This is a genomic window from Microbispora oryzae (assembly GCF_017896165.1).
In the GTDB taxonomy this organism is placed as follows: domain Bacteria; phylum Actinomycetota; class Actinomycetes; order Streptosporangiales; family Streptosporangiaceae; genus Microbispora; species Microbispora oryzae.
Genome location: NZ_JAFCNB010000001.1, coordinates 230461 through 287566 on the forward strand (window position 1 = coordinate 230461; position 57106 = coordinate 287566).

The following is a 57106-nucleotide window of genomic DNA, read 5'->3' on the forward strand; positions in this document are numbered from 1 at the left end:
CCGGCCACATACCCGGAACCGGTGGCGGCCCGGCGCGTCATGGCGACGCTGGATCAGCCCGCTGGTCCTGGTCGTCGCCTGGCAGGTCGCCAGTGCCGCCGGCCTGCTGCCCGCCCGTCTGCTCGCCGCCCCGTCGGCGATCGCGGAGACGGCGGTCGACCTGGTACGGACGGGAGTCCTGCCGACGGCCGTCGCCGTGTCCTTACAGCGTGTGCTCCTCGGCTTCGCCGCCGGCGCGATCGCAGGCGTGGGCCTGGCGCTCGTCGCAGGCTTGAGCCGTCCCGGCGAGAACGCGGTGGATCCGATCATGCAGATGCTCCGCGCGCTGCCGTTCTTCGGCCTGATCCCGCTGTTCATCCTGTGGTTCGGCATCGGCGAGGCGCCCAAGGTGCTGCTCATCGCCCTGGCCGTGTCCTTCCCGCTATACCTGAATACGTTCGCCGGGATCCGCGGGGTGGACGGCAGGCTCGCCGAGGTGGCGAAGACGCTGAAATTGACCAGGGCCCAACTCATCGGGCACATCGTGCTGCCGGGCGCACTCCCCCAGACGCTCGTGGGACTGCGGCAGAGCCTGGGGGTGGCCTGGCTGGCCCTGATCGTGGCCGAGCAGGTCAACGCCAGCGCAGGTCTCGGATACATGATCAACGACGCGCGTGAGTTCCTCCGGACCGATGTGATCGTGGTGGGCCTGCTCGTCTACAGCGCCTTGGGACTGCTGACCGACGGCATCGTCCGGCTGCTGGAGAGGAGGGCGCTCTCATGGCGGCGCGAGTTCCTGGCGGGCTGACCGGCGAACTGGCCGGTGAGTTGGCCGACGAGCTGAACGGCGGGCCGAGCAGCGAACCAAGCCGCGGACTGAGCAGCGAACCAGGCGACAGGCCGAGCGACAGGCTGAGCCACAGGCCGGCAGCGGCCGTACGGCAGCTCACCCGGCGGTTCGGTGACCGGACGGTGCTCGACCGGCTGGACCTGGAGATCGCCGGGGGCGAGTTCGTGGCGCTCCTCGGGCGCAGCGGATCGGGTAAGTCGACGCTCCTGCGCGCGCTCGCGGGTCTCGACCAGGAGATCGACGGGAGCCTGACCGTCGCCGGATCGGTGGCGGTGGCGTTCCAGGAACCCCGGCTGGTGCCGTGGAAGCGGGTCCGGGCCAACGTCGCCCTCGGCCTCGGCGGGCCCGATCCCCTCGACAGGGCGGACACGGCGCTGGCGGAAGTGGGCCTGGCGGAGCGGTCCGGTGCCTGGCCGCTCACCCTGTCGGGTGGGGAGGCACAGCGGGCGAGCCTCGCCCGCGCACTGGTCAGGGAGCCGAGCCTGCTGCTGCTCGACGAGCCGTTCAGCGCCCTCGACGCACTGACCAGGATCACCATGCACGGTCTCGTGCTGGAGCTGTGGGCGGCTCACCGGCCCGCCGTGCTCCTCGTGACCCACGACGTGGACGAGGCGCTGCTGCTGGCCGACCGGGTTCTGGTGCTGGACGCGGGGCGCGTCGCCCACGAAACGGTCATCACGACCCCCCGGCCCCGCCACCGTGATCATCCGGATCTCATCGCACTCCGCGCGACCCTGCTGGCCGCGCTCGGTGTCTCTCCCGAAGGAACAACGTGAAACGGACCCTACTCGTCGCCCTCCTCCTCGCGGCCTCCGCCGCCGGGGCCTGCTCGACGGACGGCCGGAACGACGGCGTGAAGGACTCCTCAGGACCGGTGACGCTCCACGTCGGCGATCAGAAGGCCGGCTCGCAGGCGCTGCTCAAGGCCGCGGGCCTGCTCGACGGCACCCCGTACACGATCACGTGGTCGCAGTTCACCTCAGGCCCGCCGCTGCTGGAGGCGGTGAACGCGGGAGCAGTGGACATCGGGGGCGTCGGCAACACGCCGCCCGTCTTCGCCGCCGCGTCGGGGTCGAAGATCAAGGTCGTCGCGGCCTACCGGCAGAAGCCCAACGGAGCCGCCATCATCGTCCCGGCCGGCTCCTCCATCACCTCACCGGCGCAGCTCAAGGGCAAGAAGATCGCCGTGGCGAAGGGCAGTTCGGCGCACTACCACCTGCTCGCCGTTCTGAAGAAGGACGGGCTGTCCTTCGCGGACATCCAGCCGCAGTATCTCCAGCCGGCGGACGCCCTGGCGGCGTTCTCCTCGGGCACGGTCGACGCCTGGGCCATCTGGGATCCGTTCACCTCCCAGGCCGAGATCCAGAACAAGGCCAGGCCGCTGGTCGACGGCAACGGGTACGTGAACGGCCTGAACTTCCAGGTGGCGGCGCCGGCCGCGCTGGCCGACCCGGGCAGACGGGCGGCGATCGGCGACTTCCTGGCCCGGCTGGCCAAGGCCCGCGAATGGTCGGTCTCGCACCAGTCGGAATGGGCCAAAGTGTGGGCGCAGGAGACCGGGCTGCCGCCCGAGGTGGCTGACGCCGCCGTGGCGAACGCGGTGGCCGTCCCGATCGCCATCGACGACTCGGTGGTGTCGTCCGAGCAGGAGATCGCCGACGCCTTCTCCGCCGAGGGCCTGATCCCCGGCAGGCTCACGTTCTCCGATTTCGTGGACAAGCGGTTCAACGACGTCGTCGCGAAGGCACAGCAATGAGATTCCACTGGTTCCTGCCCACCACGGGCGACAGCAGGGCGATCGTCGGCGGCGGCCACGGCCTCCACCGGGCGCACGGCCACCCCTCGGCCTCCGCGGTCTACCGGCCGCCGTCCGTCGACTATCTCGGGCAGATCGCCCGCGCGGCCGAGCAGCTCGGCTTCGAGGCGGTGCTCACCCCCACGGGCACGTTCTGCGAGGACGCCTGGCTGGTCACGGCCGCTCTGACGCAGGTGACGACACGGCTGAAGTTCCTGGTCGCGTTCCGGCCCGGCCTGCTGACGCCGACACTGGCCGCCCAGATGGCCGCCACCTACCAGCGGATCTCGGGCGGGCGGCTGCTGCTCAACATCGTCACCGGCGGCGAGGCCGCCGAGCAGAAGCGCTTCGGCGACCATCTGTCGAAGGACGAGCGCTACGCCAGGACCGACGAGTTCCTGTCGATCGTGCGCGGCGCCTGGGATGGCCCGTTCGACTTCACGGGCCGCTACTACCAGGTAGAGGGGGCGATGGTCGCCGAGCGGCCGGACCCGGTGCCCGAGCTCTACTTCGGCGGCTCCTCGGCCGCGGCGGGGCCCGTCGCCGCCCGGCACGTGAACGTCTACCTGACCTGGGGCGAGCCGCCGGCCCAGGTCGCGGCCAAGCTCGACTGGATCCGCGAGCTCGCCGCGGCGCAGGGGCGCACGCTGCGGTTCGGCATCCGCCTGCACGTCATCACCCGTGACACCTCCGACGAGGCCTGGGCCGAGGCGGGCCGGCTGCTCGACCGGATCGCCCCCGAGGACATCGACTCGGCCCGGTCGATCCTGGCTCGCAGCGAGTCGGTCGGACAGCAGCGGATGCTCGCCCTGCACGAGGGTTTCCGCAGCGGGCGGGCCCGCGACCTGGAGATTCACCCGAATCTCTGGGCGGGTGTCGGGCTGGTCCGCGGCGGCGCGGGAACCGCGCTCGTGGGGAGCCATAGTGAGGTCGCCGACCTCATCGAGGAGTACGCGTCGCTCGGGATCGAGGAGTTCGTCCTGTCCGGCTATCCCCACCTGGAGGAGGCGTACTGGTTCGGGGAGGGTGTCCTGCCCGAGCTGCGCCGCCGGGGCCTGACCGGCGCCGCCCCACCCGTACGGCTCAGCGCCTGACGGGCCGATCGGGCCCCGGACCCGCGCCGCGTGGCGCTATGAACCGCGCCGTGTGGCGCTATGAGCGGTCCGGGGCCTCGCCGCGCTCGTGGATGAGGGCGCTCAGCTCTGACACGGCCTGGCGGGAACGCCGGCGCTCGGTGCTCTGGATGCCCATCGCGCCGAGGCTCAGCCCGTTGGCCAGGTCGAGTTTCGGCCACGGGTCGCCCTCGACCATCGTCACGTCGAGCACCTCGGGCCACTCGAAGCGGTGGACGCGCAGCGGGTTCACCACCGTGATCCCCCGCTCGTCGGCGCTGACCCTGAGCCGGCCGAGCAGGTGCAGCACCCCCGCCACCAGCAGGCCGAACACCACGATCGCCACCCGGTCGGCCACGCCGAACATGGGCGGCAGGACGACCGCGAGCACGACCCCGCCGACCACCATGACCGCCGCCATGCCGTACGCGATGATCGAGGCTCGCAGGGGACGCCAGGTCACCGGCAGCGGGGGTGGCTTCGTCTCAGGCATGGCGGCTGGTTCCCAGGGTCTGCGTGTGGTCCATGGACACGGTCCGGGCTGTTGGGCTTTGTCGGACTGTCAGATGTCAGGCTGTCACGCGGACAGGCCGCGCAGGACGAGGGCGGTCTCCAGTGCGGCGACCGTCGCCTCGTAGCCCTTGTCCTCTTTGCTGCCCGGCACGCCGGACCGCTCAACCGCCTGATCAAGGGTGTCACAGGTGAGCACCCCGTTGCCCACCGGGGTGGACTCGTCGAGGGCGACCCTGGTCAGGCCCGCCGTCACCGAATCGCAGACGTAGTCGAAGTGCGCGGTGTCACCGCGGATCACCACGCCGAGCGCGACGACGGCGTCGCATCTGCGGGCCAGCGCCTGCGCCACGACGGGGATCTCCAGCGACCCCGCCACCCGGACGGCGACCACGTCGGCCCCGCTGTCGCGCGCCGCCTGGACGGCCCGGTCGAGCAACTGGTCGGTGATCTTCTCGTGCCACCGCGCCGCAACCACGCCGACGGTCAGCCCCGCCGCGTCCACCGCGGCCGCGTCCGGCCGTCCCTCGCCGCTCATCTGTCCGCCTCCGTGGGAATGTCAGTGGGAATGTCAGTGGGAACGCCCGTGGGAACGCCCGTGGGAACGCCCGTGGGAACGCCCGTGGAACTGCCCGTGGGGATCTCGTGGTCTGTGGGGATGTCGTGGCCGAGCCGGTCGCGCTTGGCCGTCAGGTATCGCTCGTTGTACGGGTTCATGGCCACAGGCATGGGCTCGCGCCCGAGGACCTTGATACCGTAGCCGTCCATCCCGCGCACCTTGGCCGGGTTGTTGGTGAGCAGGCGGACGGACTTCACGCCGAGATCGGCGAGCATCTGCCCGGCGTTGGAGAACTCCCTGGCGTCGACCGGCAGCCCCAGCTCCAGGTTGGCGTCGACGGTGTCGCTTCCGTTGTCCTGCAGGCTGTAGGCCCGCAGCTTGGCCAGCAGGCCGATGCCGCGGCCCTCGTGACCGCGCAGGTACACGATCACGCCCCGGCCCCGCTCGGCGATCGCCTCCATGGCCGCGTCGAGCTGCACCCCGCAGTCGCACCGCAGCGAGCCGAACACGTCGCCGGTGAGGCACTCGGAGTGGGCCCGCACCAGGACGTTCTCGCCGTCGGACAGATCGCCGTAGACAAGCGCGACGTGCTCGCCGCCGTCCAGGGCGCTTGAGTAGCCGTACGCGCGCCAGACGCCGTACCGGTTGGGGATCGTGGTCGTGGCCACGCGGGTGACCATCCGCTCGGACCTGCGGCGGTATTCGGCGATCTGCTCGATCGACACGAGCGCGAGGTCGTGTTCGTCGGCGAACTCCCGCAGCCGCGGCAGCCGGGCCATCGTGCCGTCGTCGTTGACGATCTCCGCCAGCGTGCCCGCCGACTGGAGACCGGCCAGCCGGGCGAGGTCGACGGACGCCTCGGTGTGGCCGGGCCGGACGAGCACACCTCCCTCGCGGTAGCGGAGCGGGAAGATGTGGCCGGGCCGGACCAGCTCGTACGGCTCGGTGGCCGAGTCGCACAGGGTGCGGATCGTCCTGGCCCGGTCGGCGGCCGAGATGCCCGTGGTCACGCCGTCCCTGGCGTCGACGCTGATCGTGTAGGCCGTCCGCATGCCTTCGCGGTTGTCGTACACCATGAGCGGCAGGCCGAGCCGGTCGAGCTCGGCGCCCTCCATCGCCACACAGATCACGCCGCTTGTGTGCCGGATCATGAAGGCGACCAGCTCGGGGGTGGCCTTGCCGGCCGCGAAGACGAGGTCGCCCTCGTTCTCCCGGTTCTCGTTGTCCACCACGACGACCGCCCGGCCCTCGCGGATGTCGGCTATCGCCCGCTCGACCGGGTCGAACCGTATCTCACCCATCTCACTCACACCGCTCACACCATTCACGCCGCTCATACCGCTCGTCTCACTGACACCGCTCACACCCTCACCGCCTGGGCCGCCTGGACCCGCGTCCGCGACTGGCTGAGCCAGTTGCGGAAGCCGGCGATCACCATCAGGAGGAACAATCCGTAAACCAGCCCGGAGACCACGAGGTGCGACGCGAACGTCAGCGGAACCCCGACGACGTCCACGGCCACCCAGATCACCCAGAAGTCGACCAGCGCCCTGCCCTGCGCCCAGGTCGCCGCCGCACTGCCGACGAAGATGTACGCGTCGGGCCAGGGCGCCCAGGAGATGTTCAGCCCCCGGGCGTTCAGGAGCTGGAACAGCAGCGCGACCGCGACGGTGCCGGCGGCCGTCACGGCGACCAGGACGGCGCGCTCGCGGGCCGTGGCGGTCCGGATGGGCAGGCCGCCCTCGTCGCGGGCGCCGCGTGACCACCGGTACCAGCCCCACACGGCGAGCAGGCCGAACAGGGCCTGCTTGAGCGCGTTGCCGGTGACGTGGGCGCCGACCGACGCCGTGAACAGCAGCACGGAGCCGAACAGTTGCACCGGCCACGTCCAGATCGTCTTCCGCATGGCCAGCCAGACTGTGCCGAGCGCGGCGGCGTTGCCCACCAGGTCGGTCCACAGGACGCGCTGGCCGAGCACGTCGAACCCGGCCTTCACCCAGCTCATGGCCGGGCCCCGGCGGTCAGCTTCTCGACGTACTTGGCGATCACGTCCACCTCCAGGTTGACCGGCTCCCCCGGCCGCTTGTGTCCGAGCGTGGTGAGCCCGAGGGTGGTCGGGATCAGGCTCACCGTGAATCCCTCGCCGTCCACGGCGACCACGGTCAGGCTCACGCCGTCGACGGCGACCGAGCCCTTCTCGACGATGTACCTGTCCAGGCCGGGCGGCAGCGAGATCCGCACGATCTCCCAGTGCTCGGCGGGCTCGCGGGAGACCACGGCCCCGGTGCCGTCGACGTGCCCCTGCACGATGTGGCCGCCCAGTCGCTGGTCGGCCCGCACGGCGCGCTCCAGGTTGACCGGGGACCCGGGGCGGAGCGCGCCGAGGCTGGACCTGTCGAGCGTCTCCTTCATCACGTCGGCGCCGAAGACGTCGCCGTCCACGTCGGTCACGGTGAGACAGACGCCGTTGACGGCGATCGACTCGCCGTGCCGCGCGTCGCCCGTGACCAGCGGCCCGCGGATCCGCAGCCGGGCCGACTCGGCGCCACCTCCGGCCGCTCCCGCCCCCTCGGGCTCCTGCGGACCCTGGGGCTCCACGGCGACGACCTCGCCGAGCTCCTCGACGATTCCGGTGAACATTCAGCTCTCCTTCGACGGTTGCGGCCGCAGGACGACCCTCAGATCCGGCCCGATGCGGGCGACCTCCTCGAACTCCAGGCGATGCGCCTCGGCGAGCGTCCGCACGCCGGCCGGCCCGAGCGCGGCCGCCCCCGCCCCGAACAGCGCCGGGGCGACATAACCCACCACCCGGTCGACCAGGCCCTCCCGGAGGAACGACCCGGCCAGGGTGGGCCCCCCTTCCAGCAGCACGCTCACGACCTGCCTCCCGCGCAGCTCAGCCATGAGAGCCCGGAGGTCTATTCCGCCGTCCGCCCGCGGGAGCCGTACGGCGCCGGACAGGTGCGGCGGCAGGACCGCGTCGTCGGCGACGGCGACGAGCGTCGGCGCCTCGCCGTCGAGGACGCGCGCGGTGGCGGGGGTGCGGGCGGAGGAGTCGGCCACGACGCGCAGGACCGGCCGTTCCCGCAGCGGCTCCGGGACCCGGGCGGTGAGCCGGGGATCGTCGGCGACGACCGTGCCGACGCCGGCGAGGATCGCGTCGCTCTCCGCGCGCAGGCGGTGCACGTCGGCCCGCGCCTCCGGCGAGGTGATCCACTGGCTGGTGCCGTCGGCGGCGGCCGAGCGCCCGTCGACCGTGGCGGCGAACTTCCAGGTCACGTACGGCCGGCTGGCCCGGACGAAGGTGAGCCACGCCGCGTTGCCCCGCTCCGCCTCCTCGGTGAGCACGCCGGTGTCGACCCGGACGCCGTGGCTCCTGAGCGTCCCCGCACCGCCGGCCGCGACGGGGTTGGGGTCGGCGACGGCGATCACCACCCGGGCCACCCCGGCGTCGAGGAGCGCCCGCGAGCACGGCCCGGTCCTCCCGGTGTGGTCGCACGGCTCAAGGGTCACATAGGCGGTGCCGCCACTGGCCCGCTCGCCCGCCTCCCGCAGGGCCACCACCTCGGCGTGCGGGCCGCCCGCGTACGCGTGGAAGCCCTCACCCGCGATTTCGCCGGAGGCGTCGACGACGACGCACCCGACCACGGGATTGGGACTGGTGCCGCCCTGTCCGAGGGCGGCGAGCGCGACGGCGCGCCGCATGTGAAGAACGTCCTGCGAGGTCACCCCGGTCTTCCTCTCGCCTTCGACTGATCGCCGGCAAGGCGGGCCCCGGGGGTTTCGGACGCGGCGTCGCGTCATGACGGGCCGACGGGCGCCGTACGGCGCCGCGACCCGCTCGCGCGCTACCTCCCATCCGGACTTTGACCGTCGGTCCTGGAATCTCACCAGGTCCACCGGCCGATGGCTTCGGCCGGGTCGCGGACTGCCGCCCCACGTGGGGGCGTCACCGCCGGTTCGGAATTTCACCGACCCCGGAGCACGCTTGCTCTGTACCAACAGTGTGCCATGCCCCCGCAAGGGACGGTTGAGGGGATCACCCCAATGAAGATGATCAATGGCGAGGAGGGGTGCTGTCAGAGCCTTCTCTACGATGTGTCACAAAATCGCGGCAGGAAAGTCTTATATGTAATATGCAGTAATCAGTCGGCGCATCTGCCAAGGTCACCGACCTCGCCAGGTGCACCATGGTTTACTTTGGACAACGAAGCGAGCAAGAATCCCGGTCACTCGATCGAAGTGATTGACCCTCGGAAAATTAGTTGCCAGGGTTCCCTGTAGTCGGATCTCTTCCGATCATTATTGGTTCATCGGGAGCACCGCACCATGACGTTCCCCTCCCCGGCCACGACCGGCGCCCGTACCGGTGCCGGCGGCGATGCCGGGCACCCGGAGCCCGCCGTCGCGGTCACCGGGCGCTCCCCGGGCCGGCTGATGTGGCGCCGCTTCCGGCGGGACCGTACGGGTGTGGCGTCCGCGGTCGTCGTGCTCGCGTTCTTCCTGATCGCCCTGTTCGCCCCGGTGATCTCCCTGCTGTACGGCAAGGACCCCTACACCACGTACGGCCTGGACCAGCCCGGCCTGTTGAACGCGTACGGCTATCCGATCGCGCCCAACGGAGGCATGAGCTCCGAGTTCTGGTTCGGGCTGGAGCCCGGCCTGGGCCGCGACGTGTTCACACAGCTCGTCTACGGCATCCGCACGTCGCTGAGCATCGCGCTGATCGTGACGGTGCTCGCGACGGCCACGGGCATCGCGCTGGGGATCACGGCGGGCTACGCCGGCGGCCGGACCGACTATGTGATCGGCCGGGTCGCCGACACCCTGCTGGCCTTCCCCGCCCAGCTGTTCCTCATCGTCTTCCTGCCGGTGGTGGAGGCCGCGCTGGTGCCGCCCGACGCCGAGCCCCCGGTCTGGCTGAGGTTCGTCTCCATCTGCCTGGTGCTGTCCGTCCTGGGCTGGGCCACCGTCGCCCGGTTGCTGCGGGCCCAGGTGCTGTCGCTGCGCAACCGCGAGTTCGTGGAGGCGGCCCGGGTGACCGGCGCGTCACCGGCCCGGATCGTCCTCAGGGAGCTGCTGCCCAACCTGTGGACCCCGATCGTCATCCAGGCGACGCTGGCGCTCCCGCTCTACGTGGGCGCCGAGGCGGGCCTGGGTTTCCTGGGCGTCGGCATGACGGAGCCGACCCCCGACTGGGGCCGGATGTTCCAGGTGGGCGCCCAGGTCTACCACTCGGACGTGACCTACCTGGTCTTCCCCGGCGTGGCAATGCTGATCTTCGTTGTCGCGTTCAATCTCCTCGGAGACGCGATCCGCGACGCCTTCGACCCCAAGACGAGGCGCTGACGAGGCGCCGGCTTCACAGGCTTCACAGGAAGGAACATGCGATGCACAGCAGGCGACTCGCCTCCGTGACGGCCGTCCTCGTGGCGGGCGCACTGGCCCTGGCGGGTTGCGCCAAGGGCGGTGGCGGCGGGCCGGCGGAAGCCGGCGGCCCGGCGCTCGGGCCCTTGGAGAACACCGCGGTCACCACGATCAAGGTCGGTACGGCGCGGGACTCCGCGGGGCCCGCGCCGGAGGTCCCGGGGGCCCGCACGGGGGGCACGGTCAACATGCTCGACCGCGACGACTTCTCCCATCTCGACCCGGGGCGCGTCTACGTCAACTACAGCGCCGCGGTTTCTGCGCTGTTCACCCGCAGGCTCACCGCCTACCGGGTGGGTGACGGCGGCACCATCACGCTGGTCGGCGACCTGGCCACCGATCCGGGCACCACCACCGACGGCGGACGGACCTGGACGTTCACTCTCAAGAACGGCCTGAAGTGGCAGGACGGCACTCCGATCACGTCCGCGGACATCAGGCACAGCTTCGAGCGGCTGTTCGCCGACTTCGTCACCGAGGGACCCGACTACGCGGAGACCTGGCTCGTGCCCGACCCCAAGAAGCCGTTCCGCCAGCAGTACGAGGGCCCCTATCACGGCAAGCACCTCGACTCGATCGAGACGCCGGACGACCGCACGGTGATCTTCCACCTCAACGGGCCGCACCCCGACTTCAACTTCACCGTCGCCATGACCGGCTACGGGGCCGTGCCGAAAGCGCACGACACCAGGCAGAAGTACGACAAGCGGCCGTTCTCGTCCGGGCCGTACAAGATCGTCAGCCATGTGACGGACAAGTCGATGGACCTGGCGCGCAACGAGTACTGGGACGGCACCACCGACCCCATCCGGCACGCCTACCCCGACCGCTTCCACATGGAGTTCGGTCTGCAGGCCCAGCAGACGACCGAGCGGTTCCTGGCCGACCAGGGCGCCGACCGGCAGGCGTTCACGTTCCACAACGCCGTCGCGCCCGAGCGGGTGCCGGAGGTGCTGGCCAACCCCGAGGTGATGAAGCGGTCGGTGCAGGGCCTGACCCCGTTCACCTCCTTCTACACGATCAACACCAGCCGCGTCACCGACGTGAACGTCCGGCGCGCGATCGTCACCGCGTGGCCCTCGCGGCAGCTCCAGCAACTCCAGGGCGGCGAGGTCACCGTGGGCCGGCTCGCGACGACGGTGCTGAGCCCGACCGTGCTCGGCTACCGGCCGTTCGACCTGTACGGCAAGCTCAAGCGGCCGCAGGGCGATCCCGAGGCGGCCAGGAGACTGCTCGCCGAGGCCGGTCAGCCCCATCCGACGATCGTCTACGCGTACAACCTGACGCCCACCCAGGAGAGGATGGCCGTCGCCATCAAGGACGCCCTCGGCAAGGCCGGATTCAACGTGGTGGCCAAACCCCTCGCCACGGCGAAGTACTACGAGGCCGTCGGGCAGGTCAACAACACGTTCGACGTCTACTGGGGTGGATGGTCCGCCGACTGGCCGACCGGTTCGACCACGATCCAGCCGCAGTTCGACGGGCGGGTCATCACGGACGGCGGGCAGAACTACAGCCACCTGAACCTGCCCGCGATCAACTCCGCCATCGACCGGGCCGACACGATCAGCGATCCCGCCGCGGCGGGCCGTGCCTGGGCCGCCCTCGACCGGCAGATCATGGAGGAGGCCCCCATCGTGCCCGAGCACTACGTGACCTACTTCGGGATCTACGGCTCCGGGCTGGGCGGCGTGAAGCTCGACCCGATACTCGGAGGGCAGTCCGCGCTCGGCATCTACGTGAAGTGATCTCCCGCGGGAGGCGCCCGCGGGAGGTAAAGGATCGGCGGGAAGTGCCGGACCACGGGGAACGACCGGTCAGTATTGGCTCCAGTTCGGGACACACTGAATCAGGCGAAGCGGCCCGTCCGGGGGCCGTGAAGAATGCCGAGTACGGCAGTACCGGCAGGCAGTACCGGCAGGCAGTACCGGCAGGCAGTACCGGCAGGCAGTACTGCCAGTACACGAAGTACGTGGAGTACGTCCGGTACGTGAAGCAGCGGAGTGGAACAGCGGCATGATCGGCTTCCTGGCCCGCCGGCTCGCCGGCGCCCTGGTGATCCTCGCGGTCATCAGCGTGGTCACGTTCTGCCTGTTCTACGCCGCGCCACGGGATCCGGCGCGGGCGTTCTGCAGCAAGGTCTGCCAGCCGGAGACGCTGGAGCTGATCCGGCGCAACCTGGGCATGGACGAGCCGCTCGCGGTGCAGTACTGGCACTGGCTGGCCGGGATCGTCGCGGGCCGCGACCTCCCGGGGTTCGGCGGGTGCCCGGCGCCCTGCCTCGGGTACTCGTTCGCCACCCAGGAGCCGGTCTTCGGCGCCATCGTGGACCGCTTCCCGGTGACGCTCTCCCTCACCGTGGGAGCCGCGGCCGCCACCCTCGGCTTCGGCGTCCTGCTCGGGATGGTCGCCGCCTGGCAGGCCGGCCGGCCACTCGACCGGATCGCCAGCGCGTCCTCGGTGGTCGGCGCCTCGCTGCAGATCTACTTCGTCGGGCCGCTGCTCGCGTTCGCGCTCGTGGACACGTTCGGCGTGCTCCCGCGGCCGGCGTACGTGCCGTTCACCGGCGACCCCGTGGGCTGGTTCACCCATCTGCTGCTCCCCTGGGCCGTCCTGTCGATCGTCTTCACGGCCAACTACACCCGCATGACCCGCGCTCAGATGGTGGAGCAGCTCGCCGAGGACTACGTCCGCACGGCGCGGGCCAAGGGCATGCCGGAACGCGTGGTGTTCTTCCGCTTCGCCTGGCGCGGTGCCATGATCCCCATCGTCACGATCTTCGGGGTCGACCTCGCCACCCTCCTGGGCGGTGCGATCATCACGGAGCAGACGTTCGCCCTGCACGGCGTCGGCGAGCTGGCCATCCGGGCCGTGCAGAACTCCGACCTGCCGATGCTGCTCGGCGTCACGCTCGTGGGCGCCGGCGCGATCGTCGCGCTCAGCGTCGTGGTGGACGTGCTCTACGCCGTCATCGACCCCCGGGTGCGGCTCGGGTAGCCCGCCGGGACGCGTGCCGGGATAAAGCCCGGACAGCAGCCGAGAAACAGCCCGAGGAACAACCCGAGGAACAGCCCGAGAACCAGCAGAGCAACAGGAGCCAGACCGTGACCACCGTGCCGCCGCCGCCCCGCGGGCCGGACCCGTTCCTGTCCGTCCGGGACCTGAGCGTGCGCTTCAGCACCGAGGACGGCGTGGTACGGGCCGTCGACGGACTGTCCTTCGACGTCGAGAAGGGCACAACGCTCGCCATCGTCGGCGAGTCGGGCTCCGGCAAGTCCGTCACCGGCCTGGCTCTCCTCGGCCTGCACGACCCGGCGTCCGCCACGCTGGACGGCCGGATCCGGCTGGAGGGCCGCGACCTGCTGCCGGCGCCGCGCGGCACGCTCGAACGGCTCCGCGGCGACCGGATCGCGATGGTCTTCCAGGACTCGCTGACCGCGTTGTCGCCGTTCCATCCGGTCGGCCGCCAGATCGGCGAGGTCTACCGCAGGCACCGGGGCGCGAGCCGGAGGGAGGCCAGGGAACGCGCCGTCGAGATGCTGGACAGGGTCGGCATCCCCGGCGCGCGCAGCCGGGTGGACGACTATCCCCACGAGTTCTCCGGCGGCATGCGGCAGCGCGTGATGATCGCGATGGCGCTCGTCTGCGACCCGGGTCTCCTGGTCGCCGACGAGCCGACCACCGCGCTGGACGTGACGGTCCAGGCCCAGATCCTCGACCTGCTGTCCGACCTGCAGCGGGATTCGGGCACCGCCATCATCCTGATCACCCATGACCTCGGCGTGGTGGCCGCCGCCGCCCACGAGGTCCTGGTGATGTACGCGGGCCGGGCGGCCGAGCACGGGACGGTCGGCGAGGTGCTTGGCGAGCCCCGGCACCCGTACACGTGGGGGCTGCTGTCGTCGACGCCACGCCTGAGCACGCCGCTGGATCTTCCGCTCAGCCCGGTGCGGGGGACGCCGCCGAGCCTGCTCGACCCGCCGTCCGGGTGCCCGTTCCATCCCCGCTGCGACTACACCGGCCTGGCCGGACCCGAACGGTGCAGGAACAGCCGTCCGGCGCTGTCGCCCGGCGGCGGAGCCGGGACCTCGGCGACGGGCGGGCGGCACGCCGACGCCTGCCATCTCGCGCCGGAACTCAAGGCCGGCCTCCGGCCGCGTCCCCCGGCTCACGACCGGCCTGTCGACGGGCCTCTCGACCGGCCCCTCGACCGGCCTCTCGACCGGATCGAGGACACCGCATGACCGCGCCCCTGCTGGAGCTCCAGGGACTGACCAAGCACTTCCCCGTCCGGGGCGGCGGCGTGCTGCGGCACCGGATCGGCAGCGTACGCGCCGTGGACGGGATCGACCTGACGGTGGGAGCCGGCGAGGCCGTCGGCCTGGTCGGGGAGTCGGGCTGCGGCAAGTCCACCACCGGGCGGCTGGCCGCGCGGCTCCTCGAACCCACCTCGGGACGGATCCTCTACCGCGGCCGGGACATTGCCCACAGCTCCCGGCGCGACCTGCGGCCGATCCGGCCGGAGATCCAGATGGTCTTCCAGGACCCGTACAGCTCGCTCAACCCGCGCCAGACCGTCGGCGCGATCGTCCGCGCGCCCATGGACGTCAACGGGATCGACCCGCCCGGCGGCCGCGGGGCACGCGTACGGGAGCTGCTCGAACTCGTCGGCCTCAACCCGGAGCACCGCGACCGGTATCCGCACGAGTTCTCCGGCGGGCAGCGGCAGCGCGTGGGCATCGCCAGGGCACTGGCCTGCGCCCCGAAGCTGATCATCGCGGACGAGCCCGTCTCCGCGCTCGACGTGTCGGTCCAGGCGCAGGTCATGAACCTGCTGAACGACCTGCGGCGGGAGCTCGGCATCGCGTTCCTCTTCATCGCGCACGACCTCGCCGTGGTGCGCCACTTCTCCCAGCGGGTCGCCGTCATGTATCTCGGCCGGATCGTCGAGATCGGGGACCGCCGATCGATCTACGAACGGCCCCGGCACCCGTACACGCGGGCGCTGCTGTCGGCCGTGCCCGACCCCGACCCGGCGGCCGGGCCGGCGGAGCGGATCCGCCTCACCGGCGACGTCCCCTCCCCCGCGGACCCGCCGTCCGGCTGCCGCTTCCGCACCCGCTGCTGGAAGGCGCAGGACATCTGCGCGCGGGAGACACCGCCGCTGGCCCGGGTGGCCGGAGGCATCCTGGAGCACCGCGGGGACGACGAGGGCCACCTCACCGCGTGCCACTTCCCCGAGCCTGTGCCGGCCCCCAGCTCCCTGTCGTAGGAGCTCAGGTGTCGTACTCAGGTGTCGGAGGAGCTCAGGCGCGCTCGGCCAGGGCGCGCAGCTCGCGTACGGCCCGGGCGGGGTCGTCGGAGCCGTACACGGCGTTGCCGGCCACGAAGACGTCCGCGCCGGCGGCGGCACAGCGTTCGACGGTCTCGGCCGACACGCCGCCGTCGACCTGGAGCCAGATCTCGCCGCCGTGCTTGTCGATCAGCGTCCGGGCCCGCGCGATCTTCGGCAGCATGATGTCGAGGAAGCCCTGGCCGCCGAATCCCGGCTCGACCGTCATGACCAGCAGCATGTCGATCTCGGGCAGCAGGTCCTCGTAGCCGTCGACGGCCGTGGCCGGATTGAGCGCGAGCCCCGCCCTGGCGCCCGCCGCCCGGATGGCCCGGAGCGTGCGCACGGCCGCCTTGGCGGCCTCCGCGTGGATCGTCACGCTGGACGCGCCGGCCTCGGCGTATCCCGGTGCCCAGCGGTCCGGGTCGTCGATCATGAGGTGGCAGTCGATCGGCGTCGACGTGGCCTTGAGCAGTGCCTCCACGACCGGCAGACCCAGCGTCAGGTTGGGCACGAAGTGGTAGTCCATGACGTCGACGTGCAGCCAGTCGGCGACGCCCTCCACCCGGGCGGCCTCGTCGGCGAGGCGGGCGAAGTCGGCGGACAGGATGCTGGGCGAGATCTGTACGGCCATAGTGCCAGCAGTCTATTCGGTCCGGCCCCGCCGCCCCGCGCCGTCCAGGACCGTGCGGACGTGACGGTGCGGACGTGACGGTGCGGACGTGACGGTGCGGACGTGACGGTGCGGGGCGGCAGAAGGGCGGCGGCTCACCGCCGGCTCAGCGCGCCGGATCAGCGCCAGATCACCGCCCGCTCAGCGGCGGCGCAGCAGGGCGAGGAACATGGCGTCGGTGCCGTGGCGGTGCGGCCAGAACCGGGCGTACGGCCCGTCACCCAGATCCGGCACCTCGGGCAGGAACTCCCGGGCGTCCAGCACCTCGACGCCCCCCACGTCCGCCGCCGCGCCTTCCACAAGGCCTTCCACAACGCCTTCCACAACGCCTTCCACAACGCCTTCCACAACGCCTTCCACAACGCCTTCCACCACGTCGCGGGTCTCGGCGAGATGCGGCGAGCAGGTGACGTACGCGACGACGCCTCCGCTGCGGACGGCTCCGAGGGCCGAGACGAGCAGCCGGCGCTGCAACGCCGTCAGCTCGGGCACGCTGCGCGGGTCGCGCCGCCACCGGGCCTCCGGACGTCTGCGCAGCGCGCCGAGGCCGGTGCAGGGAGCGTCCAGCATGACCCGGTCGAAGGCCCCGGGCCGCCAGGCGGGCTCGGTGCCGTCCGCGGTCACCACCGCGGCGTCCCGGGTGGTGCCCCACACCAGGCGGGCGCGGTGGTACTGCGCGTCGGACGCGAGCAGGCGCGCCCCGCGTTGCGCGGCCACGGCGTCGAGGAGGCCGGCCTTGCCGCCCGGCCCCGCGCACATGTCCAGCCAGGCGCGGTCGTGCTCAAGCGGCACCCGGGTGAGGGCGAGGGCCACGAGCTGGCTGGCCTCGTCCTGAACGGCGGCCCTGGCCTCGCCGACAGCCCGGAGCGATCCCGGGTCTCCCTCAGGCAGGTAGGCGCCGTACGGCGAGTAGGCGGCGCGCTCGGCCCCCGCCTCGACCAGCTCGTCGACCGTGGCCCGGCCGGGCCGGGCCACGAGGGCCACCCGGGGCCGTTCGTTGTCGGCCTCCAGCAGCGCGGCCGTCTCGCCGGGGTCGCCGCCCAGGGCGTCCCGCAGCGCCGACACCACCCAGCGGGGATGGCTGTAGGTCACCGCCAGATTGCCGACGGGGTCGTCGGACGCGGGCGGAGCCACGATCTCCAGCCACTCGTCCAGCGTCCGGCCGGCGACCTTGCGCAGCACGGCGTTGGCGAACCTGGAGGGCCCGTCGCCCACGCGCAGCCTGACCAGGTCGATGGTGGCGCTCACCGCGGCGTGGGCCGGGATGCGAGTGCGCAGCAGCTGATGGACGCCCAGCCGGATCGCGTCGAGGAGCGGCGGGTCGACGTCCTCGGGCGCCCGGTCGCTGCAGGCGGCGATGACCTCGTCGTAGGTGCCGAGCCCACGCAGGGTGCCGTAGGCGAGCTCGGTGGCGAGAGCGGCGTCACGCCCCGCGATCCCGCGCTGCCGCAGCAGCGAGGGCATCAGCAGATTGGCGTACGCATCCCGTTCGTCGACGGCGCGCATCAGGTCGTAGGCGGCGGTGCGGGCCTCGTCGCGGCGCGGCCGGGGACGTCCCCGGCCCTGGCCCTGGCTCCGGTTCTGCCCCTGGTTACGGCTCTGCCCCTGACCTTGGCTCGGGCGCCGGCCGCCGGACTGGGACCGCGAGCCGGACCGGCCGTCCTGACCGCGGGTCACGCCGGCCACCGGCCCGGGGAGGCGGGGAGGCGCGTCACTCGAACCGCTCCCCGCCGGCGAAGCGGACGCCGCGGGCCCATTCGGCCGCGCCCATCAGCCGCTTGCCCTGGGGCTGGACCTCGCCCAGCTCCACCGGGTGGGTGCCGGTGCCGACCAGCACGCCGTTCTTGCCGGCGGCGATCTCGCCGGGCGGCAGCGACGCCGCCTCGGGCGCGAGCCGCACCGGGCCGAGCTTCACCCGCTGACCGGCGAACACCGTCCAAGGGCCGGGGGCCGGGGTGCACGCGCGGACCAGCCGGTCCACCCGCATCGCCGGGGCGGTCCAGGCCACCCTGGCGTCCTCGACGTCGATCTTGGGGGCGAGGCTGACGCCCTCGCCGGGCTGCGGGCGGGCCTCCAGCGTGCCGTCCTCGATGCCGTCGAGCGTGGCGAGCAGCAGGCCCGCTCCGGACTCGGCGAGCCGTTCGAGCAGTACGCCACTGGTGTCGTCGGCCTTGACCGGCTCGGTGACCACGCCGAAGACCGGGCCCGCGTCGAGCTCCTTCACGATCCGGAAGGTCGACGCGCCGGTGATCTCGTCGCCGTGCAGGACGGCGTGCTGGACGGGAGCCGCGCCACGCCACGCCGGCAGCAGCGAGAAGTGCAGGTTCACCCAGCCGCGCGGCGGGATGTCCAGCGCCGGCTGCGGCAGCAGGGCGCCGTACGCGACGACGGGACAGCAGTCCGGCGCGATGGCCCGCAGCCGGTCCAGGAACTCGGGGTCACCCGCCTTGGCGGGCCTGAGCACCTCGATCCCCGACTCCTCGGCCAGCTCGGCGACCGGGCTCGGATGGACCTTCCGTCCCCGGCCGGACTGCGCGTCCGGGCGGGTGACGACGGCGGCCACCTCGTGGCGCAGCGAGCCGATCAGAGCGCGCAGCGACGGCAGGGCGGTCGCGGGGGTGCCGGCGAACACCAGGCGCACTACAGCGCCCTTCCGCCGGTCGTGTGGGGCGACACCTTGACGACCGGGGCCGCCAGGCCGCTCCACTCCGCCTCGCGGATGGCCTTCATCGCGAGCTTGCGCTGCTTGAGGTCCATCCGGTCGATGAAGAGCACGCCGTCGAGGTGGTCGGTCTCGTGCTGGAAGCACCGGGCCATCAGCTCGGTGCCCTCGAGTGTGACGGGCTCGCCGTGCATGTCGAAGCCCTTGGCCACCGCCCTGATCGCCCGCGGCGTGGGATAGGTCAGCCCCGGGAAGGACAGGCAGCCCTCCTCTCCCTCCTCGTCGAGCTCATCCGAGAGGTCGAGGGACGGGTTGACGACGTGGCCGAGCTGCTCGTCGACGTAGTAGGTGAACACGCGCAGCCCGACACCGATCTGGGGGGCGGCCAGGCCTGCGCCGGGCGCGTCCATCATGGTGTCGGTCAGGTCCTTGACGAGCTTGCGCAGCTCCTTGTCGAAGTCGACCACCGGCTCCGCCGGAGTGCGCAGCACGGGGTCGCCGAACAGTCGAATCGGCTGGATGGCCAACGGCGGGCTCCGTTCACGTCACAATCTCGCGTCACAGTCTCGGGATCCACCCAAGTCTACGGGCGCGAACGAGCCTTCATCGCCGTCTTCCTGGCCGTCTTGGCGATCAGCGGGTCGGGATGGTGCCTGCCCAGCATCTCCAGCACTGCGAGCGCGTCGGGGTGATCCGTGCGCCCCATCTCGGGCACCAGCGCGAGCAGGTCCTCGCCGAGGATGTCGAAGTGGGCGACGGAGTCGACGGGCGCGCCGAGGTAGAGGAGGGCCGCGAGCGTGTCGACGGCCACCCACGCGCCGTCCGCCTCACTGAGCGCCGGAGCCTCCAGGTCGCGCACGCCCAGCCACGCCGCGGCGTACCGCCACATCATGGGCTCGTCGAGCGCCTCGCGCACGGCCTGCTCGGCCTCCGGGCCGAGCTCCTCCAGCACGGTCCCGGCGGTCCCCCGCTGCGCCGCGTTGCCCGATGCTGCGATCTTGATCAGTTCGCGGGCCGCGTCCTCCGGCACCCGGCGCTCCAGCCAGAGCGTGGCGGCGCTGGCGGACGCCTTTCCCGCGAGCATCGCGTCGATCAGCTCGGCGGCCCCCTGCTCGGCGAACGCGGCGACCTCACCGAGGGAGGGCGCGTCGTGGCCCTCCCTGAGCAGATCGCGCCGCACGGCCCACACGCCGGGGCCGCTGAGCCGGACGAAGTCGCCGGTCACCTCGATCAGGCCGCAGTATTCGAGCAGGCGCATCGCCTCGGACAACTCGCCCGGCAGGGACATCCGCAGCCGCCGCAGCTCAGGCTGGCGCGCCTCGCAGCCGACCTCGTGCGCCTGGAGGATCCCCCCGGCGAGCGACACGAGCGGCATCCCCTCCCTGACGCTGTAGATCGTCGCGAGGATCTCGGTGAGGTGCTCGTCGACCACGGCGGAGCCGGTGAGGCCCTCCTCCGTCCGGTCGAGGACGTCCATCACGACGCCGTCCCAGAACTCCATCGGGTCGGACGTGCCCGGCCCCGGCCGGGCGCCCTGCCGGGTCACCTCGACCAGGCGGCCGTTCACCGCGACCACCCACAGCAGGCGCAGCCGGTCGGCCCGCAGGCCCAGCTCGCGGACGGCGGCCTCGCGGTCGTCCGGGGTCAGCAGGCCGTGCTCGTCGACCTCGCGCGCACCGGTCCATCCGGCCAGGCGCTTCGCGTCCCGCACCAGCGGGATCGCCTCGACCGCCCGGACGAGGTCGTCCTCGGGGGCGAGCTCGACGGGCGGGAACGTGAGCACGTCGCTGTCGGCCATTCCAGCAACTTACTCCACAGCAGTCACCTGATGCCCCGCGAACGAGCCTTGAAGGCCGCTTTCCGGGCGGCCTTCGCCGCCGCCCGGTCGGACAGCGTGTTGCCGAGCAGCTCCAGCACCTCGACCACGTCGGGGTGCTCGACCCGCCACATGTCCTCGATCAGGTGGGGCGGCGGGCCGGACGCCGCGATGTTCTCGGCGAACCCCTCGGGGTCGGCCTCCGCCGCCGGAAGCGCGAGCGCCAGCATGTCGACGCTGACCCACAGGAGCTCCTCGGGCGTGAGCGGAGGCGCGTCGAGCCCCCGGGCCGACAGCCAGTGGATGGCGTGCGGCCGCAGCTCCGCGTCGTCCAGGTACGACCGCACCACCACCGCGGCCTCGTGCCCGAGCCGGTCGACGATCGTCACCGCGATCCCCCGGACCTCCGCCGGAGCCCCCACGACGGCCCCCAGCAGCTCCGAGGCGGCCTGTTCCGGGGTCCGGCGGGACAACCACTCCAGCACGCTCCTGTCGGCCGCCTCGGGCGGCAGGGCGTCCGTGATGAGCCCGGCGATCAGCCCGCTCGCGTCGCCCTCGGCGAGGTCGGGCGCCAGCGGGGCGTCCATGCCCATGCCCGCGTACAGCTCGCGCAGCCCCCACACCCCGTGCGGCGTCAGGCAGAGGCCGTCGTCGCCCCACTGGACCGTTCCCGCGTACGCGAGGCGGCCCAGCGCCTCGTCGAGCCGCCCGAGCGACCGGTCGGCCATGTACTCGCGCAGGTAGTCGGCGAGCGCGTCCATGGGCACCGGCGACTGCAGCCGGTAGAGCAGGTCGTGGACCGCGGGCATGCCCTGGTCGAGGACCTCCTCGCCGGTCAGGGAGGCCTGCTCCTCGATCAGGAACTCCACGGTGGCGGCCCACAGGTCGAGCAGCTCGCCATCAGGCCGCTCCTCCAGCGGGCGGAACGCCGCGTCCGGGACGACCGCGGTGCCCACGACCCGGGCGAGCCCGAGCTGGAGCGCGAGCCGCCAGACCGTCTCCGGGCTCTGGACGCCCAGCTCCCCGGCGACGGCGCGGGCGTCCTTCACCCGCAGCGACCGCCTCACCGTCGTGGTGCGCCCGCCGCCGGCCATCCAGACGACGAGCCGGTGGGCGTCCCGCAGCAGCGGCACCTCCCGCACGCCCCTGGCCACCTGCTCCTGCGGAGGCAGGTGCACGGGGGGCAGCGGCGCGCAGCCCGGGCAGTCGCAGCCCGCCCCGGTGTCCCGCGCGGCGGGCTCCGCGGCGGCGGCGAGGTCGAGCGAGTCGGGCCCGATCGCGCTGAACAGGCTCTTGGCCATGCCGAACTTCGTCGTGTCGGCCAGCGCGCGGGGCATCTCGGGCTCGATATCGTCGATCGTCACCCGCATCCGGGCGGCCGTCTTGATCCCGATCTCACCCGAGTCCAGCAGGAACTCGACCAGCGTACGGGCGGCGGCGACCGTCTCCGGGGCGCTCTCCGGCGGGGCGATCACCTTCCGCGGGTAGATCTCCAGCAGGAGCTCCTCGAACGTAGCCGGCCGGAAGTCGCCGAGCTCGTTCACCTCCAGGTAGTCGCTGGCGTAATCGCACAGCAGACGCACCTCGTCGACGTCGACCTCGACACCCTTCTCGCGCCCCCAGGCGCGCAGGCCGTCGATTGCCCGGTTCACCCATTCGATCGACACAGGGAGACGCTAACGGGTTACTGACAGCATCGCGAATCGGTCACACGAGGTCCAGCGGATCAACATTCACACGCACCACGTCAGCGGCCTTCCGGGCGGACCGCGCCCCGCTCGCGGCCTTGAGCGCCGCCGCCAGCGCGGCCCCCCGGTGGCGGGGGACCCTGATCATGGCCCGCTCCAGCCCGCCCTCCACGGGCACCGGCCCGAGGACCTGGGCGCCGCCGGGCACCCGCGCGTCCGCGACCATCTCACGCACCGCCGCGGCCGGGCCGGTCAGGGCGGCCATCCGCACCGCCGGGGGGAAACCCAGCTCGGCCCGGTCGTCGAGCTCCCGTTCCGCGAAGGTGACCGGATCCCAGCGCAGCAGCGCCTGCACCACCGGGACGCGCGCGTCGGCGAGCACGACGAGCTCGGCGCCGGGCCGGGCGAGCGCGGCGGCGTTCGTCCAGCGCCGCAGCGCCTCCTCCCCCGCCCGCAGGTCGGGCCGCCCGAGCAGGGCCCAGCCGTCGAGCAGCACGACCGCGGCGTAGCCCCCCTCCGGCACCGGCTCCGCGCCGGGCGTCGCCACCACCAGGGCGGGGGCCGGGCCGACGTGGGTGAGCACCCCGTCCCGGCCCGAGGTGCGCACCGCGACCGAGGGGAACGCGCGGCCGAGCTCCTCCGCCGTGCGCCGGGCGCCGACGATCACGGCCCGCACCCGCGCGCTCCCGCAGTGCGGGCAGCGCCAGTCGCCGGCGATGCGCCCGCACCAGCGGCAGTACGGCATGGCGTGCCCGCCGCGCAGCGCGAGCGGCCCCGAGCAGACGGGCCCCGGCGCGCCGCCCTCCCCCGCCGCCCGGGACGCGGCACCGGACCCTCCCCCGGAAGCGACCCGGGCCCTGACGGCCGGGGAGGGGCCGCCGGGGAGCGCGGCGACCTGGGCGGCGGCCCGTACGGCCGGATCGAGGGCGACGGGGGGCAGGCCCGAGCACCGGGCGGGGGCCCGGCAGTGCTGGCAGGCGAGCGCGGGCAGGTAGCCCCTGCGCGGCACCTGCACCAGGACCGGGCCGTGGTCGAGCCCGTGGCGCAGCGCCCGCCAGGCGAGGCTGGGCAGCCGCGCCGCGCGGGCGGCCTCGTCGCGGGCCAGTTCGGCGTCGTCGCCCGTCGGGCGCACCCGGGGCGCCCGCGCCCGCACGACCTCGCGGTCGGGGGTGAGCGGCGCCGCCCAGCCCGTCGCCACCAGGAGCGCAGCCTCCGCCGTGCACGTGTGGCCGCCGGTCAGCATCGCCGCGTCGGCGCGCTGCGCCCGCAGGCCGAGCACCTCCCTGGCGTGGGGGTAGGGCGCGTGGCGGTCGGAGTGGAGATCGTCGCCGTCGTCCCAGATGACGGCGAGCCCGAGGTCGGCCACGGGGGCGAAGGCCGCCGGGCGGTTGCCCACGACGACCTTGATCTCTCCGCGCAGCGCCTTGAGCCAGCGGCGGTAGCGCTCCGCCGGGCCGAGGTCGGCGGTGATCGCCACGTGGGGCGTCCCGGCCAGGGCCTCCGCCACCAGCGCCACGTCCTTGCCGTCGGGGACGACCACGACCGCGCCCCGGCCCCCGGCCAGGGTCGCGCGGACGGCCGCGGCGATGGCGCGGGGCCAGACGGGGCCGTCCGCCCCGATCCCGGGCAGGGCGGTCCACACGGCGCGGGGCGACCGGCCGTCCGCCAGCGCGGCGAGGAACGACGGCCCCGCGGGGTAGGCGCTCCAGGGGTCGCCGTCCGCCGCCTGCGCCGTCTCCTCCCCCGGGACGCGCGCGGGCGTCCTCGCCTCGGCCTCGACCCGGGCGTGCCGGGGCGGTACGGCCAGGCGCAGGACGTCGGACATCGTGCCCGCGTAGCGGTCGGCCACGGAGCGGGCCAGGCCGGCGATCTCCGGAGTGAGCACGGGCTCGGGCGAGACCACCCGTTCGAGGAAGGCCAGCCGCCCGGTGTGCTCGCTGACGGCCGCCCGCTCCAGCAGGAACCCGTCGGCGAGCTGGCCGCCGAACCTGACCCGCACCCGGCAGCCGGGCACCGCTTGCGCGTCGAGCGAGTCGGGCACGAGGTAGTCGAAGGGACGGTCGAGGTGCGGCAGCGGGGTGTCGACCACGACCCGCGCGACCGGCAGCGACTCCGCCGCCTCCCTGGCGCCCTTCGCCGCACGCGGACGCGGGCGGCCGGAGGCGGCCGGAGGGGACTGCTCCGGCGCGGGGAGGAGCGCCTCCTGCGGATAGGGTGCGCTGGTCGGCTCGGTCACGTCTACGTCCTACCAGACGCGGCGGGCCACGAGGGCAGGCGAACCGTTGGCGGTGGATGGACGATGGGAAACAGGGGCGGCGAGGTCCCCGTCTGGCTGCGCGAGACCGAGGCGGAGGGGCGCTGGACGGCCGCGGCGGCCGTCGTCCTGGTGATCCTGATCCACGTCTGGCTGCCGGACCCGCTCGACATCCAGCCTCCGTGGCTGATGCCGGTCCTGGAGTCGGCCCTGCTCGTTGGCCTCGTCGCGGCCAACCCGATCACGCTCAGCCGGGAGAGCCGGCTGATCCGGGTGGCCAGCATCGCGCTCATCGCGGCGATCAGCGCGGCCAACGCCTGGATCATCGGCCGCGAGGTGCTGCGGCTGGTCAACGGTGTGGAGCACGACCCGGTACGGCTGCTCTCCACCGGGGCGGCCGTGTGGGTGATCAACGTTCTGCTGTTCGCGTTGTGGTACTGGGAGCTCGACCGCGGCGGCCCGGTCGCCCGGGCCAAGGGCCGCGGGACCTCCCCGGCCTTCCTGTTCCCGCAGATGACCGAGCCGAGCCTGGCCCAGCCGGGCTGGCGGGCGACCTTCCTCGACTACCTCTACCTGGCCTTCACCAACGCGACCGCGTTCAGCCCCACCGACGTCATGCCGCTCAGCCGCTGGGCCAAGGCCGTCATGATGGTGCAGTCGGCGCTGTCGCTGGTGATCGTGGCCCTCGTGATCGCGCGCGCCATCAACGTCCTGGGGTGACACGCGACGGCGCCCGCCGGTGAAGGCGGGCGCCGTTCCCGCGTCAGAGACCCGCGGCCTCGCGCAGGGCGTCGGCCCGGTCGACCGACTCCCAGGAGAAGCCCTCACGGCCGAAGTGGCCGTACGCGGCGGTCTCCGCGTAGAGCGGCCGCAGCAGGTCGAGGTCGCGGATGATGGCGGCCGGGCGCAGGTCGAACACCTGGAGGACGGCGGTCTGGATCGTGTCGACCGGCACCTTCTCGGTGCCGAAGCACTCCACGAACAGGCCGACCGGCTGCGCCTTGCCGATGGCGTAGGCGACCTGGACCTCGCAGCGGTCGGCGAGGCCGGCCGCGACGACGTTCTTGGCCACCCAGCGCATGGCGTACGCCGCGGAGCGGTCCACCTTGGACGGGTCCTTGCCGGAGAAGGCGCCGCCGCCGTGGCGGGCCATGCCGCCGTAGGTGTCGATGATGATCTTGCGTCCGGTCAGCCCGGCGTCGCCCATCGGGCCGCCGATCTCGAACCGGCCGGTCGGGTTCACCAGGAGCCGGTAGCCCTCGGTCTCGATCTCCAGGTCGGCCAGCACCGGCTCAACCACGTGCTCGCGGATGTCCGGCGCGAGCATCTCCTTGAGGTCGATCTCCGGCGCGTGCTGGGTGGAGACGACCACGGTGTCGAGGCGGACCGGCCGGTCGCCGTCGTACTCGATGGTGACCTGGGTCTTGCCGTCCGGCCGCAGGTAGGGCACGGTGCCGTTCTTGCGGACCTCGGACAGGCGCTTGGCCATCCGGTGCGCGAGCATGATCGGCAGCGGCATCAGCTCGGGGGTCTCGCGGCAGGCGTAGCCGAACATGAGGCCCTGGTCGCCGGCGCCCTGACGGTCGAGGTCGTCGTCGCCCGCGCCCTCGCGGTGCTCGTAGGCGGCGTCGACGCCCTGCGCGATGTCGGGCGACTGCGCGCCGATGGAGACCGAGACGCCGCAGGAGGCGCCGTCGAAGCCCTTGTGGGAGGCGTCGTAGCCGATCTCCAGGATCTTCTCCCGGATGAGGGCGGGGATGTCGATGTAGGTCTCCGTCGTCACCTCGCCGGCGACGTGGACCTGGCCAGTCGTGATCAGAGTCTCGACGGCGACCCGGCTCCTGGGGTCGTCCTTGAGCATTGCGTCGAGAATCGCGTCACTGATCTGGTCGGCGATCTTGTCCGGGTGGCCCTCGGTGACCGACTCGGAGGTGAACAGGCGACGGGACAACTCAGGGCTCCTCATGCAGCGGCTGCTGACGTCTCAGAAGCGGCCCTCGCCGGGCCCCCGACGGGGGGATCCGGCCTGCCGGGCCGCTCATGTGCTCAGGTGAGTGTAGCCGTACGGGGTGCGGCGCGGCGAAGCCGTACGGCCCCTGGCGTCGCCGCGCGGCGGATCACAGATCGGGCAGGGGATCTCTCGGCAGGTCTCCCGGGGAGAACGCCTCCGCGTCGGCCGCGGCGATCACCGCGGCGTATTCGTCGGCGACCTCCAGCACCATCCCCCCGAACTCGATCCGCGGGCCCACGCCGAACTCGACGGGGCCGAGGCGGGTGCGGCGCGGGTAGGTGGCCCACACGCCGTTCGGCTCGTCGCGCCGGAACGTCTTCGTCGACAGCACGGTGATCGAGTGGTCCGTCACGACGACCAGCAGGCTGATCGTGGCCGGGGGCGGCAGCGCGAGCGCGGGGAACACGTATCGGATGTCCTCTCCCGGGCCGAGCATCGCCCTGCAGCGTTGCCTGATGACGGCGGACACCGGCATGACGCTTCGCTCCCTCGCAAGGCACGTCCACGGCTGGGGGCGCGGCGGGCGTCACCGGGCCCGCGCCGGGGAGTGCGGGTCAGGTGAGGCGTTCCGCCACCAGATCCCACACTACGTCGGCGAGATCCTCTTTGGGACCCCGAGGGATCTCCACGTCGCCCCCGCCCGCGATCAGCACGACGGCGGCGTTGTCGGGCCGGCCGAAGGCGAGGCCGCGGCCCACCTGGTTGACCACGAGCAGGTCGCAGCCCTTGCGTTCCAGCTTGGCCCGGCCGTTGGCGAGGACGTCGTCGGTCTCCGCGGCGAACCCCACGATCACCCGCGGGTACGGCGCCGGGCCCTCGGCGGGGCCCGCGGCGGCCCGGCGCGTCTCGCCGAGCTCGGCCAGGACGTCCGGGTTGCGCACCAGGCGGATCGGCTCCGGTTCGCCGGCCGACTTCTTGATCTTGGTGTCGCTCTCCCGCGCGGGCCGGAAGTCGGCGACGGCGGCGGCCATGACGACGGCGTCCGCGTGGGCCGCCGCGGCGAGCACGGCGTCGCGCAGCTCGCGGGCCGACTCGACCCTGACGACCTTGGCCCCGGCCGGATCGGGCAGGGCCACGTTGGCGGACACGACGGTGACCTCCGCGCCCCTGGCGACCGCGGTGCGGGCCAGCGCGTATCCCTGGAGACCGGACGAGCGGTTGCCGATGAACCTGACCGGGTCGATCGCCTCCCGCGTGCCTCCCGCGGACACGACGACGTGCCGCCCGGCGAGGTCGCGGGCACGGCCGGCCAGCACGGACCGGCAGACCTCGAAGATCTCGGCGGGGTCGGGCAGGCGGCCCGGCCCGGTGTCGGCCCCGGTGAGGCGCCCGACGGCCGGCTCTATCACGATCGCGCCGCGCTCCCGCAGCAGGGCGACGTTGGCCCGGGTGGCGGGGTGTTCCCACATCTCGGTGTGCATCGCGGGCGCGAACACCACCGGGCAGCGGGCCGTCAGCAGGGTGCCGGTGAGCAGGTCGTCGGCCCGCCCGTGGGCGGCCCTCGCCAGCAGGTCGGCGGTGGCGGGGGCGACGACGACGAGGCCGGCTCCCTGCCCGATCCGCACGTGCGGCACCTCGTGGACCGACTCCCAGACCTCGGTGGTCACCGGGTTGCCCGACAGCGCCGCCCACGTCGGCTCGCCGACGAACCTCAGCGCGTCGCGGGTGGGGACCACCCGCACGTCGTGGCCGGACTCGGTGAACAGGCGCAGCAGCTCGCACGACTTGTAGACGGCGATGCCCGCGCCGACACCCAGCACGATCGATGTCATCGCGACGCTGTCGTAGTGGCGCCGGTTACGGCGGCGTTGGCCATGGTGACGACCCCTCAGCCCGTCGCGGCGGGCCCGTACGGCCCGCCGGCGCACCGGGCGCGGCGGGTCAGCCCTCGATGGGCTCGGAGGTGAGCAGGCCCTCGCTGACCTCGCGCAGCGCGATGGACAGCGGCTTCTCCTGCGCGTGGGTCTCGACCAGCGGACCCACGTACTCCAGCAGGCCCTCGCCGAGCTGGGAGTAGTAGGCGTTGATCTGGCGCGCCCGCTTCGCACCCATGATCACGAGGCTGTACTTGCTGTCGACGATGTCGAGGAGCGTGTCGATCGGCGGGTTGGTGATGCCTTCCGCGTATGCGGCGCTGCTTGCCACGTCGTGATTCCCCTAGCTAGGTGAGTTTCCCATCAAGGTTATCAGCCGGTGGCACACGTCCTTGACGGATGTGTTGACCAGGGTGAGGTCGAACTCCGTCTCGGCGGCCAGCTCCTCGCGCCCCACCTCGAGACGGCGGGCGATGACGTCCGGCGGCTCCGTGCCCCGGCCGCGGAGCCTCCGCTCCAGTTCCTCCCAGCTCGGCGGGGCCAGGAAGACGAGGAGTGCCTCGGGCATGCTGCACCGCACCTGCCGCGCGCCCTGGAGGTCGATTTCCAGCAGCGTCGGCACCCCGGCGGCCAGCCGTTCCAGCACGGGACGGCGTGGCGTGCCGTACCGGTTGCCGGCGAACTCGGCCCACTCCAGCAGCTCGCCGGAGGCGATCAGCCGGTCGAACTCGTCGTCGCCGGCGAAGTAGTACTCGACGCCGTGCGTCTCGCCCGGACGGGGCTTCCGGGTGGTCACCGAGACCGACAGCCACACCTGCGGGTGGGACCGCCGGAGCTCGGCGACGACCGTGGACTTGCCGACACCCGACGGACCGGACAGGACCGTCAGGCGCCGGTTCCGGGGCGAGGAGTCACCGCTGTCCGCCCGGACCCCGCTGGATGTGGCTGCCTCGTGGGCCCGGTCTCCAGCGGAACAGGACATGTCGGTCACTCTCTCCCCCCGTGGAACGTTCGCGCGAAACCGAGATCAGTTCTCGGCGCCGCCGAACTCGCGCTCCAGAGACGCGCGCTGGTTGGCGCCGAGACCCCGCACGCGGCGGGACTCGGCGATGCCCAGGCGCTCCATGAGCTGCTTGGCGCGGACCTTGCCGACGCCAGGGAGCGACTCCAGCAGAGCCGAGACCTTCATCTTGCCGATGACGTCGTCGGTCTGCCCATCCTTCAGCACCTCAGCCAGAGAAACCGCGCCGTGCTTGAGCCGGTTCTTGACCTCGGCACGCTCCTTGCGTGCCTTGGCAGCCTTCTCAAGAGCTGCGGCGCGCTGCTCGGGGGTCAGGGGAGGAAGAGCCACGCCGGGTCACCTCGAATTTCTTGTCGATGTACTCGGACGGGAGGGGAAACTAGCTGGTCCATGCCCCATTCGGCAACGTCAAGCCTTGTTTCTCTGACTACAAAATTGATTTTACTACTTTTGGTAATGGAAAAGTCACCCGCTGTAGATCAAAACGGCCTCATCAGCCATGCGACCGGGATGACGCTGGGTAGCGGGCCCTACCGGGCCGAGGCCGGCTCAGGGCCGGGCCGGGGCCGGGTCAGGCGCGCACGCGGCGGAGCGCGGCGGCGATCGCCGCGGCCGCGGCGCCCGGGTCCGGCGCCCCGGTGATGGGGCGGCCGATCACCAGAAGATCGGCCCCGTCCCCCAGGGCGGCCTCCGGAGTCGCTACCCTGGCCTGGTCCTGGGTGTCGGCTCCGGCGGGCCGCACGCCCGGGGTGATGAGCATCACGTCCGGGCCGACCTCCGCCCGCACCGCGGCGACCTCCCGCGGCGAGCAGACCAGCGCCTGGGCCCCCGCCCCGACGGCTACGGCGGCCATACGCCGCGCCGCGTCCTCCGGGGCGCCCGGGATGCCGATCGCGCGCAGATCGGCCTCTGACAGCGACGTGAGGAGCGTCACGGCGGCGATCTTCGTGTTCGGGGCGGACTCCACGGCCGCCTTGATCATGGCGGGCCCGCCCGCCGCGTGCACGGTCAGGATCGTGGGCTTCAGCCGGGCGACCGCGCGGGCGGCTCCGGCGACGGTGTTGGGGATGTCGTGCAGCTTCAGGTCGAGGAAGACATGCACGCCGCTCGCGCCGCGGACCGACGCGATCACGTCGGGGCCGTAGCGCAGGTACAGCTCGAGCCCGACCTTGACCGTGGAGACGTGCGGCGTGACCAGGCCGGCCCAGCGGGCGGCGGTCTCCAGGTCGGGGGCGTCGAGGGCGACCGCGATGGGAGCGGGCGTCGTCACAGGGAACTCTCCTCAAGATCGGTTCTTGTGCGTTGCTGAGACCCCGCGGGGCGGTGCGCCAGCCCCACGGCGTCAGCCAGCCGGTCCAGCCCGCGCCGCTGCAGGAGCTCCTCCAGCTCCCTCAGGATGCGCGGGCAGGCGTACGGGTCGTTGAACAGGGCGGTGCCCACCGCCACGGCGCAGGCGCCGGCCAGGATGAGCTCCAGCGCGTCCCTGCCGGTCGTCACGCCGCCCATGCCGACGATCGGGACGCCGGGGAGGGCCGCGTGCACCTGCCACACGCAGCGGACCGCCAGGGGCCGCACGGCGGGCCCCGACAGGCCTCCCGTGCCGGCGGCCAGGGCGGGGCGCATCGTGTCCACGTCGATGCTCATCCCGACCGGTGTGTTGATCATGGCGAGCGCGTCCGCGCCGCCGTCCACGCAGGCGCGGGCGACCGCCACCACGTCGGCGACGTCGGGGGACAGCTTGGCGATCACCGGCACGTCGTACCGGGTCGCCGCGCGGACCGACGCGATCACCTCGGCGGCCGCCGACCCCTCCCTGGCGAAGACCCGGCCGCGGTCCTCGATGTTGGGGCAGGACAGGTTCACCTCGATCGCGGTGATGCCCGGCACGTCGGCCAGCCGCCGCGCCAGCGCCGCGTACTCGGCCGCCGTCCCACCGCCGATCGACACCACGATCCGCGTCCCGCGCTCCACGAGCCACGGCAGCTCGTGCTGGAGGAACGCGTCGACCCCCGGCCCCTGCAGGCCCACGGCGTTCAGCAGCCCGGACGGCGTCTCCGCCATCCTGGGGGTGGGCCGGCCCGCCCGCGGCGCCATCGTGATCGAGCGCGTGGTGAAGGCGCCCAGCCGGGCGACGTCGGAGAACTGGGCCAGCTCGCGGCCCGTGCCCCCGCAGCCGGACGCCGTGAGCACGGGGTTGGGCAACTCCACATGAGCGAGGTAGGCGCGGAGATCGGCTCCTATGACCGTTCACCCCGCCCTCGGTCAGGCATGCCGTCCCCCGGGCGCGCCGAGGGCGTCGAACGGGATCGTCCCGACGTCCTCGAAGCGGACCCGCTCCCCCCGGAAGGCCGGCCCGTCCGTGCAGGCGCGCACCATCCGGGTCACGCCGTCGTCGCCGATCACCGGCAGCACGCAGGTCATGCACACCCCGATGCCGCAGGCCATCCGCTCCTCCACGGCCACCTGCACCGGGATGTCGAACTCCACCGCCACGGCCGTCACGCCGCGCAGCATGTCCATCGGCCCGCACGCGTAGACGGCGTCGGCCCGCGCGTCCGCGATCACACCCGGCAGCACGTCGGTCACCTTGCCGCGCATGCCGAGCGAGCCGTCCTCGGTGGTCAGCGTCGTCGTCTCGCCCATCCTGCGGGCCCGCAGCGCGCCGAACACGCGGTCGGCGCTCGGCGCGCCCAGCACGAAGTCGACGCGGCAGCCGCGCGCCTGCAACGCGTCCGCCAGGGCGAACAGCGACGCGGAGCCGTACTCGCCGCCCACCAGGACGCAGGTGCACGGGTCGCGCGGCAGCGGGAACGGCCGCCCGAGCGGGCCGACCAGGTCGAGCGTGTCGCGGGCCCGCAGGTCGGCCAGCCAGGCCGTCCCCGGGCCGCGCACGCCGAAGACCAGTTCCACCGTGCCACCGTAGTCGGGCTTGACGTCGTGGACGGCGAAGGCCCGCCGGGTGAGCATCGAGGTGTTCGGCCCCCCGACCGAGGCCGTGACGAAGTGGCCGGGCCGGCACCGGTCGGCGATGCCCGGCGCGACGACGGTGAGCGCGTGGTAGGCGTCCACCCTGCGCGTCGTCAGCACCGTGCCCGTCACCTGCACCGGACTGCCGGCCACCGTTCCCCTTTCCGCCGCCCGCGGCGCCCGCTAGTCGCGCAGGCGGCGCGCGTGTTCCTGGAGTGACCGTACGCCGATGTCGCCCCTGACGATGTGCTGGATGCCCTGGACGGCCGCGGCGAGTCCCTGCACGGTCGTGATGCACGCGATGCCGCGCAGCACGGCGGCCGTGCGGATCTCGTACCCGTCCAGCCGGGGGCCGGCGTGACCGGGGCTGTCGAAGGGCGTGTTCACGATGAGGTCCACCTCGCCGTCGAGGATGCGCCGGACGATCGTCGGCTCGCCGTCGGGCCCCGTGCCGTCACTGTGCTTGCGCACGATCCTGGCACGGACGCCGTTGCGGCGCAGCACCTCGGCCGTGCCCTCCGTGGCGAGGATCTCGAAGCCGAGGTCCGCCAGCGCCTTCACGGGGAAGACGGCGGCCCGCTTGTCCTTGTTCGCGATGGACACGAACGCCCGGCCCTTGGTCGGCAGCGGGCCGTAGGCCGCCGCCTGCGACTTGGCGTACGCCGTGCCGAAGAACTCGTCGATGCCCATCACCTCGCCGGTGGAGCGCATCTCCGGCCCGAGGATCGTGTCGACCCCGCGGAACCGGTTGAACGGCAGCACGGCCTCCTTGACGGCGATCGGGGCGTCCAGCGGCAGCGTGCCGCCGTCGCCCTCGGCCGGCAGCATCCCCTCGGCCCGCAGCTCCCGCACGGTCGCGCCCATCATGACGCGGGCCGCGGCCTTGGCGAGCGGCACCGCCGTCGCCTTCGACACGAACGGCACGGTACGGCTGGCCCTGGGGTTGGCCTCCAGGACGTACAGGACCCCGGCGGCGATGGCGTACTGGACGTTCAGCAGGCCGCGCACCCCCACTCCCCTGGCGATGGCCTCGGTGGCGGAGCGGATCCGCTTGATGTCGAAGGAGCCCAGCGTGATCGGGGGCAGGGCGCAGGCCGAGTCGCCGGAGTGGATGCCGGCCTCCTCGATGTGCTCCATGACGCCGCCGAGGTACAGCTCCTCGCCGTCGAACAGGGCGTCCACGTCGATCTCGATGGCGTCGTCGAGGAACCTGTCGATGAGCACCGGGTGCTCGGAGGCCGCCCTGGACATGTACGTGTCGAGGGTGTCCTCGTCGTACACGATGGCCATGCCGGCGCCGCCGAGCACGTACGACGGACGGACCAGCACCGGGAAACCGATCTCCTCGGCGACCTCGCGGGCCTCGGCCACCGTGCGGGCGGTGCCGTGCCGGGGCGCGAGCAGGCCCGCCTCGGCCAGCACCCGGCCGAACGCGCCCCGCTCCTCGGCGAGGTGGATCGACTCGGGCGAGGTGCCGACCACGGGCACCCCGGCGTCCTTGAGCGCCTGCGCGAGGCCGAGCGGGGTCTGGCCGCCGAGCTGCACGATCACCCCGGCGACGGGCCCGGCCTGCTGCTCGGCGTGCACGACCTCCAGCACGTCCTCCAGGGTGAGCGGCTCGAAGTAGAGCCGGTCGGAGGTGTCGTAGTCGGTGGAGACGGTCTCCGGGTTGCAGTTGACCATGACGGTCTCGTAGCCGGCCCTGGCCAGCTCGAACGACGCGTGGACGCAGGCGTAGTCGAACTCGATGCCCTGGCCGATCCGGTTGGGCCCGCTGCCCAGGATGATCACCTTGGGCCGGTCGCCCGGCGGCACCTCGCTCTCCTCGTCGTACGCCGAGTAGAGGTACGGCGTGCGGGCGGCGAACTCGGCGGCGCAGGTGTCGACCGTGTTGTACACCGGGCGGACGCCGGCGGCGTGCCGCGCCTCCCGCACCTCGGTCTCGCCGACGCCGAGGATCTCGGCGATCTGGACGTCGGCGAAGCCGAACCGCTTGGCCCGCGCGAGCGTCGGGCCGTCCAGCGCGGTGATCGAGCGGGCGGCCTCGTCGATGGCGAAGAGCTGGTCGACGAACCAGGGGTCGACCGCGGTGGCCTCGTTGAGCTGCCCGGGCGTGGCCCCGGCCCGGATCGCCTGCTGCATGGTGCGCAGCCGCCCGTCGTGCGGGGTGCGGCAGTCCCGCAGCAGCGCGTCCAGGTCGCCGGGCTCGCCCGCCCAGCTGAAGGACGAGTCCTTCTTCTCCAGCGACCTGAGGGCCTTCTGGAGCGCCTCGGGGAACGACCGGCCGATCGCCATCGCCTCGCCGACCGACTTCATGTGCGTGGTCAGCGTGCGGTCGGCCCCCGCGAACTTCTCGAACGCGAACCGCGGCACCTTGACCACGACGTAGTCGAGCGACGGTTCGAACGACGCCGGGGTCTCCTTGGTGATGTCGTTGGGGATCTCGTCGAGGGTGTACCCGATGGCGAGCTTGGCCGCGATCTTGGCGATCGGGAAGCCGGTGGCCTTCGACGCCAGGGCCGACGACCGGGAGACCCGGGGGTTCATCTCGATGACGATCATCCGGCCGGTCGCCGGGTCGACGGCGAACTGGATGTTGCACCCGCCGGTGTCGACCCCGACCTCGCGGATGACCGCGATCGCGACGTCCCGCATGTTCTGGTACTCGCGGTCGGTCAGCGTCATGGCCGGGGCGACGGTCACGCTGTCGCCGGTGTGGACGCCCATCGGGTCGATGTTCTCGATCGAGCAGACGATCACCACGTTGTCGGCCCGGTCGCGCATGACCTCGAGCTCGTACTCCTTCCACCCGAGGATCGACTCCTCCAGGAGCACCTCGGTGGTCGGCGACGCGTCGAGCCCGGCGCCCGCGATGCGGCGCAGCTCCTCCTCGTCGTGGGCGAAGCCGGAGCCCGCGCCGCCCATTGTGAAGCTGGGGCGGACGACGACCGGGTAGCCGAGCTCGGCGGCGCCCCGCAGGCACTCGTCCATGGAGTGGCAGATCACGCTGCGGGCGGACTCCGCGTTCAGCCCGTGCTCGGCGGCGACCTTGGCGACGATCTCCTTGAACCGCTCGCGGTTCTCGCCCGCCTGGATCGCGTCGATGTCGGCGCCGATGAGCTCGACGCCGTAGCGCTCCAGCACCCCCGCCTCGTGCAGCGCGACGGCCGTGTTGAGGGCCGTCTGCCCGCCCAGGGTGGGCAGCAGCGCGTCGGGCCGCTCCTTGGCGATGATCTTCTCGACGATGTCCGGGGTGATCGGCTCGACGTACGTCGCGTCGGCGAACTCCGGGTCCGTCATGATCGTCGCGGGGTTGCTGTTGACCAGGACGACCCGGAAGCCCTCGCCGCGCAGCACGCGGCAGGCCTGGGTGCCCGAGTAGTCGAACTCGCACGCCTGGCCGATCACGATCGGGCCGGAGCCGATCACCAGGACCGACTCGATGTCCGTACGCTTAGGCACCGTTGGCCCCCTTGCCGGTCGTCGTCATCAGCTCGCAGAACTCGTCGAACAGGTACGCCGCGTCGTGCGGCCCGGCGGCCGCCTCCGGGTGGTACTGCACGCTGAACGCCGGGCGGTCCAGCAGGCGCAGCCCCTCCACGCAGTCGTCGTTGAGGTTGACGTGGCTCACCTCGGCCCGGCCGTACGGGGTCTCGAAGGGGCCGTCGAGCGGCGCGTCCACGGCGAAGCCGTGATTGTGCGCGGAGATCTCGACCTTGCCCGTCCTGCGGTCCTGGACCGGCTGGTTGACCCCGCGGTGGCCGTACCGCAGCTTGTAGGTCCCCAGGCCGAGCGCCCGGCCGAGGATCTGGTTGCCGAAGCAGATTCCGAAGAACGGCCGGCCCTCGGCGAGCACCCCGCGCAGGGCGTCCACCGCGTAGTCGGCCGTCGACGGGTCGCCCGGCCCGTTGGAGAAGAACACGCCGTCCGGGTCGAGGGCGAGGATGTCGGCCGCGGTCGCGCCGGCCGGCAGGACGTGCACCTCGCAGCCCCGCTCGGCCATCCGCCGCGGGGTCATCGCCTTGATGCCGAGGTCGACGGCGACGACCGTGAACCGCTTGCGGCCCACCGCCGGCACGACGTACGGCTCGGCCACGCTGACCTGCCTGGCGAGGTCGGCGCCCGCCATTCCGGGCGACCGGCGCACGCGCTCGACCAGTTCCTCCACCGGGCCCGCCCCGTCGCCGGAGAAGATCCCGGCGCGCATGGCGCCGCGTTCGCGCAGGTGGCGGGTGAGGGCGCGGGTGCCCGGCATGGCGATGCCGACCACACCCTGGTCGCGCAGGTAGTCGTCGAGCGTCCGGGTGGAGCGCCAGTTGGACGGGATCCGGGCCGGCTCGCGGACGACGTAGCCCGCGACCCACACCCGGCCCGACTCCGGGTCCTCCTCGTTCACTCCCGTGTTGCCGATGTGCGGCGCCGTCATCGCGACGATCTGCCGGTGGTACGAGGGATCGGTGAGGGTCTCCTGGTAGCCGGTCATGCCGGTGTTGAAGACCATCTCGCCGAACGTCTCGCCCAGGGCGCCGTACGGCGTCCCCTCGAAGACGCGGCCGTCCTCGAGGACGAGCAGGGCGGTCATACGAGCTTCCCTTCCAAGACGGTGGGGGTGCCGCGCAGGAACGTGGCCACGACGCGGCCCGGCAGAGTCATCCCCTCATACGGCGTGTTGCGGCTGCGGGACGCCATCGAGCCCGGGTCGACCGGCTGCCGGGCCGACGGGTCGTACAGCGTGATGTTCGCGGGGGCCCCCGGCTCGATCGGGCGGCCGTGCGCCGCCAGGCGGCCGATCCGCGCCGGTCGGACGGACATGCGGTCGGCCACGCCGGCCCAGTCGAGCAGGCCGGTCTCCACCATGGCCTCCTGCACCACGGACAGGGCCGTCTCCAGCCCGATCATGCCCATGGCCGCGGCGCCCCACTCGGTCTCCTTGTCCTCGACCGGGTGGGGGGCGTGGTCGGTGGCCACGCAGTCGATCGTGCCGTCCGCCAGCGCCTCGCGCAGCGCCCGCACGTCGTCCTGGGTGCGCAGCGGCGGGTTGACCTTGTAGATCGGGTTGTACGGCCCGAGCGGGGAGCTCTCCGCGAAGGCGTCGGTCAGCAGCAGGTGGTGCGGGGTGACCTCGGCCGTGACGTCCCAGCCCTTCGACTTGGCCCAGCGGATGATCTCCACGGAGCCCGCGGTCGAGACGTGGCACACGTGCAGCCGGGAGCCGACGTGCGCGGCGAGCAGGCAGTCGCGGGCGATGATCGCCTCCTCGGCGACGGCCGGCCAGCCGGTCAGCCCCAGCCGCCCGGAGACCTCTCCCTCGTTGAGCTGCGCGCCCTCGGTCAGCCGCGGCTCCTGGGCGTGCTGGGCGACCACGCCGCCGAACGCCTTGACGTACTCGAGCGCCCGGCGCATCAGCACGGCGTCGGAGACGCATTTGCCGTCGTCGGAGAAGACCCGGACACGGGCCGCGGAATCGGCCATCGCGCCGAGCTCGGCGAGCTGCCTGCCCTCCAGCCCGGAGGTGACGGCGCCCACCGGCTGCACGTCGCAGTGGCCGTACTGCCGGCCCAGCCGCCAGACCTGCTCGACGACGCCGGCCGTGTCGGCCACCGGGGAGGTGTTGGCCATGGCATGGACGGCGGTGTATCCGCCCACGGCGGCGGCCTGGGTGCCGGTCTCGACGGTCTCGGCGTCCTCCCGGCCCGGCTCGCGCAGGTGGGTGTGCAGGTCGACGAGGCCGGGCAGGGCGATCAGGCCGTCGGCGTCGACCGTGAGGCCGGCGGCGGTCCCGGACAGGTCGCCCAGTTCGGCGACGACGCCGTCCCTGATGAGGATGTCGCGCGGCTCGCCGCCGAGGACGCGGGCGCGCCTGATGAGCACGGTGGTCACAGCTCTCCCCCGAGGACCGGTCTCGCCGGCGTCTCGTTCGTTGTCTCGTTCTGTCTCTGGTCCGGTGACGTGTCCGGTGACGTGTCCGGTCTCTCGCTTGGCGGTGCCGCCGGGGCTCACTCGGCGCCTCCGATGGCGGGCTCGGAACCGCCGAGCAGCAGGTAGAGCACGGCCATCCGTACGGTGACCCCGTTGGCGACCTGCTCCGTCACGGTCGAGCGCCGGGAGTCCGCGACCTCGGCCGAGATCTCCATGCCCCGGTTCATCGGTCCGGGGTGCATGACGATGGCGTCGTCGTGCAGGCGGGCGAAGCGGTCCCGGTCGAGCCCGTAGCGGCGGCTGTACTCCCGGGCCGAGGGGAAGTAGGCCGCGTTCATCCGCTCCAGCTGCACCCGGAGCATCATCACGACGTCCGACTTCGGCAGGACGGCGTCGAGGTCGTAGGAGACCTGGCACGGCCACGTCTCGACCGACACCGGCAGCAGGGTCGGCGGCGCGACAAGGGTGACCTCCGCCCCCAGCGTGTGCAGCAGCAGGACGTTCGAGCGGGCCACCCTGCTGTGCAGCACGTCGCCGACGACGGCGACCTTGAGGCCCTCCAGGCGGCCGAGCCGCCTGCGCATGCTGAACGCGTCGAGCAGCGCCTGGGTCGGGTGCTCGTGGGTGCCGTCGCCGGCGTTGACCACGCTGCCTCTGACCCACGTGGCCAGGCGGTGCGGGGCCCCGGAGGCGGGGTGCCTGATCACCACGGCGTCGGCGCCCATCGCCTCCAGGGTGAGCGCGGTGTCCTTGAGCGACTCGCCCTTGGACACGCTCGACCCCTTGGCCGAGAAGTTGATCACGTCGGCCGACAGGCGCTTGGCCGCGGCCTCGAACGAGATGCGGGTGCGGGTGGAGTCCTCGAAGAAGAGGTTGACCACCGTGCGGCCGCGGAGCGTCGGCAGCTTCTTGATGGATCGTTCCGACACTCTGGCCAGTTCCTCGGCGGTGTCGAGGATGAGCAGGGCGTCGTCCCTGGACAGGTCGCCCGCCGAGATCAGGTGCGACTTCATCGGGCGTCCTCCTTGGAATCCCCGGAATGCTGGGTGTCCCTGGCGGCGTCCTCCCTGATGAGCACGACGGCGTCGCGCCCGTCCGTCTCCTCAAGGAAGACCTTGACCTTCTCGGTCTTGGAGGTCGGCAGGTTCTTCCCGACGTAGTCGGCGCGGATGGGCAGCTCGCGGTGGCCGCGGTCGACGAGCGTCGCGAGCTGCACGGCACGGGGACGGCCCACGTCGTTGAGCGCGTCGAGCGCGGCGCGGACGGTGCGGCCGGAGTAGAGCACGTCGTCGACCAGGACGACGGTCCGCCCGTCGACGCCTTCGGCCGGCAGCTCGGTCCGGCCGAGCGGACGCGCGGGCCGCATCCGGAGATCGTCGCGGTACATCGTGATGTCGATGGCGCCGACGGGGACCTTGACCCCCTCGAACTGCGCGATGCGCTCGGCGATGCGGCGCGCCAGGGTGGCGCCGCGCGTGGGGATGCCGAGGAGGACGACGCTCTGCGCGCCCTTCGTACGCTCAAGGATCTCGTGAGCGATCCTGGTCAGTGCCCGGTGGATGTCCGGCCCCTCCAGGACGGCACGGGCCTGATTTCGGGCGTCAGACATGGAAAAATCACCACCTTTCCCGCCTCACAGGACGGGTCTTTAAAGGGTGTCTGGCTGCTCAAGGCTATCAGCCGCCTCCCGGCTGCCCCGGACCCCCCACCGCCTGGCCCGATGTGGACGCGGAGGGCGCGTTCCCGGCGGGATGCCGCATGCCGGAGAGTGTCGGGGATTTCAGGGAGGGCACTGTTTGGAGCTCTTTTTTCCAATCAGCTTGACCTTTGGGAGTGACGGCTTTACCGTCACTGTGCGTAACCACAACACGCGACCTTCCTGGGTAAAACCCGACGCAACGGTCACCGAAGGTGCCTGTCGGGGCGCCAACCCCGGTGTTCGGAACACTTAGGACAAGGACGCACAATCAAGTGAGAAGAGACATAGAAAGCCGGGGGCCACACGATGCCGTCTGACTACGCCAAGTCGCTGGGCGCACGCCTACGCGCCATCCGCACCCAGCAGGGCCTGTCCCTGCACGGTGTCGAAGAGAAGTCGCGGGGCCGGTGGAAGGCGGTCGTCGTGGGCTCGTACGAGCGTGGCGACCGAGCGGTGACCGTGCAGAAGCTCGCCGAGCTCGCCGATTTCTACGGGGTTCCGGTGTCGGAGCTGCTGCCGGGCGGGGCGGCCCCCAGCCCGCTGGCCCCGGCGCCGAAGCTTGTCATCGACCTGGAGCGGCTGGCCCAGTTGCCGAAGGACAAGGCCGGTCCGCTGGCCCGTTACGCCGCCACGATCCAGAGCCAGCGCGGCGACTACAACGGCAAGGTGCTGTCGATCCGCCAGGAGGACCTGCGTTCCCTCGCGGTCATCTACGACAAGTCGCCTGTGGAGCTGACCGAGGAGTTCATCAGCTGGGGCGTGCTCGACTCGGAGGCCCGCCGGGCCGTCGAGTCCTTCTGACGCGCGTCTCCCCGGCTCACCGCTCCCGGAGTTCCGGCCCCCGTCTCCGGGGCCCGTTCTCCGGGAGCGCGACTGAATCCTCTCCTGCGGGGATATGCAGGAGATGAGGTTCTACGTGGGGTCTGAGGTGGGAACGCTCCGCCGGGTGCTCGTGCACATCCCCGAGCTGGCCCTCAAGCGGCTCACCCCCCGCAACAAGGACGACCTGCTGTTCGACGACGTGCTCTGGGTGCACCGCGCGGTGGAGGAGCACGAGGAGTGGCGCCGGACGCTCACCCGGAACGGGGTCGAGGTCCATCTCCTGGGCGACCTCCTCGAGGAGACGATCGCCGTGCCGGAGGCCCGCAAGCACATCCTCGACGGCAGCGTCGACGAGCGCTGGTTCGGCCCGGTCGCCGCCGACGCCATCAGGAACACCCTCGACTCACTGGACGACGCGACACTCGCCCCGTTGCTGACGGGCGGGGTGACCAAGCGCGAGATCATGGAGCTGGGCTGCTCCTCCGCCTCGGTCACCATGCGGACGCTCGCGGCGGACGACTTCGTCCTCCCGCCGCTGCCCAACCACCTGTACGCGCGGGACACCTCCTGCTGGGTCTACGACGGCGTGTCCGTCAACGCCATGCGCAAGAAGGCGCGCAGGCGGGAGACGGTGAACTACGAGGCCGTCTACCGGTGGCACCCCCTGTTCGCGCCCGGCTACGACCGGGGCGCCGGCGGCGGCTACCACGTGTGGTATCGCGGCACGGAGATGGCCCCGGCGACCATCGAGGGCGGCGACGTGCTGGTGCTCGGCCGCGGCGCCGTACTGGTCGGGATGAGCGAACGGACCCAGCCGCAGGCGGTGGAGACCCTCGCCATGAACCTGTTCCGGGCCGGCTCGGCCGCCCGGATCGTGGCGCTGGACCTGCCGAAGGCCAGGGCGTTCATGCACCTCGACACCGTGATGACCAACGTGGACGTCGGGGTGTTCACCAAGTACGCCGGGCTCGGCATGCTGCCGTCGTACACGATCGAGCCGGGCGACACCGACAAGGAGCTCAAGGTCACCGGCCACCCGCCGGAGGACATGCACCGGGCGATCGCCCGCGCGCTGGATCTGGACGACATCGAGGTCCTCACCCCTGTCCAGGACGTCCACTCGGCCGAGCGCGAGCAGTGGGACGACGGGTGCAACGTGCTCGCGCTGCGGCCCGGAGTGGTGGTCGCCTACGAGCGGAACACGACGACCAACAACCACCTGGCCGCACGCGGCATCGAGGTGATCACGATCAGGGGCGGCGAGCTCGGCCGCGGCAGGGGCGGTCCCCGGTGCATGAGCTGCCCGCTGGAGCGCGACGACGCCTGAACGACCCGCCGGTCCGGGGCGTCAGCCGGCCATGGGCAGGGCGGACTGGCCGGGCACGCCCAGGATCGACTCCACCTCGCCCACGAACCGGTCCGCCTCGACGATCAGCTCGTCGGCGTCGGTGGAGGTGACGACCCGCACCATGCCGGCCTCGGCCGCCGCACGCTTGGTCGCGCTCACCGCGAAGTAGGCGGCCCAGTCGGCGAGCTTGGGCTCCGCCTCGGGGAGCAGCTCCCACGCGCTGCGCAGCCGCCTGCGCCGCCCGTCGAGCGGCCGCGGCCGGGCCGCGAGGATCCCGGCCGCCGCCCGGAGGGCCGCGAGGTGAGCGGCGACATACCTGTCCGCCGGGGTCGGCCCGGCGGAGGCGTCCGCGAGGCACGCCCTGGCGTCCGCGAGATGCGCCAGGACCGTCTGCGAAAGCCGCGGTCCGCCGCGCTGGTCCGCGTTGGGTTCCGTCATGCCCGCCTCCTTGAGTCGTGGCATCCGGCGGCGATCGCCGGTGACGTCACAGTCGCAGACCGCACCGACAATTCCGCCGGACGGGCTATTCCCCCGTACGCGGGGACGCCCGGCTCCGTCAGGCCTCCGCGGGCGGCCGGACGAGGAGCTTCCCCTCTCCCCGTCCAGCCCACGCCGCGGACCGTGCCGCATTCGTCTCGGCCGACGACGAGAGCACGGCTCCGTTGGAGTGGGCGCCGGCCGCGAGTCCCGCGCCCACTCCATCGAACATAGATTCGATCATGACTCCTGTCAAGGATTTCCACGAACAAGGGTTCGATGTCGGGGTCGATAAAGCATCCCGGAACAACCGAAACCCCCACGCAATACGTCGCGTGGGGGTTGAGGTCAGGCCGGGGAGGCGGGGCTCAGCGCACGAAATGCCCCCGGACATGAACCGGCACGCCCTTGCCCAGCAGGCCGGGCAGGATCCGGGCGACGTTCATCGGCAGCCGGACGCAGCCGTGCGAGGCCGGATAGAGCGGCACCGACAGCGCGCCGTGCAGGGCGATGCCGCCGTTGAAGAAGATGGGGTTGTACAGCTCTCCGAGGTAGGACCGGTGCCAGCCGCTGACGCGCCAGGTGGTCTTGAAGTCCCCCGTGGGCGTGCGCGCGCCGCCGCTGAACCGCTGCCGCTTGCCGTTCCACACGGCGTACTCGGTGTAGGGGATGCCGCTGCCGCTGGAGATGTGGCTGATCAGGCGGGGCACCCCGTTCCGGTACAGCACCATGAGCTGTTTGGTCAGGTTCACCTCGACACGGTCGGGCCTGCCGCCCGGCACGAGGACCTTCGGCGCCTTCGGGTGCTCCAGGGCCTGCCAGGTGGCCCGCGTGACCGTGCTGGCCGGCCGGAGGCCCTGCGCCTTCTGGAACGCCCACACCGCCGTCACGGTGCCGCCGCCGTACTGGCCGTCGACCGAGCCCGGGACGTATCCGAGCTGCTTCAGCCGGGCCTGCAGCGCCTTCACCGCCGTGCCCTTGGCGCCCAGCCTGAGCGTCTTGTACGGCGCGGTGAACGGCGGGTACGCGGGCGTCGCCGCCCTCTGGAGCCCGGCCGGAAGACCGGCCGGCGCGCTGACCGGCACACCGGCGGGCACACCGGCGGGCAGGGCCGCGGCGGGGATGCTCGCCAGGGCCGTCCCGGATCCCGCGGTCAGGGCGCCCGTCACGACGCCGGCCGCGACGAGCGCGGCGGCCGCCGACTGCCGTAATGCCCTCATCCTGACCAACCTCTCATCTGTCTCAAGCACGGACCAAGCGCGATTCAAGGGACCCCAGAGTACGTCCCCCGGAAGGTAGGAGGCGATAAACGCCCGCCTATGTCCCCACCATCCGTTTAGAGTTGCCGCGTGCCAGAAAAGTTGCATCCCAATGCGGTCCGGGTCGGCGAGGCGCTGCGCTCCCACGGAGTGACGGGCGAGATCGTCGTCCTCGACGACGCCGCTCCGACGGCGGCCACCGCCGCGGCGCAGCTCGGCTGCGAGATCGGGGCCATCGCCAACAGCCTGATCTTCGACGCCGACGGCGCCCCCCTGCTCGTGCTCACGAGCGGCGCCCACCGGGTCGACACCGGCCTGGTGGCCCGGCTGGTCGGGGCGGCGAAGGTCCGCAGGGCCACCCCGGAGTTCGTCCGGGAGCACACCGGTCAGCCGATCGGCGGCGTGGCCCCCGTCGGCCACCCGGCGCCCGTACGCACGCTCGTCGACACCTGGCTGGCCAAGCACGAGGTGGTGTGGGCCGCCGCCGGGCACCCGCACACCGTCTTCCCGACGGCCTTCGACGAGCTGGTGCGGATCACCGGCGGGACTGCGGCCGAGGTCGAGTAAGGAGACCGGCCGCCGCGGCGGAGCGGGAGGGACGGGCGCTTCTGCGCCGATGGAACGCTTTGCTAATCTGCGGAAAGTGATCCAACTGCGACGGGTGGGGCCGGTCGGCTTCGCCGCGGTGCTCGACATCGTGCTGGGCGTCTACGCCGCGGCGATGCGTCCGCCGGAGGACCAACTCGCGGGCCGCAGAGCGATCATGCGGAACCACGCGACCTATCCGGATTTCACCTGCCTGCTGGCCGAGGCGCCCGGGCCGCCGGACGGGCCGGAGCCTGCGGAGATCGTCGGGTTCGCCTACGGCTTCCACGGCGCGCCCGGGCAGTGGTGGCACGACGTGGTGCGCCGGGCCCTGGAGGATCTCTCCGGCGCCCCGGCCTCCGAGGACTGGTTCGGCGACGCGCTCGAGATCGCGGAGGTCCACGTCCTGCCCGGCCACCAGAGCAGGGGCGTCGGCCGCCGGATGCTGCACGAGATCTGCGCGGGGCGCCGCGAGCGCACCGCCGTGCTGTCCACGCACGACGCGCCCACGGCCGCCCGGCATCTCTACCGGGACGTCGGGTTCGAGGACCTCATGACGCGGTTCACCTTCCCCGGCGGCTACGAGGACTACGTCATCGCGGGCGCCCGGCTGCCCCTGGCGGGCGCGGCCCCCGCCTGACCGCGATCAGGCGGGCGCGCCCGCGGGCTGCAGCGCCTGGAACACCTCACGGGTCGCGCTCGACCGGTTGAAGGTGATGAAGTGGATGCCCGGAACGCCCTCGTCCAGCAGCGTGCGGCACATCTGGATCGCGTGCTCGATGCCGAGGCGGCGGACGGCCACGGGATCGTCGGCGACCGCTTCGAAGCGGGCGGCGACCTCGGGCGGGAACGGCGCTCCCGACAGCTGCTCGGACCGCGCGATCGTGCTTATCTGGGTGACCGGCATGATCCCCGGGATGATCGGCGTGTCGCAGCCCTCCGCCACGACGCGGTCGCGCAGGCGCAGGTAGTCGTCCGCCCGGAAGAACATCTGGGTGATCGCGTAGTCGGCGCCGGCCCGGCACTTGCGCACGAAGTACTCCGTGTCGGACTCGATGGACGGCGAACGCGGGTGCTTGTAGGGGAAGGCGGCCACACCGACGCAGAAGTCGCCCGCCTGGCGGATCAGCCGCACCAGGTCCTCGGCGTACCGCACGCCCTCGGGGTGCGCGACCCACTCGTCCAGCGGGTCGCCGCCCGGGGGGTCGCCCCGCACGGCGAGGATGTTGCGCACCCCGGCGTCGGCGAACCTGCCGACGAGGTGACGCAGCTCCCTGATGGAGTGGTTGACCGCGGTGAAGTGGGCGACCGGTGTGAGCGTGGTCTCGTGCGCCAGCCGCTCGACGATGTCGACGGTGCGGTCGCGGGTGGAGCCGCCGGCGCCGTACGTGACCGAGACGAAGGTCGGGCGCAGGGCCTCCAGCTCCCGGATGGCTCGCCAGAGCTGCCGCTCCCCCTCGGCGGTCTTCGGCGGGAGGAACTCGAAGGAGAACGACCGCTCGCCAGCCCTCAGGAGCTCGCGGACCGTCGGAACGCGATCGGGGCGCCGGGAGGGCAGACCGAGTGACATGACAGCAAGATTACCGTCCGGTCCGGCGGGCGGCCGTCCGGGTCTCACCATGTGGACGACAGGCGTCCCACAGAGCGCACGTTTCACCAGGGCATCCGCCGATGGGCTTCCCGATCTACGGCGGATACAGTCCTAGGCATGAGCACAACCACCTCTCCGCTCGACCCCGTCCGTCCGGAGGTGGACCGCGCGCTCCGGGAGTTCGTGGACCGCCAGCGCCCTCTCTTCGGCTACCCGCAACTGACCACGCTGCTGTCGGCCGCCTCCGACTTCCTCGGCGGCGGAAAACGGCTGCGCCCCGCGTTCTGCTACTGGGGCTGGCGAGCCGCCGGCGGCGGCGACGAGCCCGCGCTCTACACCGCCGCGGCGTCGCTGGAGCTGCTTCAGGCGAGCGCCCTGATCCACGACGACGTGATGGACGCGAGCGACGTGCGCCGCGGCATGCCGTCGGCCCACCGGCGGTTCGAGCGGACGCACACGGAGTCGGGCTGGCACGGCTCGCCCGAGCAGTTCGGCGAGGGCGTGGCGGTGCTCCTCGGCAACCTGCTGCTGGTGTGGGCGGGAGAGATGTGGCGGACCTCGGGCCTGGCGCCGGAGGCGCTGGCCGCCGCCCAGCCGGTGCACGACCGGATGCTGACCGAGCTGATGTGCGGGCAGTACCTCGACCTGCTTGAGCAGGCCCGGGGCGAGGGCACGTTCGACGGCGCCCTGCGGGTGGCGCTCTACAAGAGCGGCAAATACTCGGTGGAGCAGCCGCTCCGGCTCGGGCTCGTGCTGGCGGCCCGGGCGAGGCACCCGTGGATCGACCGCCTGTGCACCCAGTACGGCCAGCAGGTGGGGATCGCCTTCCAGTTACGCGACGACGTGCTCGGCGTGTTCGGCGACCCGGCCGAGACCGGCAAGCCGGCGGGCGACGACCTGCGTGAGGGCAAGCGCACCGTTTTGATCGCCAAGGCCCTGGAGGAGGCGTCGCCCGCCCAGGCCGCCGTCGTACGGGACCTGCTCGGCGACCCCGACCTCGACGCGGAGGGCGTCGAGCGGCTCAGGGCCGTCATCGAGGACACCGGAGCGCTCGGGGCGTGCGAGGAGATGATCAAGCGCTACCTCGACGGCGCCCTGCACGAGCTGGAGCGGGCGCCGATCGAGGACGAGGCCAGGTCGGCCCTGGCCGATCTGGCCGTGGCCGCCACCTCCCGCAGGACCTGACCCCAGCCGGCCCCCTGCCCAAGCCCAGCCGGCCCCCGGCACAGGCCCAGCCGGTCGCGAGGGCACCCGGGCACGCCGTCAGAGGGGAACCTCAGAGGGAAACCTCGGACAGGCGGGCCGCGAACTCGGCGGCGGCGGCCCCGGGGTCGGCCGCCTCCGTGATCGCCCGGACGACGACCACCCGGCGCACGCCGTGCGCCGTCACCTCGCCGAGGTTGCCGAGGTCGATCCCGCCGATCCCGAACCAGGGACGCCCGGTCTCCAGCCGGGAGGCGTGGTCGAGCAGCCCGGGGCCCGGCGCGGGGCGGCCGGGCTTGGTGGGCGTCGGCCAGATCGGGCCGCAGCAGAAGTAGTCGACGCCCGGCTCCGCCGCCGCGGCGGACGCCTCCGCGGCGGAGTGGGTGGACCTGCCGATCAGCACGCCGGGCCCGAGGATCTCCCGGGCGACCGGCACCGGCAGGTCGCCCTGGCCCAGGTGGAGGACGTCCGGGCGGGCGGCGTAGGCCACGTCCGCCCGGTCGTTCACCGCGAGCAGCGCCCCGTGCCGGTCACAGGCCGCGCGGAAGATCCTGAGCAGGTCGAGCTCCTCCGCCGCCTCCAGGCGCTTGTCCCGCAGCTGGACGATGTCCACGCCCCCCGCGAGGACCGCGTCGAGGAACTTCTCCAGGTCGCCGCGGTCGCGCCTGGCGTCGGTGCAGAGGTAGAGCCTCGCGCGCGCGAGCCGCTCTCGCCGGGTGTCGGTCACCCGACCACAATGCCACGAAGCCGGCGGTCAGAATCCCAGTGCCTGCGCCCGCCGCTTCACCTCGGTGTGGCGGCCGGCGGCGATGGCGTCGATCGGCGACCCGGGCAGCGACTCGTCCGCCGTGAACAGCCAGCGGATCGACTCGACCTCGTCGTATCCGGCGTCGGCCAGGACCGTGAGAGTGCCGGGAAGCCCCTTCAGCACGTCGCCCTCGGCGATGAAGATCGCGGGGATCTGCGGCTGCCCGCCGCCTCGGCGGGCGCCGACGAGCTTCTTGTCCTTCAGGAGTTGCTTGACCCGGCCGATGCTGAGCCCGAGTCGCTGGGCCGCCTCCGGGAGGGGGAGCCACTCCCCGACGAGCTGGTCGGTCTCCCGGTCGATCTGCGCAACAGTAATCGTCACGCCACCACCACTACCACACACGACCGGCCGGGAGACACCTCGATTACGCCATAATGCAGTCGCGAAGCGGCACAGCCGGGTCGGCCAGCCGCACCGGGTCGAGGCGCTGCCCGCCCTGCACGACCCGCCGTCCCTGCACCACGTCACGCGGCCGGTCGACGGTCAGGATGGCCGCCAGCCTGTCGTCGGCGGTCAGCCAGCACACCGCCCACCTGCCGTCGCCACGCGGGTCGCCGCGCAGCAGCGTGCGCTCGGCCGCCTCACGATGACCGGCGAACTGCACCATGTGCCCGAACTGCTCGGACCAGAAGTACGGCACGGGGTCGTAGACCGCGGGCTCTCCCAGCAGCGCGGCGGCGGCGGTGTCGGGCGCCTGGAGCGCGGTGTCCCAGTGTTCCACCCGCAGCCGCGCGCCGAACCTGCGCGACCACCAGGCGGCGCAGTCGCCCACAGCGACGACGTTCGGCAGCGACGTGCGCAGGTGCTCGTCGACGATCACACCGTCGCCGATCTCGACCGCCGACCCCTTCAGCCAGTCGACCGCCGGGCGCACCCCGACCCCGCTGACCACGACGTCGGCCGTCACCCGGGCCCCCGACATGAGGGTGAGCCCGTCGGGGTCGACCGTGGCCACCTTGGCCCCGAGCCGCAGCTCCACGCCCGCCCCGGCGTACCAGGGAATGGTGTGGCCGCCGGCGAACGCGCCGACCGCGGCGGCCAGCGGCGTCTCGCCCGCCTCGACGACCGCCACCGAGCAGCCCGCGCGGGCCGCCGCCGTGGCGACCTCGGCGCCGATCCACCCCGCGCCGACGACGGCCACCCGCGCGCCCGGCACCAGCCGCTCGCGCAGCTCGAGCGCGTCGTCGATGGTGCGCAGCACGTGCTGGCGGCCCTCGCCGCGCAGCCGGATGGGCACCGCCCCGGTGGCGATGACCAGGCCGTCGTACTCCAGCTCGCCCTCGGTGGTCTCCAGCACGCCCCGGCGCAGGCCCTTGGCGGCGGTGCGCAGGCGCAACCGCACGTCCAGGGCGTCCAGATCGGAGTCGACCACGGTCGAGTCCGTCTCGCCGAGCAGCACCGCCTTCGACAACGGCGGACGGTCGTAGGGGCGATGACGTTCCTCGCCCATGAGCGTGATCCGGCCCTGGTAACCGTGGGCCCGGAGCGCCTCGACACTTCGCACGCCGGCCAGGCCGGCCCCCACCACGACGACGTGATCCACGACCTGACCATAGATTGCCGGGCGGCCGTCCCGCCAATGATGCCCACATAACGAGTTGGGCAAGTACCTCGCACAGTCGCGCCCTGCCGTTTTGTGCGGTGCGCAGGGTACGCGACGGGAGAAAGGGAGAGGGGACTAGGCTAGGGGGCGCAAGACGCGCGGGAGCCCGGCGGATCCGGGCTGAGAGGAGAGCGTGAGGCTCTCGACCGCCATCAGACCTGATCCGGGTAATGCCGGCGAAGGGAGCGCTGTGTCCGATACGCCCACGGCCCGTCCGGCGTCCGACCTCCCCCGGTACGACGTGGCCGTGCTCGGCGGCGGGGTGGCCGGCCTGTCGATCGCCTGGCGGGCCGCCCGGGCCGGGCTGTCCGTGGCCGTCGTCGATCCCGCCCCCGGCACCGGGGCCACGCACGCCTCCGCCGGCATGCTCGCCCCGGTCAGCGAGGTGACCTACACAGAGGAGCCGCTGCTCCGGCTCGGCCTGGCGTCGCTGGCCGCCTGGCCCGGCTTCCGCGCCGAGCTGGAGGAGGACAGCGGCGTCGCGATCGACCACCGCGCCGACGGGACGATCGAGGTGGCCGGCAGCGCGGACGACATGGCCGTCCTCGACGAGCTCGGCGCCTTCGAGACCGCGCTCGGCCTGCGCGTCGAACGGCTGACCGGGCGCGAGTGCCGGGCCCTGGAACCGATGCTAGCGCCGTCCGTGCGCGGCGGCCTGCTGGCCCGCGACGACGCCTGGGTCAATCCGCGCCTCGTCGTGCGGGCCCTTCTCACCGCGCTGTCCCGGGCGGGCGGCGCCGTCGTCCTCGACCGCGCCGTCGCGATCACGCCGTCCGGCGGCGGCGACCTGCGCGTCCGGCGCGAGTCCGGCGAGGAGATCCACGCGGGCCGGGTGGTCGTCGCGGCCGGCGCGCGGTCGCCCGAGCTGCTGGACGGCCTGCCCGGCGCGCCGGACACGCCGGTACGGCCGGTGAAGGGGCAGATCCTGCGGCTGCGCGGGCCCCGCGGATTCCTCACCCGGTGTGTGAGGGGACTGGTGCACGGCACGCCCGTCTATCTGGTCCCCCGGGGCGACGGGGAGATCACGCTCGGCGCCACCGCCGAGGAGCTGGGATTCGACCAGCGGGTGACGGCGGGCGGGGTCTACGGGCTGCTGCGCGACGCCCGGGAGCTCGTGCCCGGCGTCACCGAGCTGGAGCTGACGGAGACGACGGTCGGCTTCCGCCCGGGCACCCCCGACAACCTGCCGCTGATCGGGCCGGCCGGGCCGCCCGGAGTGGTGGCGGCGACCGGGCACCACCGGGCCGGCGTCCTGCTCGCGCCGATCACCGCGGAGACCGTCGTGGCCCTGCTGACCGGCGCCCCGGTGCCCGAGGTCGCGCGGTCGTGCGATCCCGGGAGGTTCCTCCCATGAGAGCCCTGAGTGCCCTGAGTGCCGAGAGTCGCCCTGAGATTCGCCATGAGAGTCGGAGTCACATGAGAATCACGGTCAACGGAGAGACGCGCGAGCTGCCCGACGGGGCCGCGGTCGGCCAGGCCGTACGCGCCCTGACCGCCCTGACGTCGGGCGTCGCGGTGGCGGTGAACGGCGAGGTGGTCACCCGCGGCGCGTGGGAGTCGACGACGCTGGCGGACGGCGACCTCGTCGAGGTGCTGACGGCCGTGCAGGGAGGATGACGATGCCGACCATGCCGACGACGCCGAAGACGATGCACACCGCGGACCCGCAGGCCGGCGTGTTCGACGACGACACGTTCGTCCTGGCCGGGGAGAAGCTCGGCTCGCGCCTGATCATGGGAACGGGCGGCGCCCCCTCCCTGGAGGTGCTGGACGAGGCCCTCGACGCGTCCGGCACCGAGCTGACCACGGTCGCCATGCGCCGGCTCGACCCCGCGGCCCGGGGATCGGTGCTCGACGTGCTGCGCCGGCGCGGGATCCGGGTGCTGCCCAACACGGCCGGCTGCTTCACCGCGGGCGAGGCGATCCTGACCGCGCGGCTGGCCCGGGAGGCGCTGGGCACCGACTGGGTGAAGCTGGAGGTCATCGCCGACGAGCGGACCCTGCTGCCCGACCCCATCGAGACGTTCGACGCCGCCGAACGGCTGGTCGCGGACGGCTTCAAGGTGCTCCCCTACATCGGCGACGACCCGGCGCTGGCCCGGCGGCTGGAGCAGGCGGGCTGCGTGGCCGTCATGCCGCTCGGCGCGCCCATCGGCTCGGGCCTCGGCATCCGCAACCCCCACAACATCGAGCTGATCGTCGAAGCCGCGGGGGTGCCCGTCATCCTCGACGCCGGGGTGGGCACCGCCAGCGACGCCGCGCTCGCGATGGAGCTCGGCTGCGACGCGGTGCTGCTGGCCAGCGCGGTCACCCGGGCCCGGCGGCCGGCGCTGATGGCCGCCGCGATGCGCGCGGCGGTGACGGCGGGACGGCAGGCGCGCCTGGCCGGGCGGATCCCCCGCCTGCGGTACGCCGAGGCGTCATCGCCCGGCCGTCCCCCGGTCGGAGCCGTTCCGGTTACTCCGGTTTCCTGAACGTACGAGGCTTTCGGATGGTACGAAACAGGTCTGGTTCAGGTCTCGGTTTGCCATGCGGGAACACTGCGGGCGGCAAATCACCCGTAAACTCGGGGCCGTGGACACGACGCTGACCGACCCGCTCGTAGGGCAGGTGCTCGACGGGCGATACCGCGTCGAGTCCCGGATCGCCCGGGGCGGCATGGCCTCTGTCTACCTGGCTCTGGACGTCCGGCTCGACCGCACGGTCGCCCTGAAGGTGATGCACCGCTCCCTGGCCGAGGACCCGCAGTTCGTGCGGCGCTTCATCGGCGAGGCGAAGTCGGTGGCCAGTCTGTCGCACCCGAACATCGTCCAGGTCTTCGACCAGGGCGCCGACGGCGCGCACGTCTACCTGTCGATGGAGTACGTTCCGGGCCGGACCCTGCGCGACGTGCTGCGGCAGCGCGGCAGGCTGCCCGCCCGCGAGGCCCTGGAGATCGTCATCCCGGCCCTCGCCGCGCTCGGCGCCGCCCATCAGGCGGGGCTGGTCCACCGGGACGTCAAGCCGGAGAACGTGCTGCTGACCGACGACGGCCGCGTCAAGGTGGTCGACTTCGGCCTGGCCAGGGCCGTCGAGGCCAGCAACCAGACCAAGACCGGCATGATGATCGGCACCATCGGCTACATGTCGCCGGAGCAGGTGACCACCGGCACGGCGGACGCCCGCAGCGACGTCTACGCCACCGGCATCATGCTCTTCGAGCTGCTCACCGGGCAGCAGCCGTACGGCGGCGAGACTCCGATGTCGATCGCCTACCGGCACGTCCACGAGACGGTGCCCCCGCCCTCCTCGCTGGTGCCGGACATCCCGCCGTCGATCGACGCGCTGGTCACGGCGGCCACGGACAAGGACCCGGCCCGGCGGCCCGCCGACGCCACGGCGATGCTGGTCGCCGCGGTGGAGGCCCACCGGACCATGCCGAGGCCGGGGCAGACCGGCGCCCACGCCACCCTTCCGCCCGACGGGCGCGCCGGCGCCGACCGGCCCGCGACCGGCGCGCATCCGGTGCCGGGCCTGCCCGAGCCCACCGGCCGCACGATGATCCAGCCGCTCCCCGATCTGGCGACCGAGGGCTCGCGCCGGCGCGGGCGGCGCCGGTCCGGGGCCGTCTGGTTCATCAGCGTCCTGGCCCTGGTGATGGTGGCCGGCATCGCGTTCAGCGGCTGGTGGTTCTCCCAGGGCCGCTACACCACGGTCCCCGACCTCACGAACAAGAACATCAAGGTGGCCCGGCAGGAGGCGCTGAAGGCGGGGTTCGCGGTCAAGATCGGGCAGGGCCGCTCCGACGACAAGGTGGCCAAGGACGTGGTCCTGGACACCCAGCCGGGGGCCGGCGCCGAGGCGCTCAAGGGGTCGGAGCTCACGCTGATCCCGTCGCTGGGGCCGGAGACGATCCCGGTGCCCAAGGTCGAGGGGCTGAGCAAGGACGACGCCGCCGCGAAGATCGCCGAGGTGGGGCTGACCGTCGGCCGCGTGAGCAAGACCGCGAGCGACACGGTGCCCCGCGACCAGGTGATCCGCACCAGCCCGATGGTGGGCAAGCGGGTCAGGAAGGGCGGCTCGGTCGACATCGTGGTCAGTGCCGGCCTGATCATGCCGGACGTCAGCCAGATGATGCGCGACCAGGCCGAGAAGTTCCTCAGGGACAAGGGCTTCAACGTCCAGATCGACGAGACGGCCGACGACACGCCGCCCGGCACCGTGATCGCCCAGGACCCGTCCGGCGGGTCCGAGGTGGTGGCCGGGGCCGTCGTCCACCTGACCGTCTCGAAGGGCCCCGACCAGGGCTGGCACTGGCCGTGGGAGACCGACCCGTCGCAGGCGCAGCCCGACTTCGTCAACGTGCCCGACGTGCGGTTCAAGGACCTCAGGGACGCGGTGCACGAGCTGCAGGCGGCCGGTTTCAAGGTCAAGACGCGCCGCCTGGTCGGCACCAGGCGGGTGATCGAGGAGAACCCGACGGGCCAGCAGCCGCGGGGCACCACGATCACCGTCTGGCACTGACCGGCCCTGACCGGCGCCGGTAGGTCCCGTCCCGGGTTCTCAGGGCAGGAGCGAGCCGAGCAGGCGCAGCCGGGCCAGGCCACCGTCCGGATAGATGTCCAGCCGGGCGTGGGTCACCGGGCGGGGGTCGTCCAGCCGGAACCGGTGCCGCGTGTCCGGCTGGAGCCGCGTCCTCGGCAGCAGCGGGAACCACGCGCGCGGCCCGCCCGGCCCGGAGCTCCTGGCGTCGGCCCCGCTGAGCGCCGCCCAGCCGGGGGCGTTGAACTTCAGGTTCGTCGTGTCCAGTTCGGCGACCGCGACCGTGCCGGGCCCGGCGAGGGCCACCTCCAGCCAGTCGTTGCCGCCGTCCCGCCGCCTGGCCGTCTCCCATCCCTCGGACTGGTCGCGGGCGAGGCCGGGGGCCAGGACGTTGTTCGGCGAGGAGTAGAACTCGTCGGAGCAGCCCGTCACCAGGGCGCCGTTCTCCAGCGCGGCGAGGTCGACGGTCAGCCCGTCGAGGAACGCCCGGTCGGGCACCACCTCGCCGTGCACGCGCAGCCGGGCGACGCCGCCGTCGGGGAAGATGTTCAGCCTCACGTGGGTGAAGCGGCGGGGGTCGTCCACCCGGAACTCGTGGACGCGGTCGCCTCCCAGCCCGCTCCTCGGCACGATCTCCACCCAGCCGTCCAGCTCGCCGGGCGCCGGATGTCCTCCGGCCGCGCACGCCTCCACCGAGGCGTATGGCGGGTAGTTTCCCTTGAACCAGGCGGTGTCGATCACGACGCCCCTGATCACGCCGGGCAGGCCGAGCCGGACGACGGCCCAGTCGTGGCCGGGCTCGCGCCGCCGCCGGGTCTCCCACCCGTCGTAGACCTGGCCCCTGGCCCCGAACGTGTGCGGCTGGAACGTCGCCGGGCCCGGCCGGATCAGCGCGTCCCGCTCGGCGAACGACTCGTCGCTGGCGGCCGTCACCGACCCGCCGTACGTCCGCAGCGCCAGGTCGGGCAGCCGGGTGAAGGTCATCGGGCCCCTCCGCTCAGGAACCGCCCGCGCGGGGTGGTGAAGTCGACCGCCGTGCCGCGCAGCCAGGTGCGGCGCACGACCCCGGTCAGCTCGTGCCCGTCGTACGCGGACACCGGGTTGCGGTGGTGGAGGGCGGCCACGTCGACGGTGAAGCCGGCGTCCGGGTCGAACACCACCAGGTCGGCGTCGGCCCCCACCCTGATCGCTCCCTTGCCCGGCAGCCCGGCGAACCTCGCGGGTCCCTCCGCCATCCAGCGGGTCACGTCGGCCAGGCCGAAGCCGCGGGCGCGGGCGGCGGTCCAGACGGCGGGCAGGCCGAGCTGGAGGGACGACACCCCGCCCCAGGCGGCGGCGAAGTCGGGCACCTTCATCTCGGCCGGCGAGGGCGAGTGGTCCGACACGACGCCCATCAGGAGGCCCTCGGCCAGCGCCTCCCACAGCGCGTCGCGGTTGGCGGCCTCCCGTATCGGCGGGCAGCACTTGTACGCGGGCCCGGTGACCTGCTCCGCGCTGAGGGTGAGGTAGTGGGGGCAGGTCTCGGCGGTGATCCGCACGCCCTCCGCCCTGGCCCGGCGCAGCGGCTCCAGGCAGGCGGCGGCCGACACGTGCACGATGTGCGCCCGCGCCCCGGTCTCCGCGGCCAGTTCGGCGACCTGCTCGACCGCCCGCCGCTCGGCCTCCTGCGGACGGGACCGCAGGAACTCGGGATAGGTCGGCCCGGCCGGCTCCGCCAGCAGCGCCGGATCCTCGGCGTGCGCGATCAGCAGCCCGTCGAAGGCGGCGAGCTCGGTGAGGGCGGCCCGCAGCCCGGACCGGTCGAGCGACGGGAACTCCTCCACCCCCGAGGGCGACAGGAAGCACTTGACGCCGAACACCCCCGCCTCGTGCAGCGGGCGCAACTGGGCGAGGTTGCCGGGGATCGCGCCACCCCAGAAGCCGACGTCCACGTGGCAGCGCCCGCGGGCGGCCCGCCGTTTGACGTCCAGGGCCTCCGGGTCGACCGTCGGCGGCAGCGAGTTCAGCGGCATGTCCACGATCGCGGTCACCCCGCCGGCCGCCGCCGCCCGGGTGGCCGACGCGAACCCCTCCCAGTGGGCGCGGCCGGGCTCGTTGACGTGAACGTGGGTGTCGACGAGGCCCGGCAGCAGGGCCAGCCCGCCGAGGTCGGCCGCGTCCGCCGCCGGAAGCGGGTCGTCGTACCCGCCGAGCGCCGCGATCCGTCCGTCCCGCACCGCCACCGCCGCGGCCCGCTCGCCCTCGGGCGTCACCACCCGCCGCGAGCGGACCACCAGATCGAACGGCTCAGCCATCCTGTCTGCCACCCCTCCGATCACCCCTTCTGTCACCCGGCGATCAATCAGCGGTCCTTCCCTCGGCCATCCCGAGGTCGTCCCAGCGTCACGCCCCCGCCCGCGCGGCCGGAGCCGGATCGCCGCCGGGCCGCGGACCGAGGTGGTCGGCGGCGACCCGCCGGGCCAGCCGTTCGAGCAGCGGACCGGCCTCCGCGACGCAGCGCGCCACGTCGGGCTCGATGTCGGTCAGCGCGTACGCCGCCCGGATCCCGGCGGCGCGCAGTTCCTCGTCGCCGATGGTGCGGCGGCCGCAGACCGCCACGACGGGCACGCCGTGCCTGGCCGCGGCGGACGCCACCCCGACGGGGGCCTTGCCGCGCAGGGACTGCTCGTCGATCGCCCCCTCCCCGGTCACGACGAGCGCCGCCCCCTCGGCGTGCCGGTCGAATTCGAGCAGTTCGAGCAGGTAGTGGATGCCGGAGCGGATCTCCGCATGCAGGAAGGCCAGTGCGGCGAAGCCCACCC

General features: G+C 72.8%; 55 protein-coding genes and 2 riboswitches (2 of these 57 running past the window's edge). Of the genes, 19 read left to right on the forward strand and 36 right to left on the reverse strand.

The genetic code is table 11. From position 1 onward, the window contains the following. The 4 genes in view from JOL79_RS01010 to JOL79_RS01025 are tightly spaced (each overlapping or abutting the next) and all read left to right on the forward strand, a layout consistent with a single transcriptional unit that may run on beyond the window. A protein-coding gene (locus tag JOL79_RS01010) for an ABC transporter permease (protein WP_210153678.1) crosses the window boundary here: on the forward strand, nt 1-787 show its 3' portion. 47 nt of this gene lie to the left of the window's left edge; 787 of the gene's 834 nt are visible here — the last part of the coding sequence; its start codon lies beyond the left edge, outside the window; the stop codon is at nt 785-787. Continuing rightward, nucleotides 760-1605 (forward strand): ABC transporter ATP-binding protein, encoded by an 846-nt coding sequence (locus JOL79_RS01015; RefSeq protein WP_210153679.1) that lies wholly within the window; start codon nt 760-762, stop codon nt 1603-1605. Before JOL79_RS01010 ends, JOL79_RS01015 begins: the two co-directional genes overlap by 28 nt. Further along, nucleotides 1602-2585, forward strand: a complete 984-nt coding sequence (locus tag JOL79_RS01020; protein WP_210153680.1) for an ABC transporter substrate-binding protein — start codon at nt 1602-1604, stop codon at nt 2583-2585. The genes JOL79_RS01015 and JOL79_RS01020 overlap by 4 nt, the downstream gene beginning before the upstream one ends. Continuing rightward, nucleotides 2582-3718 carry an LLM class flavin-dependent oxidoreductase gene (locus JOL79_RS01025; RefSeq protein WP_210153681.1) on the forward strand — a complete coding sequence of 379 codons (1137 nt, stop codon included), beginning with the start codon at nt 2582-2584 and terminating at the stop codon, nt 3716-3718. Before JOL79_RS01020 ends, JOL79_RS01025 begins: the two co-directional genes overlap by 4 nt. A gap of 58 nt (nt 3719-3776) precedes the next feature. Here the strand turns inward: JOL79_RS01025 and JOL79_RS01030 are convergent, their stop codons facing one another. The 6 genes from JOL79_RS01030 to ribD form a co-directional block, all read right to left on the reverse strand. Next, nucleotides 3777-4229 (reverse strand): PH domain-containing protein, encoded by a 453-nt coding sequence (locus tag JOL79_RS01030; protein ID WP_210153682.1) that lies wholly within the window; start codon nt 4227-4229, stop codon nt 3777-3779. 84 nt (nt 4230-4313) lie between these two features. Continuing rightward, nucleotides 4314-4784 carry a 6,7-dimethyl-8-ribityllumazine synthase gene (gene ribH, locus JOL79_RS01035; RefSeq protein ID WP_210153683.1) on the reverse strand — a complete coding sequence of 157 codons (471 nt, stop codon included), beginning with the start codon at nt 4782-4784 and terminating at the stop codon, nt 4314-4316. Then, nucleotides 4781-6106 (reverse strand): bifunctional 3,4-dihydroxy-2-butanone-4-phosphate synthase/GTP cyclohydrolase II, encoded by a 1326-nt coding sequence (locus JOL79_RS01040; protein WP_210153684.1) that lies wholly within the window; start codon nt 6104-6106, stop codon nt 4781-4783. Before JOL79_RS01040 ends, ribH begins: the two co-directional genes overlap by 4 nt. Nucleotides 6107-6165: 59 nt before the next feature. Continuing rightward, complete coding sequence (locus tag JOL79_RS01045) at nt 6166-6810, reverse strand: nicotinamide mononucleotide transporter family protein (protein WP_210153685.1); 645 nt, start codon at nt 6808-6810, stop codon at nt 6166-6168. Continuing rightward, nucleotides 6807-7445: a riboflavin synthase gene (locus JOL79_RS01050; RefSeq protein WP_210153686.1), complete on the reverse strand. Its 639-nt coding sequence runs from the start codon at nt 7443-7445 to the stop codon at nt 6807-6809. Before JOL79_RS01050 ends, JOL79_RS01045 begins: the two co-directional genes overlap by 4 nt. After that, nucleotides 7446-8534 (reverse strand): bifunctional diaminohydroxyphosphoribosylaminopyrimidine deaminase/5-amino-6-(5-phosphoribosylamino)uracil reductase RibD, encoded by a 1089-nt coding sequence (gene ribD, locus JOL79_RS01055; protein ID WP_307848222.1) that lies wholly within the window; start codon nt 8532-8534, stop codon nt 7446-7448. It lies immediately after the preceding gene. Nucleotides 8535-8646: 112 nt separating this feature from the next. Further along, a riboswitch (FMN riboswitch) is annotated at nt 8647-8795 on the reverse strand. A gap of 339 nt (nt 8796-9134) precedes the next feature. Between ribD and JOL79_RS01060 the strand changes: the two genes are divergently transcribed. From JOL79_RS01060 to JOL79_RS01080, 5 genes are all read left to right on the forward strand, one after another. Next, nucleotides 9135-10154 carry an ABC transporter permease gene (locus JOL79_RS01060; protein WP_210153687.1) on the forward strand — a complete coding sequence of 340 codons (1020 nt, stop codon included), beginning with the start codon at nt 9135-9137 and terminating at the stop codon, nt 10152-10154. Between the two features lie 41 nt (nt 10155-10195). Next, nucleotides 10196-11980 carry an ABC transporter substrate-binding protein gene (locus tag JOL79_RS01065; protein ID WP_210153688.1) on the forward strand — a complete coding sequence of 595 codons (1785 nt, stop codon included), beginning with the start codon at nt 10196-10198 and terminating at the stop codon, nt 11978-11980. 268 nt (nt 11981-12248) lie between these two features. Then, nucleotides 12249-13229, forward strand: coding sequence for an ABC transporter permease (locus JOL79_RS01070; RefSeq protein ID WP_210153689.1), 981 nt, complete (start codon nt 12249-12251; stop codon nt 13227-13229). 107 nt (nt 13230-13336) lie between these two features. Continuing rightward, on the forward strand, nt 13337-14476 hold the full coding sequence (locus tag JOL79_RS01075; RefSeq protein WP_307848223.1) for an ABC transporter ATP-binding protein: 1140 nt from the start codon (nt 13337-13339) through the stop codon (nt 14474-14476). Then, entirely contained in the window at nt 14473-15504 is a 1032-nt protein-coding gene (locus JOL79_RS01080) for an ABC transporter ATP-binding protein (RefSeq protein WP_210153690.1), read from the forward strand. Before JOL79_RS01075 ends, JOL79_RS01080 begins: the two co-directional genes overlap by 4 nt. Before the next feature lie 34 nt (nt 15505-15538). Here the strand turns inward: JOL79_RS01080 and rpe are convergent, their stop codons facing one another. From rpe to JOL79_RS01115, 7 genes are all read right to left on the reverse strand, one after another. After that, entirely contained in the window at nt 15539-16198 is a 660-nt protein-coding gene (gene rpe, locus JOL79_RS01085; RefSeq protein WP_210153691.1) for a ribulose-phosphate 3-epimerase, read from the reverse strand. 180 nt (nt 16199-16378) lie between these two features. After that, nucleotides 16379-17914 (reverse strand): RsmB/NOP family class I SAM-dependent RNA methyltransferase, encoded by a 1536-nt coding sequence (locus tag JOL79_RS01090; protein ID WP_210153692.1) that lies wholly within the window; start codon nt 17912-17914, stop codon nt 16379-16381. A gap of 34 nt (nt 17915-17948) precedes the next feature. After that, nucleotides 17949-18878: a methionyl-tRNA formyltransferase gene (fmt, locus tag JOL79_RS01095; protein ID WP_210153693.1), complete on the reverse strand. Its 930-nt coding sequence runs from the start codon at nt 18876-18878 to the stop codon at nt 17949-17951. Next, nucleotides 18878-19426, reverse strand: coding sequence for a peptide deformylase (gene def, locus JOL79_RS01100; RefSeq protein WP_210153694.1), 549 nt, complete (start codon nt 19424-19426; stop codon nt 18878-18880). The genes fmt and def overlap by 1 nt, the downstream gene beginning before the upstream one ends. 56 nt (nt 19427-19482) lie before the next feature. Next, on the reverse strand, nt 19483-20697 hold the full coding sequence (locus JOL79_RS01105; protein ID WP_210153695.1) for a hypothetical protein: 1215 nt from the start codon (nt 20695-20697) through the stop codon (nt 19483-19485). A gap of 23 nt (nt 20698-20720) precedes the next feature. Next, entirely contained in the window at nt 20721-22382 is a 1662-nt protein-coding gene (locus tag JOL79_RS01110) for a hypothetical protein (RefSeq protein ID WP_210153696.1), read from the reverse strand. A gap of 40 nt (nt 22383-22422) precedes the next feature. Continuing rightward, nucleotides 22423-24639 carry a primosomal protein N' gene (locus tag JOL79_RS01115; RefSeq protein WP_210153697.1) on the reverse strand — a complete coding sequence of 739 codons (2217 nt, stop codon included), beginning with the start codon at nt 24637-24639 and terminating at the stop codon, nt 22423-22425. 63 nt (nt 24640-24702) lie between these two features. Between JOL79_RS01115 and JOL79_RS01120 the strand changes: the two genes are divergently transcribed. Continuing rightward, entirely contained in the window at nt 24703-25377 is a 675-nt protein-coding gene (locus tag JOL79_RS01120; protein WP_210153698.1) for a DUF1345 domain-containing protein, read from the forward strand. Between the two features lie 43 nt (nt 25378-25420). Here JOL79_RS01120 and metK read toward each other — a convergent pair whose 3' ends face one another. The 14 genes from metK to pyrR form a co-directional block, all read right to left on the reverse strand. After that, nucleotides 25421-26608 (reverse strand): methionine adenosyltransferase, encoded by a 1188-nt coding sequence (gene metK, locus JOL79_RS01125; RefSeq protein ID WP_210153699.1) that lies wholly within the window; start codon nt 26606-26608, stop codon nt 25421-25423. Nucleotides 26609-26774: 166 nt separating this feature from the next. Beyond that, nucleotides 26775-27143: a hypothetical protein gene (locus JOL79_RS01130; protein ID WP_210153700.1), complete on the reverse strand. Its 369-nt coding sequence runs from the start codon at nt 27141-27143 to the stop codon at nt 26775-26777. A gap of 79 nt (nt 27144-27222) precedes the next feature. After that, nucleotides 27223-28440: a bifunctional phosphopantothenoylcysteine decarboxylase/phosphopantothenate--cysteine ligase CoaBC gene (gene coaBC / locus JOL79_RS01135; RefSeq protein WP_210153701.1), complete on the reverse strand. Its 1218-nt coding sequence runs from the start codon at nt 28438-28440 to the stop codon at nt 27223-27225. Between the two features lie 109 nt (nt 28441-28549). Then, on the reverse strand, nt 28550-28813 hold the full coding sequence (gene rpoZ / locus JOL79_RS01140) for a DNA-directed RNA polymerase subunit omega (RefSeq protein ID WP_210153702.1): 264 nt from the start codon (nt 28811-28813) through the stop codon (nt 28550-28552). Between the two features lie 12 nt (nt 28814-28825). After that, nucleotides 28826-29464, reverse strand: coding sequence for a guanylate kinase (gene gmk / locus JOL79_RS01145; RefSeq protein WP_210153703.1), 639 nt, complete (start codon nt 29462-29464; stop codon nt 28826-28828). Nucleotides 29465-29509: 45 nt separating this feature from the next. Continuing rightward, nucleotides 29510-29833, reverse strand: a complete 324-nt coding sequence (gene mihF, locus JOL79_RS01150; RefSeq protein ID WP_169978578.1) for an integration host factor, actinobacterial type — start codon at nt 29831-29833, stop codon at nt 29510-29512. A 241-nt stretch (nt 29834-30074) separates the two neighbouring features. After that, nucleotides 30075-30773, reverse strand: coding sequence for an orotidine-5'-phosphate decarboxylase (gene pyrF, locus JOL79_RS01155; RefSeq protein ID WP_210153704.1), 699 nt, complete (start codon nt 30771-30773; stop codon nt 30075-30077). After that, nucleotides 30770-31744 carry a dihydroorotate dehydrogenase gene (locus JOL79_RS01160; RefSeq protein WP_210154157.1) on the reverse strand — a complete coding sequence of 325 codons (975 nt, stop codon included), beginning with the start codon at nt 31742-31744 and terminating at the stop codon, nt 30770-30772. Before JOL79_RS01160 ends, pyrF begins: the two co-directional genes overlap by 4 nt. Nucleotides 31745-31765: 21 nt before the next feature. Then, on the reverse strand, nt 31766-32623 hold the full coding sequence (locus JOL79_RS01165; protein ID WP_307848224.1) for a dihydroorotate dehydrogenase electron transfer subunit: 858 nt from the start codon (nt 32621-32623) through the stop codon (nt 31766-31768). A gap of 30 nt (nt 32624-32653) precedes the next feature. Next, nucleotides 32654-35932, reverse strand: a complete 3279-nt coding sequence (carB, locus tag JOL79_RS01170) for a carbamoyl-phosphate synthase large subunit (RefSeq protein ID WP_210153705.1) — start codon at nt 35930-35932, stop codon at nt 32654-32656. Then, nucleotides 35925-37052 carry a glutamine-hydrolyzing carbamoyl-phosphate synthase small subunit gene (gene carA, locus JOL79_RS01175; RefSeq protein ID WP_210153706.1) on the reverse strand — a complete coding sequence of 376 codons (1128 nt, stop codon included), beginning with the start codon at nt 37050-37052 and terminating at the stop codon, nt 35925-35927. The genes carB and carA overlap by 8 nt, the downstream gene beginning before the upstream one ends. After that, on the reverse strand, nt 37049-38350 hold the full coding sequence (locus JOL79_RS01180) for a dihydroorotase (protein ID WP_210153707.1): 1302 nt from the start codon (nt 38348-38350) through the stop codon (nt 37049-37051). The genes carA and JOL79_RS01180 overlap by 4 nt, the downstream gene beginning before the upstream one ends. Before the next feature lie 116 nt (nt 38351-38466). Next, nucleotides 38467-39402: an aspartate carbamoyltransferase catalytic subunit gene (locus JOL79_RS01185; RefSeq protein WP_210153708.1), complete on the reverse strand. Its 936-nt coding sequence runs from the start codon at nt 39400-39402 to the stop codon at nt 38467-38469. Then, nucleotides 39399-39998 (reverse strand): bifunctional pyr operon transcriptional regulator/uracil phosphoribosyltransferase PyrR, encoded by a 600-nt coding sequence (pyrR, locus tag JOL79_RS01190; protein WP_210153709.1) that lies wholly within the window; start codon nt 39996-39998, stop codon nt 39399-39401. The genes JOL79_RS01185 and pyrR overlap by 4 nt, the downstream gene beginning before the upstream one ends. Before the next feature lie 396 nt (nt 39999-40394). On the opposite strand from pyrR, the gene bldD reads away from it, so the two are divergent. Both bldD and JOL79_RS01200 read left to right on the forward strand, forming a co-directional pair. Further along, a complete protein-coding gene (gene bldD, locus JOL79_RS01195) occupies nt 40395-40889 on the forward strand; it encodes a transcriptional regulator BldD (RefSeq protein ID WP_210153710.1) in 495 nt (164 codons plus the stop codon). A 103-nt stretch (nt 40890-40992) separates the two neighbouring features. Next, on the forward strand, nt 40993-42237 hold the full coding sequence (locus JOL79_RS01200) for an arginine deiminase (RefSeq protein WP_210153711.1): 1245 nt from the start codon (nt 40993-40995) through the stop codon (nt 42235-42237). Nucleotides 42238-42258: 21 nt separating this feature from the next. Here JOL79_RS01200 and JOL79_RS01205 read toward each other — a convergent pair whose 3' ends face one another. Together JOL79_RS01205 and JOL79_RS01210 are read right to left on the reverse strand one after the other, a co-directional pair. Continuing rightward, complete coding sequence (locus tag JOL79_RS01205; protein ID WP_210153712.1) at nt 42259-42696, reverse strand: SAV_6107 family HEPN domain-containing protein; 438 nt, start codon at nt 42694-42696, stop codon at nt 42259-42261. A 407-nt stretch (nt 42697-43103) separates the two neighbouring features. Then, nucleotides 43104-43955: a L,D-transpeptidase family protein gene (locus JOL79_RS01210; RefSeq protein WP_210153713.1), complete on the reverse strand. Its 852-nt coding sequence runs from the start codon at nt 43953-43955 to the stop codon at nt 43104-43106. A 129-nt stretch (nt 43956-44084) separates the two neighbouring features. Here JOL79_RS01210 and JOL79_RS01215 point away from each other — a divergent pair, with 129 nt between their 5' ends. Continuing rightward, on the forward strand, nt 44085-44561 hold the full coding sequence (locus JOL79_RS01215) for a YbaK/EbsC family protein (RefSeq protein ID WP_307848225.1): 477 nt from the start codon (nt 44085-44087) through the stop codon (nt 44559-44561). 76 nt (nt 44562-44637) lie between these two features. Then, the gene (locus JOL79_RS01220) at nt 44638-45219 is read left to right on the forward strand and encodes a GNAT family N-acetyltransferase (RefSeq protein ID WP_307848226.1); all 582 of its coding nucleotides are present in this window, start codon (nt 44638-44640) and stop codon (nt 45217-45219) included. A gap of 6 nt (nt 45220-45225) precedes the next feature. Here JOL79_RS01220 and metF read toward each other — a convergent pair whose 3' ends face one another. Then, a complete protein-coding gene (gene metF, locus JOL79_RS01225; protein WP_210153715.1) occupies nt 45226-46149 on the reverse strand; it encodes a methylenetetrahydrofolate reductase [NAD(P)H] in 924 nt (307 codons plus the stop codon). A gap of 138 nt (nt 46150-46287) precedes the next feature. Here metF and JOL79_RS01230 point away from each other — a divergent pair, with 138 nt between their 5' ends. Next, entirely contained in the window at nt 46288-47355 is a 1068-nt protein-coding gene (locus JOL79_RS01230; protein ID WP_210153716.1) for a polyprenyl synthetase family protein, read from the forward strand. 91 nt (nt 47356-47446) lie between these two features. Here the strand turns inward: JOL79_RS01230 and thiE are convergent, their stop codons facing one another. From thiE to JOL79_RS01245, 3 genes are read right to left on the reverse strand one after another with little or no spacing between them, the layout of a single operon-like run. Then, the gene (thiE, locus tag JOL79_RS01235; protein WP_210153717.1) at nt 47447-48100 is read right to left on the reverse strand and encodes a thiamine phosphate synthase; all 654 of its coding nucleotides are present in this window, start codon (nt 48098-48100) and stop codon (nt 47447-47449) included. Nucleotides 48101-48127: 27 nt separating this feature from the next. Beyond that, nucleotides 48128-48502 (reverse strand): Rv2175c family DNA-binding protein, encoded by a 375-nt coding sequence (locus JOL79_RS01240; RefSeq protein WP_210153718.1) that lies wholly within the window; start codon nt 48500-48502, stop codon nt 48128-48130. Nucleotides 48503-48545: 43 nt separating this feature from the next. After that, nucleotides 48546-49724 carry an NAD(P)/FAD-dependent oxidoreductase gene (locus JOL79_RS01245; protein ID WP_210153719.1) on the reverse strand — a complete coding sequence of 393 codons (1179 nt, stop codon included), beginning with the start codon at nt 49722-49724 and terminating at the stop codon, nt 48546-48548. Between the two features lie 148 nt (nt 49725-49872). Then, nucleotides 49873-49986, forward strand: a riboswitch (TPP riboswitch). Between JOL79_RS01245 and thiO the strand changes: the two genes are divergently transcribed. The 4 genes from thiO to pknB all read left to right on the forward strand — a co-directional run bounded on the left by thiO (nt 49975) and on the right by pknB (nt 54287). Then, nucleotides 49975-51138 (forward strand): glycine oxidase ThiO, encoded by a 1164-nt coding sequence (gene thiO / locus JOL79_RS01250; RefSeq protein ID WP_210153720.1) that lies wholly within the window; start codon nt 49975-49977, stop codon nt 51136-51138. It overlaps the preceding riboswitch by 12 nt. A gap of 62 nt (nt 51139-51200) precedes the next feature. Continuing rightward, nucleotides 51201-51401, forward strand: coding sequence for a sulfur carrier protein ThiS (gene thiS / locus JOL79_RS01255; RefSeq protein WP_210153721.1), 201 nt, complete (start codon nt 51201-51203; stop codon nt 51399-51401). A 32-nt stretch (nt 51402-51433) separates the two neighbouring features. After that, on the forward strand, nt 51434-52258 hold the full coding sequence (locus JOL79_RS01260) for a thiazole synthase (RefSeq protein WP_210154160.1): 825 nt from the start codon (nt 51434-51436) through the stop codon (nt 52256-52258). 100 nt (nt 52259-52358) lie between these two features. Continuing rightward, the gene (gene pknB / locus JOL79_RS01265) at nt 52359-54287 is read left to right on the forward strand and encodes a Stk1 family PASTA domain-containing Ser/Thr kinase (RefSeq protein WP_210153722.1); all 1929 of its coding nucleotides are present in this window, start codon (nt 52359-52361) and stop codon (nt 54285-54287) included. A 39-nt stretch (nt 54288-54326) separates the two neighbouring features. On the opposite strand, the gene alc is transcribed toward pknB, so the two are convergent. From alc to JOL79_RS01280, 3 genes are all read right to left on the reverse strand, one after another. Beyond that, nucleotides 54327-55289 carry an allantoicase gene (alc, locus tag JOL79_RS01270; RefSeq protein ID WP_210153723.1) on the reverse strand — a complete coding sequence of 321 codons (963 nt, stop codon included), beginning with the start codon at nt 55287-55289 and terminating at the stop codon, nt 54327-54329. Continuing rightward, nucleotides 55286-56599, reverse strand: a complete 1314-nt coding sequence (allB, locus tag JOL79_RS01275) for an allantoinase AllB (RefSeq protein ID WP_210153724.1) — start codon at nt 56597-56599, stop codon at nt 55286-55288. Before allB ends, alc begins: the two co-directional genes overlap by 4 nt. An 88-nt stretch (nt 56600-56687) precedes the next feature. Continuing rightward, nucleotides 56688-57106 carry the end of a glycerate kinase gene (locus tag JOL79_RS01280; RefSeq protein WP_210153725.1) on the reverse strand. The gene runs 787 nt beyond the window's last position, so 419 of the gene's 1206 nt are visible here — the last part of the coding sequence; its start codon lies off the right edge, out of view; its stop codon occupies nt 56688-56690.

Coding starts and splice junctions, on each gene's coding strand:
- JOL79_RS01120 (WP_210153698.1), top strand. CDS start 24,703: ATGGGAAACAGGGGCGGCGAGGTCCCCGTCTGGCTGCGCGAGACCGAG.
- gmk (WP_210153703.1), bottom strand. CDS start 29,464: ATGTCCTGTTCCGCTGGAGACCGGGCCCACGAGGCAGCCACATCCAGC.
- carA (WP_210153706.1), bottom strand. CDS start 37,052: ATGACCGCCCTGCTCGTCCTCGAGGACGGCCGCGTCTTCGAGGGGACG.
- JOL79_RS01050 (WP_210153686.1), bottom strand. CDS start 7,445: ATGTTCACCGGAATCGTCGAGGAGCTCGGCGAGGTCGTCGCCGTGGAG.
- JOL79_RS01065 (WP_210153688.1), top strand. CDS start 10,196: ATGCACAGCAGGCGACTCGCCTCCGTGACGGCCGTCCTCGTGGCGGGC.
- allB (WP_210153724.1), bottom strand. CDS start 56,599: ATGGCTGAGCCGTTCGATCTGGTGGTCCGCTCGCGGCGGGTGGTGACG.
- pyrR (WP_210153709.1), bottom strand. CDS start 39,998: ATGTCTGACGCCCGAAATCAGGCCCGTGCCGTCCTGGAGGGGCCGGAC.
- bldD (WP_210153710.1), top strand. CDS start 40,395: ATGCCGTCTGACTACGCCAAGTCGCTGGGCGCACGCCTACGCGCCATC.
- metF (WP_210153715.1), bottom strand. CDS start 46,149: ATGTCACTCGGTCTGCCCTCCCGGCGCCCCGATCGCGTTCCGACGGTC.
- JOL79_RS01105 (WP_210153695.1), bottom strand. CDS start 20,697: ATGGCCGACAGCGACGTGCTCACGTTCCCGCCCGTCGAGCTCGCCCCC.
- JOL79_RS01080 (WP_210153690.1), top strand. CDS start 14,473: ATGACCGCGCCCCTGCTGGAGCTCCAGGGACTGACCAAGCACTTCCCC.
- JOL79_RS01025 (WP_210153681.1), top strand. CDS start 2,582: ATGAGATTCCACTGGTTCCTGCCCACCACGGGCGACAGCAGGGCGATC.
- JOL79_RS01045 (WP_210153685.1), bottom strand. CDS start 6,810: ATGAGCTGGGTGAAGGCCGGGTTCGACGTGCTCGGCCAGCGCGTCCTG.
- ribH (WP_210153683.1), bottom strand. CDS start 4,784: ATGAGCGGCGAGGGACGGCCGGACGCGGCCGCGGTGGACGCGGCGGGG.
- JOL79_RS01230 (WP_210153716.1), top strand. CDS start 46,288: ATGAGCACAACCACCTCTCCGCTCGACCCCGTCCGTCCGGAGGTGGAC.
- JOL79_RS01200 (WP_210153711.1), top strand. CDS start 40,993: ATGAGGTTCTACGTGGGGTCTGAGGTGGGAACGCTCCGCCGGGTGCTC.
- JOL79_RS01130 (WP_210153700.1), bottom strand. CDS start 27,143: ATGCCGGTGTCCGCCGTCATCAGGCAACGCTGCAGGGCGATGCTCGGC.
- JOL79_RS01070 (WP_210153689.1), top strand. CDS start 12,249: ATGATCGGCTTCCTGGCCCGCCGGCTCGCCGGCGCCCTGGTGATCCTC.
- JOL79_RS01210 (WP_210153713.1), bottom strand. CDS start 43,955: ATGAGGGCATTACGGCAGTCGGCGGCCGCCGCGCTCGTCGCGGCCGGC.
- JOL79_RS01030 (WP_210153682.1), bottom strand. CDS start 4,229: ATGCCTGAGACGAAGCCACCCCCGCTGCCGGTGACCTGGCGTCCCCTG.
- thiS (WP_210153721.1), top strand. CDS start 51,201: ATGAGAATCACGGTCAACGGAGAGACGCGCGAGCTGCCCGACGGGGCC.
- JOL79_RS01205 (WP_210153712.1), bottom strand. CDS start 42,696: ATGACGGAACCCAACGCGGACCAGCGCGGCGGACCGCGGCTTTCGCAG.
- coaBC (WP_210153701.1), bottom strand. CDS start 28,440: ATGACATCGATCGTGCTGGGTGTCGGCGCGGGCATCGCCGTCTACAAG.
- JOL79_RS01260 (WP_210154160.1), top strand. CDS start 51,434: ATGCACACCGCGGACCCGCAGGCCGGCGTGTTCGACGACGACACGTTC.
- JOL79_RS01185 (WP_210153708.1), bottom strand. CDS start 39,402: ATGAAGTCGCACCTGATCTCGGCGGGCGACCTGTCCAGGGACGACGCC.
- JOL79_RS01015 (WP_210153679.1), top strand. CDS start 760: ATGGCGGCGCGAGTTCCTGGCGGGCTGACCGGCGAACTGGCCGGTGAG.
- JOL79_RS01060 (WP_210153687.1), top strand. CDS start 9,135: ATGACGTTCCCCTCCCCGGCCACGACCGGCGCCCGTACCGGTGCCGGC.
- JOL79_RS01040 (WP_210153684.1), bottom strand. CDS start 6,106: ATGGGTGAGATACGGTTCGACCCGGTCGAGCGGGCGATAGCCGACATC.
- alc (WP_210153723.1), bottom strand. CDS start 55,289: ATGACCTTCACCCGGCTGCCCGACCTGGCGCTGCGGACGTACGGCGGG.
- rpe (WP_210153691.1), bottom strand. CDS start 16,198: ATGGCCGTACAGATCTCGCCCAGCATCCTGTCCGCCGACTTCGCCCGC.